Here is a 54,638-nt window from a genome sequence, read left to right as displayed (position 1 = left end):
TCCTCCAGGGCGAAGCGCTTGCGCTGGGCCGGGTCGTCGCGCAGGTCGAGCGACAGGACCTTCAGGGCGACCTGATCCCCCGTCTGCGCATCGATCGCCAGGTAGACCCGGCTGCGCGGCCCGGAATGCAGCGTGCGCAGCAGCCGGTAGCCATCGAATTCGGCCGGCGGATCGAGCAGCGGCGCCGGGTCGAGGCTCTCGACGCCGCCGAGCAGATCGGCGGCGTCGCCCTCGGGCACGGAGTCGATCCGCACGATCTGGACGGTCAGGTTATCCGGGCTCCCGGCCTCGCAGGCCGTTTCCACGATCGTCCGGGCGGCAGACTCGAGATCGTCCCCCGCCCCCGCGATCGTGGCGACCATGTCCCGCGGGCGGACATGCTCGTGGACACCGTCAGTGGTGAGCACGAAGAGGTCGCCGGCCTCCACGGTCACCGCGTGATAGTCGATCTCGACATGCCCGCCCGCCCCCAGCGCCCGGCCGAGATACGATTCCGCCGCCGAGACCACGACCCGGTGATCCTCGGTGAGCTGTTCCAGCGAGCGCCCGGCCACGCGCCAGATCCGGGCATCGCCGACATGGAACAGGTGCGCGGTGCGCGCCTTCAGCACCAGCGCGTCGAAGGTCGTGACGTAGCCCTTGTCGGCATCGTGCGGGTCGAGGCCGCGCCGCGTCAGGGCGTAGAGCCAGGAATTCGTCGCCGCGATCACCCTCTGCGCCGAAGACTTCACCGACCACGTGTCGGGGGTGGCGTAGTAGTCGCTGAGGAAGCTCTTGACCGCGGTCTCGCTCGCCAGGGCGCCGACCGCGCTGCTGCTGATCCCGTCGGCGAGCGCCACCGCGATGCCCTTCAGGCCGAGCGCCGGCTGTGACGGCACCAGCACCCCGTGAAAATCCTGGTTGGCCTCCTTCCGCCCGGCCGCGCTGGCCTGGCCGATCGTGACGGTCGGCGCGCCCGCGCCGCTCACGCCGCCGCCGCCGACGCGTCGCCCCGGCCTCGGTAAGACAAAGCCTCGGCCAGATGCAGCCGGCGCACCTGCGCCTCGCCGTCGAGATCGGCCAGCGTGCGGGCCACCCGCAGGGTCCGGTGGAAGCCGCGGGCAGAGAGGCGCATGCTCTCGGCCGCCTGCCGGATCAGGGCCGTGCCCTCGGCATCGGGGGACGCGACCTCCTCGATCAGCGTCGACGGGCAGGTGGCATTGGTGGTGGCGGCCGGCAGGGCGCGGGCAGCGTAGCGCGTCGTTTGCAGCGTGCGGGCGGCGGCGACCCGGGCCGAGGCCTCCCGGGAGCCCTCGGAAGGCGGCGGCAGGATCAGGTCGGCGGCGGTGACCGCCGGGACCTCGATGCGCAGATCGATCCGGTCGAGCATCGGCCCGGAGATCCGCGCCTGATACTGCGCCATGCAACGTGCGTTCGGCCCGCGCCGGCAGGCATAGCCCGGCTCCAGCCCCTGGCCGCAGCGGCACGGGTTCATGGCTGCGATCAGCTGGAAGCGCGCCGGATAGGTCACCCGGTGGTTCGCCCGGGCGATCATGACCTCGCCGGTCTCCATCGGCTGGCGCAGGCTGTCGAGCACCTGCGGGGTGAATTCCGGCAGCTCGTCCAGGAACAGCACCCCGCCATGGGCGAGCGACACCTCCCCTGGTCGCGCACCCAGGCCGCCGCCGACCAGCGCCGCCATCGAGGCGGAATGGTGCGGCTGCCGGAACGGCCGGCGGTTCGAGAGCGCCCCGTCCTTTAATTCGCCCGCCACCGACTGGATCATCGAGATGTCGAGCAGCTCCCGGGGCGTGAGCGGCGGCAGGATCGAGGGCAGCCGGGCGGCGAGCATCGACTTCCCGGAGCCGGGCGGACCGTTCATCAGCAGGTTGTGGCCGCCGGCCGCCGCGATCTCCAGCGCGCGCTTGGCGCCCTCCTGGCCCTTGATGTCGGACAGATCCGGCAGCGGCCCCGTCAGTCCGGCGACCGAGGGCTCCGGCCGGGCCATGACCTGGCTGCCCTTGAAGTGGTTGGCGAGCTGGATCAGCGAGCGCGGGGCGAGCACGTCGAGATCGCCCCCGGCCCAGGCCGCCTCGGATCCGGTGGATGCCGGGCAGATCAGCCCGAGGCCGCGGGCTCCCGCCGCGATGGCGGCCGGCAGCACGCCGTTCACCGCCGTGATGCTGCCGTCCAGCGCCAGCTCGCCCAGCACGCAATAGCCGCCGAGGGCATCGGCCGGGATCGCCCCGATCGCCGCCATGACGCCGAGCGCGATCGGGAGATCGTAATGCGAGCCCTCCTTCGGCAGGTCGGCCGGGGCGAGGTTGACGGTGATGCGCTTGGCCGGCAGCGCCAGACCGGAGGCGATCAGGGCGCCCCGTACCCGCTCGCGCGATTCCGCCACCGCCTTGTCGGGCAGGCCGACCACGTTGAACACCACGTTGCCCGGGATGATCTGGACCTGCACGTCGACGGCCCGGGCCTCGATCCCCTCGAACGCCACGGTGGCGACGCGTGTGACCATAGGTCGGCAGTCCTGGGCCCCTGAGCCGGAGCGGCGCGACGGGCAACCTTAGCTGTGCGGGAAAATCGAAGCGGGCTCAAGAGGATCGCGGATCGCGCGGAACCCTGGCGTGGTCTTCCTGTTCAAAGCCGGCACGCAATAAAAACCGGAGACCGCCATGCGCCTCGCCATCCCCCTGCTCGCCCTCACGCTGTCCGCCGGCTTCACCGCCACCGCCCGGGCCGACGAGAAGTTGCCGCCCGATCAGCAGGCCAAGGTCGAGGCCGTGCTGCGCCAGGAGGGCTTCACCAAGTGGAAGGAGATCGAGCTCGATGACGGGATGATCGAGGTCGAAGACGCGGTGCATTCCAACGGCAAGCGGTTCGATCTGAAGCGCGATTCGAAGACCCTCCTGGCTGTGGTGAAGCGCAAGGCCGAGTAGCCGGCGCTTGCGTTCGGCCAAGAGCCCGGCCATATAGCCGGCGGGGGGTTGGCGAGGGACGTTTCACTCGCCAACCGGGTCAGGTCCGGAAGGAAGCAGCCCTAACGAGACCGAGCGGGTCTTCGTCCAGCCTCCCACCTCATTTCCTGGCGCTCGGAAGCCCGACCCGACACGGCATGGACGCTTCGACCGGCACGCCTGACGACGAGCCGGGCCTGCCCGGGTTCGCAAGCCCCGCCAGCGCGGCGACGCCCTATCGGGTGCTCGCGCGGAAATACCGCCCCACCAATTTCGGCGACCTGATCGGCCAGGACGCGATGGTCCGGACCCTGGCCAACGGGTTCGCGGCCAACCGCATCCCGCAGGCCTGGATGCTGACCGGCGTGCGCGGGGTCGGCAAGACCACCACCGCCCGCATCCTCGCCCGCGGCCTCAACTACGCCCGCGCCGGCGTGCCCGATACCGGGCCGACCGTGTCGATGCCGGAACTCGGCCTGCATTGCGCGGCGATCATGGAATCCCGGCACATGGACGTGCTGGAGATGGATGCCGCCTCGCATACCGGCATCGACGACGTGCGCGCGATCATCGACGGCATCCGCTACGGGCCGGTCTCGGCGCGCTACAAGGTCTACATCGTCGACGAGGTCCACATGCTCTCCGAGAAGGCGTTCAACGCTTTCCTGAAGACGCTCGAGGAGCCTCCGCCTCACGCCAAGTTCGTGTTCGCCACCACGGAGATCCGCAAGGTCCCGGTGACGATCCTGTCGCGCTGCCAGCGCTTCGACCTGCGCCGGGTCGAGGCGCCGATCCTGCACGCGCATCTCGCCAAGGTCTGCGCGGCGGAAAGGGTCGAGGCCGAGGACGAGGCGCTGGGCGCCATCGTGCGCGCCGCCGAAGGCTCGGTGCGCGACGCGCTCTCGCTGCTCGACCAGGCCATCGCCCACGGGGCCGGCGCGGTCACCGCCCAGAGCGTGCGGGACATGCTCGGGCTCGCCGACCGGGCCCGGATCCTCGACCTGTTCGAGGCGGTGATGCGCGGCGCCGTGCCGGCGGCCTTCGCGGAATTGCGGGCGCAGTACGATTCCGGCGCCGACCCGTCGGTGGTGCTGTCCGACCTCGCGGCCTTCACCCACCTCGTGACCCGGCTGAAGGTTGTGCCCGAGACCGCCGCCGATCCGACGCTCAGCGAGACCGAGCGGGTCCGCGGCGGCCAGTTCGCCGAAAAACTGTCGATCCGCGCCCTGTCGCGGGCCTGGCAGATCCTGCTGAAGGCGATCCCCGAGGTGCAGGCCGCCCCGCGCCCGCTGGCGGCGGCCGAGATGGCGATCGTGCGCCTGGCCTACGCGGCCGACCTGCCGACTCCGGACGAGGCTTTGCGCCAGCTCAAGGCCGAGGCCGCATCGGCCCCCGCCGAAGAGGCGACGCCCCCCTCCGCCCGTCCGCCCCTGCCGCCGGTCCCCGACCTGCGCGGTGGCGGGCCGACGGCGGCGGCCGTCGCGCCCAGACCGATGCCGATCGTAGCTCCTTCGGCGGCTCCTTTGGCGATTCCCGTCGCGGCGCCGGCTCCGACCGCGATGGCCGCCCCGTCGGAACGGCCGGCCGCCCCGCCCGCATCCCGCCTGGCCCGCTATGAGGATATCGTGGCGCTGGCCGAGGCCAACCGCGACATCCTGCTGAAGACCGCCCTGGAGCGCGACGTCCATCTCGTGCGTTTCGCGGAAGGCCATATCGAGTTCCGCCTCGCCCCGGGCGGCCGGGCGAGCCTCGCCACCGACATCGCGGCCGCGCTCCTGCGCTGGACGGGCCAGCGTTGGGTCGTCTCCGTGTCCAGGGAAGCGGGCGCGCCGACCCTTGACGCTGCCGTCAAAGCCGCCACGGAGACCCGCCGCGAGAACGCGGCCGCCGACCCGTTCGTGCGCGAGGTGCTGACGCGCTTCCCCGGCGCGGAGATCGTAGACGTGCGCGAGACCGCGCCCCCTTCCACGGCCGAGCCGGAGATTTCGGCGGACGGCGATACGGTCCCGGCGGACGAGACCCCGGACGAGGACTTCTAGGGCGCGCCCGGCCGGGCGCACGTGGCGACACCGCCCCGTCGTCCCCAGATAGACTCACCAACCCGCGACGAGAGAGAGCCGCATGCGCGACCTGATGGGCATCATGAAGCAGGCTCAGGCCATGCAGGAGAAGATGGGCTCCCTGCAGGCCGAGCTCGACGAGATCGAAGTGACCGGCGCCTCCGGGGGCGGCTCCGTGCGGGTCACCATGAGCGCCAAGGGCCAGATGAAGGGCGTGACGATCGACCCATCCTTGATGGTCGCCGACGAGCGCGAGATCCTGGAAGACCTGATCGTGGCCGCCTGCAACGACGCCCGCGGCAAGGCGGAGGCAACCATGCAGGAGCGCATGGCCGAGCTGACCAAGGGCTTGCCCCTGCCGCCCGGGATGAAGCTGCCGTTCTGACACGCGCCCGCCGCCGCGTTCAACATCTGTCCGACGCAACGCGCAGGTCAGAATGAGAGTCTGGTGTTGCGTCGAATCTGCGATCCGATCGGTGGCACTTCCGAACCGAGGTGACATGGCGCACTGCGCCTGAAGAACCGGCGCGGCCGCGCAGACCGCGTCAATGCGCGACCGTCGCAGTCTGCGGCCAAACCACCATTCTGTCGACAGCGTAGGGCCGACATGTCGCGTGATCCTCGCCGCTACACTTGGCGAGGGCAGCCGCGACGGGATCGACGTCACCCACAGCCATCGACCATGCGCCGCTTGGCGCGATAACGAAGGCGCGGGGACGCTTGGCAGTCAAGAATTGCCTGTAGGCTGTTTTGCCGGCCACATCGACGTAAGGAAGCGCGTCGACATCCTCGAGTTTCGCGAAGCGGCTGGGCGGTGGTGACGGTGTTGGATACGCCCAGACCACCGCATCGTTGAAGGCATAGGGCCAGCACGTGACCTTGCGTTGCTTGCACGTTGTCATTGCACGAGCCAGCGGATCGAAACCGCCGGTCTCCGAAATAACTACCGCGTTGGGTGCGATCACGAAGACTCGGGGGGGCACTGCCGTGAGGAATTTTTTGTACAGCGCCTGACCTTGCTCATTGAGGAACGGCACTGCATCGATATCGTTGATTGAGGCGTATCCAGATGGCTGTGGCGGCTCGATCGGCACATATTCCGGATGGACGTTTTTGCTCGGCAGCCCGACGCTGGCTAAGAAGCGATCGACCTTATCGGCGAACAACACGATGCTGTAAGGGTCGCTGAGCAATTTATGCGAATTGCTTTTATAGAGGCCAAAATCGACGAGTTCGGCTTGCCCTCCCCTTGTGACATAAGCGTGATGCATGGCTTGCCAGAGCGGCTTGGGGAAAAGTCGGTCATTGCTGCCGTAGATCCACAGCGACGGTACAGGGTTTCTCGCTCCGATCCGGCTGCTACTTTCGATGAGGGCTCCGCTATCGTTCCGGCACGTTGACGAATGCAGGCCGCCATAGAAATTGACGATTGCCGCAACGCGGGCACCTTGGAGTGCACCCAGCGCGAGGGAGTTCCAGCCGCCGAAACTCGAACCGGCGACGAGAATACGATCGGCAGCGAATTCGGACCGCTTCGCCAAGTGATCGATGACAGCCAGGAGGTCGGCCGCAGTGTCGTGAGCCAGATCATCAAGCTGACAGCCGGTTGCGCTGAGCCTACCGCCGGACTGACCGAAGCCGCGCATCAATGGCATCGCGACCGCATACCCCCTCGACAGGAGGTAGTAGACGCCCATGTTCTGACCGACATTTTTCTCGTCGACGATGAGACCTTCCCCATTGCTCCCGTGATTCCATAGGGCCAGCGGAAACGGTCCGGTGCCTGGAGGGAAAACGACAGGGACCCTGAGCTTGACGGGCCGCCGGGGATCACCTGGAAGATCGAGAACTATTCGCCGAGCCGGCTGAGGCACCTGGCTGCCTACCTGCTGGGCTTCACTTTTTCCAAATGCCGAGCTGAATCCCAATAACACACAAGCCAGCAAGACAAAGTTGTTGCGCAAGATGCCCGCCCCCCGGAGGTACATGCCGGGCTAGCTTAGCAAGTTCCGAGACCACGTCGAGCCTGGACAGGTCGTGCTGATGAAAATCCATATAGAACTGTCGTCAATAACTCATTTCCAAGTCGAGAAGAATACGATTTCCAAAGTCTTATTTTCGCATGAAACCCATGCGCTTTGATCAGTCATCAAATGCGATCGGTGAACGATCTTTCGAGCCTGAGTGGCCGATCGCGATGCTTCATGGGCTTCGCAGTAAAGCCAGGAGATCGGGAGCGACAGCCGTTCGGGCCGCCGCCCCTGTCACACTCACGCTGCGATCGCCTGCGCAGTCGGCCCGGCGGCGCGCACGTCGGAATCGACATGGGCCTCGAAGCGCTTGAAGTTGTCGTCGAACATCTTCACCAGCCGCGCGGCCGTCTCGACGAAGGCACCCTTGTTGCCCCAGGTCTTCACCGGGGTGAGGATATGCGGCTCGACGCCCGGGACCGAGACCGGCACCGCGAAACCGAAATACGGGTCGCGGCGGAACTCGGCCTGGGCGAGCGAGCCGTCGAGCGCCGCACTCAGCAGCCGGCGGGTGACACGGATCGGCATGCGCCGGCCGGTGCCGACGCCGCCGCCGGTCCAGCCGGTGTTGACCAGCCAGCAATCGACACTGTGCTTGGCGATCAGGTCGCGCAGCAGGTTGCCGTATTCGCTCGGGTGCCGGGGCATGAACGGCGCACCGAAGCAGGTCGAGAACGTCGCCTCCGGCCCGGTTAGGCCGCGCTCGGTGCCAGCGACCTTGGCGGTGTAGCCGGACAGGAAGTGGTACATCGCCTCGGCGCCGGTGAGCTTGGCGATCGGGGGCATCACCCCGAAGGCGTCGCAGGTCAGCATCACGATGTTCTTCGGATGCCCGGCCCGGCCGGTGGCGCTGGCATTGGCGATGAAGTCCAGCGGATAGGCGCAGCGGGTGTTCTCGGTGAGCGAGCCGTCGTCGAAATCCGGCACGCGGCTGACCGGATCGATCACCACGTTCTCCATCACGGTGCCGAAACGCTCCGTGGTGGCGTAGATCTCGGGCTCGGCGTTGCGCGAGAGGCGGATCGTCTTGGCGTAGCAGCCGCCCTCGAAGTTGTAGATGCCCTCGTTCGACCAGCCGTGCTCGTCGTCGCCGAGCAGCTGGCGCGAGCTGTCGTTCGACAGCGTGGTCTTGCCGGTGCCCGAGAGGCCGAAGAAGATCGCCGAGCCGCCCTCGGCGTCGAGGGCCGCGTTGGCCGAGCAGTGCATCGGCATCACGTTCTGGCCGGGCAGGATATAGTTCAGGTAGGTGAAGACCGACTTCTTCATCTCGCCCGCGTAGGCCGAGCCGCCGATCAGCACGAGCTTCTTGGCGAAGTCGATGGCGATCACGGTCTTCGACCGGCAGCCGTGCCGGGCGGGATCCGCCTGGAAGCTCGGCAGGTCGATGATCGTCAGGTCCGGCACGTAGGCGGCGAGCTCGGAGCGGTCCGGGCGGATCAGCAGGTTGCGGATGAACAGCGAGTGCCAGGCGAACTCGGTGAACACCCTTGCCTTCACCCGGTGGGCCGGATCGGCGCCGCCGTAGAGGTCCTGGGCGAACAGCTCCTTGCCCTCGGCGTGCTTGAGGAAATCCTGGTGCAGGGTCGCGAACTGCTCGGGCGTGATCGCGCCGTTGTTCTCCCACCAGACCTCGTTCTCGGTGGTGGCGTCGCGCACCACGAACTTGTCCTTGGGCGAGCGGCCGGTATGGCTGCCGGTGGTCGCCACGAAGGCGCCGCCGCGGGCGAGCTGGCCCTCCTTGCGGGCGAGCGCCTCCTCGTAGAGGCGCGGCGCCTCGAAATTCCAATGGACGGCCTTCAGCGCTCGGAAGCCGGCGGCCTCCGCGTCGTGGGCCGCGTTGTGATCACCGATATTGGTCAAGAGCGTATCTCCCGGGGCCCCTGTTCGTGCTGTCGACGCGACATGACCGGACGCCATCGGCATCCGGGATCGCCCGGGGGACGTCCGTGCAGTCGGACAGGACCGCCGCACGCTGGATCTCCGTTCCCCGGTCGCTTGCCGGTCCCATATTGGATAGGCGGTCAAGCGTTGCCGTCTTACTGGGTCTTGCCGGGAGCCTGCAACGTGGTCGCGCGGGTTTGACCACAGTGATGAGGGCAGGACGCCACAGCTGTAACCAGTTGGATCTGGGTATTCTTAATTCCCGCGCGGGCAAAGTCAGTCGGAAATACCCATATCGGCGGTAGGCGGAGATGCGCTCTTGCGCGGCGCCCGCCGGCCGCTATGCCCTGGCGGAGGTTCCCAGCCCCTCGCCCCAGCCCCTCGCCCCCCCGCTCAAGAGGCATGATGCCCCAAGCCGTCGCCGGCCCCGAGATCGAGCGCCTGATCCAGCTTCTGTCCCGGATGCCGGGCCTGGGACCGCGCTCGGCGCGGCGGGCCGCGCTCCAGCTCATCAAGAAGCGTGAGACGCTGCTCGGGCCGTTGGCCGACGCCATGCGGGTGGCGGCCGAGCGCATCGTGGTGTGCACGAACTGCGGCAACGTCGACACCTCCGAGCCGTGCACGATCTGCCGCGATGCCGAGCGCGATCCCTCGACCCTCGTGGTGGTGGAGGACGTGTCGGACCTCTGGGCGCTGGAACGGTCCGGGGCCGTCAAGGCGCGCTACCACGTGCTCGGCGGCGTGCTGTCGGCGCTGGACGGCGTCCGGCCCGAGCACCTGAACCTCGGCAGCCTGGTGGAGCGCGCGGCCGATCCCGCGGTGAAAGAAATTATCCTGGCGCTGAACGCCACCGTCGATGGCCAGACCACCGCCCATTACCTCACCGAATCGATCCGGCACCTCGACCGCAAGGTGACGCGCCTGGCCCATGGCGTCCCGGTCGGTGGCGAGCTCGATTACCTCGACGAGGGCACGCTCACCGCGGCGATCCGCAGCCGCACCGCCTTCTGAGCGCACACCTCATTCGAAGCGCGGCAACACAGCACGACAGATATTTGACCGACCTCGACCCACGCCATATTGCCTCGGAACCCCCGGAGTCCGCGTCTGTGGCGCTCCCCTTGCCGGTTTCCGCCATGACCATCCGTCCGCTCGTCATCCTCCCCGACGCCGTCCTGCGCCGCATTTCCGATCCTGTCGGGCCGATCACGCCCGAGATCCGCACCCTCGTGGCCGACATGTTCGAGACCATGTACGACGCGCCGGGCGTTGGGCTGGCGGCGATCCAGGTCGGCGTGGCCAAGCGGGTCGTGACGATCGACACCTCGAAGGAAGAGGGCGTGCGCGACGCGCGCGTGTTCATCGATCCGGAAATCACCTGGGCCTCGGAGGAGAAGCGGGTCTACGACGAGGGCTGCCTGTCGATCCCCGAATATTACGCCGAGGTCGAGCGGCCCGACCGGGTCCGGGTGAAGTTCCGCGACATCGAGGGCCGGGAGCAGGAGATCGAGGCGGACGGCCTGCTGGCGACCTGCATCCAGCACGAGATCGACCACCTGAACGGCGTACTGTTCATCGATCACATCTCGAGGTTGAAGCGCGACCGGGTGATCAAGCGCTTCACCAAGGCGGCCAAGCGCGACGCGGCCTGAATCCATGCGCGTCGTCTTCATGGGCACGCCGGATTTCGCGGTGCCGACGCTGGCGCGGCTCGCGCAGGACGGCCATACGATCGTCGCCGTCTACACCCGTGCCCCCGCCAAGGCCGGCCGGGGCATGAGCCTGCGGCCCTCCCCGGTCCATACGCTCGCCGACACCCTCGGCATCCCAGTGCTGACACCGGCGAGCCTGCGCACCCCCGAGGCCGCCGAGACCTTTGCCGGGCACGCGGCCGACATCGCCGTGGTGGTCGCCTACGGCATGCTGCTGCCGCAGGCGATCCTGGATACGCCGAAGCACGGATGCCTCAACCTGCATGGCTCGCTGCTGCCGCGCTGGCGCGGCGCGGCGCCGATCCAGCGCGCCGTGATGGCTGGCGATGCCGAGAGCGGCGTCGGCGTGATGCGTATGGACGCGGGCCTCGATACCGGGCCGGTCGCCCTGGAGGCGCGCGTCCCGATCGCACCCGGCATGACCGCGGGTGAGTTGCACGACGCTCTGATGCCGGTGGGGACCGCGCTGATGTCCCAGGCCCTCGAACGCCTCGGTCGCGACGACCTGACCTTCACGCCGCAAGCCACGGAGGGCGTCGTCTACGCGCACAAGATCGGCAACGACGAGGCGCGGATCGACTGGTCGCGCCCGGCCGAGGCTGTGGCGAGCCACATCAACGGTCTGTCGCCGTTCCCGGGCGCCTTCTTCGAGGTCGATCTCGGCAAGGGGCCGGAGCGGGTGAAGGTCCTCCGGGCTTCGGCTGCCGAGGGTGCGGGCGTGCCGGGGACTCTGCTCGACGCTAGCGGGCTGGTCGCCTGCGGCACCGGGGCGATCCGGCTGCTCGAACTGCGCCGGGCCGGCAAGGGCGGCAGCGCCAGCGGGGCCGAGTTCGTGCGCGGCGCGCGCATCGCGCCCGGCGCAAGCCTCGGCTGATGCCCCGCTACAAGCTGGTCATCGAATATGACGGCGGACCGTTCTGCGGCTGGCAGCGCCAAGCCGATCAACCCACGGTGCAGGGGGCGATCGAGGCGGCGGTGACCCGCTTCTCCGGCGAGGACGCCCGGCTCACCTGCGCGGGCCGTACCGATGCCGGGGTCCACGCCATCCATCAGGTCGCCCATCTCGACCTCGCCAAAGACTGGCGGACCGACACGGTGCGCGATGCGGTGAATTCCTATCTGCGGCCGCTCCCGGTCGCCGTGCTGTCGGCCGAGATCGTCCCAGCGAGCTTCGACGCGCGCCACTCGGCGATCCGCCGGCACTACCGCTACCGCATCCTCAACCGCCGCAGCCCGGCCGCGTTGACCCGCGCCCATGTCTGGCACGTGCACTGGCCCCTCGACCCGGACGCGATGCACCACGCCGCCCAGCGCCTGGTCGGCCTGCACGACTTCTCGGCGTTCCGGGCCGCCGAGTGCCAGGCGAACAGCCCCGTGCGGACGCTGGAACGGCTCGACGTGGCGCGCGCCACGATGGCGTTGCATGAGGAGATCGTCGTGACGACCTGCGCCCGCTCGTTCCTGCACCATCAGGTGCGAGCCATGGTCGGGACGCTGATGCTCGCCGGCTGCGGGCGGCTCTCGGCCGACGACGTGGCCCATATCCTCGCTTCGGGCGAGAAGCGCTGGTGCGGACCGCTGGCGCCGGCCTCCGGGCTGACGTTCGTGGGGGTGGATTACGCCTAACTGCTGATTCGAACTTGCAATTCCCGGTGGAAGACGGTTCTGAGCCACGGAGATCCCAATCTTCCCTCATCCCAAGGTGAGGGAGCGAAGCCGAGGCCTCGATGGAGCCCGCCAGATGGCTCCACGATCCCTGGAGCGCACCTTCGAGGCCCACTGGCGCGGGCACCTCAGGCTGAAGGCGCCGGTTGGAAAGACGGGTCGAACGGGATCTGGGCGTGCCGCTCGATCAGCCCCGTGCCGAAAAATACGCCTCCAGCACCCGCTCATAGATCGCCGTCAGCCGGTCGAGATCCGCCACGGCCACGCATTCATCCACCTGGTGCATGGTCTCGCCGACCAGCCCGAATTCGATCACCGGGCAGGCATCCTTGATGAACCGGGCATCCGAGGTGCCGCCGGTGGTGGACAGCATCGGCGTCAGGCCGGTCTCGGCCTGGATCGCCCGGGAAACGAGTTCCACGAAGGCGTCCGGCTGGGTCAGGAAGGCCGGCGCGTTCGACGGCTGCAGGTCGAGGGTGAAGCGCACGGCGTTGCCGGCCGCCTGCTCCAGACGCTTTTGGAGTTCGGCGCCGAGGCTCTCGGCGGTCCAATCGTCGTTGAACCGGACGTTGAAGGTGGCCCGGGCGGTGGCCGGGATCACGTTGGTGGCTTGGTTACCGACGTCGATCGTCGTGAATTCGAGGTTCGAGGCGTCGAAATGTGCCGTGCCGCGGTCGAGGGGTTCCGCCACCAGCGCCGAGGCGAGCCGCAGCAACCCAGGGATCGGGTTCTCGGCCTTGTGCGGATAGGCGACGTGGCCCTGGCGCCCAAGCACCGTCAGCTTGCCGGTAAGCGAGCCGCGGCGGCCGATCTTGATCATCTCGCCCAGCCGCCCGGGATTGGTCGGCTCTCCGAGCAGACAATGGTCGAAGCGCTCGCCCCGGGCGCGGGCCCAGTCGAGCAACTTGACTGTGCCGTTGACCGCCGGTCCTTCCTCGTCTCCGGTGATCAGGAAGGCGATGGAGCCGGGAAAGCCGCTGCCCCGATGTTCAAGGAACGCCAGGGTGGCCGCCAGCATGCATGCGATGCCGCCCTTCATGTCGGCGGCGCCGCGTCCGTAGAGCATGCCATCCGCCACCGCCCCGTCGAACGGGCCGAAGCGCCAGGCTCCGTCACCTTCCGGCACCACGTCGGTATGTCCGGCAAAGACCAGGCAGGGCCCGCGCGCGCCGATCCGGGCATAAAGATTTGGCGTATCGGGATAGCCCGGCTCGGAGAAGACCGGTCGCTCGACCGAAAATCCCGCCTCGGCCAGGGCCTGCGCCACCACGCCGAGGGCGCCGTGATCCGCGGGAGTCACCGACGGACAGCGGATCAGCGCTTGCGCGAGCGACAGGGCGGAATGGTCGGCCGGCATGTGGCATGTCCCGGGACGGAAAATCCTGCGACGCCCCATACACCAAGTTGGGGGCTCCCAGGACGTCGCGCGGTCCGATCGCGTCCCGAGACGCGCCCCTCGGAGGATTGGTTCGGCACCACGGATTCGAAGGATCCTGCGCGGAGGCGTCACACGAGTGCGTGAAGACAGACCCGATCGTCGACTTCGTCAAACTTTTTCAATTGTGCCGGCAGTATTGTGCGCACAATTGAACAGCGCACGATGGAATGGCCGAATGAGGGGCACGGAGGGCGGCTTCCCCGTCGATGCGGCGGCCAACAGGCGCGTCGGCGAGCGACGCGAAGTTCTGATCCCGGCCACGATTCAGTGTCCCGACGGCGAATCGATTCCCTGCATCCTGCGGGATATGTCGCCGAGCGGCGCGATGCTCTCGGTCTCGCGCCGACACCGCCTGCCGCTCAACTTCACCCTCTCGGTGCCCGGTCACGACACGAGCTATCCCGTCCGACGGGTCTGGCAGCGCGCCGACGCGGCTGGCATCGTCCTCGACCTGCCGCGATCCGATCTGGTCTGACTCCGCCGCGGCCCCGTCGCCGGGCAGCGACGGTTGAGCTTCGCCGTCCTACTTCGTCACGACCACCTGCACGTCGCCGTGGCGACGCAGCACCGACACCGTGACGTCCTCGTCGTAGCGCTGGAATCGGATGTCCAGGCGCGAGGCTCCCAGCTTGACGTTGTAGAGCGTCACGCCGTCCAAAAATCCCGGCAGGATCGGGTTCTTGAGCCGGACGCTGTTGCGGTCGTGGTCGAGCTCCAGGCCGAGGCAAGCGGCCAGGAACGCGAACGGCGCCGCCGCCGCCCAGGCCTGTGGGCTGCAGGCGACCGGATAGGCCACCGGCCCGCGCTGGTGTCGGCGCATGAAACCGCAGAACAGCTCTGGCAGGCGCTTCTGATCCTGGTAGAGCGAGGTGTCGAACATCCCCTGGAAGATGCGCGCGGCCTCGTGCTTGCGGTCGTAGCGGGCGAGCCCCATCGCGATCAGCGCGTTGTCGTGCGGCCAGATCGAGCCGTTGTGGTAGGACATCGGGTTGTAGCGCGCCTCGCCCTTGGCGATGGTGCGCACGCCCCAGCCGTTGAAACCGTCCTTGCCCAGCAGGGCCTCGGCCACCCGGGCCGCCCGCTCGGGCTTGGCGATGCCGGTGAACAGGGCATGCCCGGCATTCGACGAGCGCACGGCGCATTGCTTCTTGGCGCCGTCCAGCGCCAGCGCGTAGGTGCCGAGCTCCTCGTTCCAGAACGCGCCATCGAAGCGCTCGCGCAGGGCGGTCGCCTCCTGCGACAGCCGCTCGGCCATCGGGTCGTGCCCGAGGAGGGCCGCGAGTTTGGCCATGCCGGTCTTGGCGGCGTAGACGTAGCCCTGAACCTCGCAGAGCGCGATCGGCCCCTTGGCGAGTTGGCCGTCGGCGTGGAAGATCGAATCGTGGCTGTCCTTCCAGCCCTGGTTCTCCAGGCCCTTATCGGTGTCGCGGGCATATTCGACGAAGCCGTCGCCGTCCCGGTCGCCGTAGCGGTCCATCCATTCGAGGGCGAGCTCGAGGGACGGCCAGATCGCCCGGATCGTCTCCAGGTCGCCCGTGACGGCGTAATATTCCCCGGCCAGCATCACGAAAAGCGGCGTGCCGTCGATCGTGCCGTAATAATGCCGGAACGGCACCTCGCCGAGCATCGCCATCTCACCCCGGCGGGTCTCGTGCAGTACCTTGCCGGGCTGCGCATCGGCCGCGGGATCGACCGCCTGGGCCTGGGTCGCCGCGAGGTAGCGCAGCACGCCCCGACCGAATTTCGGATCGATCCACAGTGCCATCATCGCCGTGATGATGCCGTCGCGGCCGAAGACGGTGGAATACCAGGGAATGCCGGCGAAGGGGTAGATCCCTTCGGGGGTGCGGCTCGCCAGCATGTAGAGGTCGGCGGTGGCCCGGCACAGGCCCTCGTTGAACTGGTCGTTCGACGAGATGATCGTGGTGATGCCCGCGGTCAGCGCGCGAAGATCCCGGCGCGAATCGCGGTAGGCGCGGGCGAAGATCATCCCCTCGGCGAGGTCCTTCGGCTCACGCCGGGCGCCGCCGACATTGGCTGCGAGCGTCAGCTTGGCGGCCGCATCCTCGCCGACCATCTCGCCGCTCGGCGGCTTGGTGAAGGCCCGGTGAGCTTCGAAGGCCACGCGAATGAACAGCGAAGCGCGGCCCTCCGGCGGCAGCGACACGTCGAAGGCGACGCGGCCGGGCTCGATCAGGTCCGGCTTTGGGCCGAAATGCAGCGAGGTCGTGCGCACGATCTCATCGAGCCCGACGTAGCGGAACTGAACCTCTCGGTCGCTCGCAACCAGGACGCCGCGCTTGCCGCGCTCCTTCCGGTCGGTGCCGCGCACTTCGAACAAGTCGCGGTAATCGGCATCGAAAGTGATGGCAATGCGCAGGCGGCGGTGCTTCGAATCGAAGGAGCGCAGGCCGATCCGGTCGTAGCAGGCGCCCCGGAACAGGAACTTGGTGCGCTCGATCGCGATCGTCTCGCGCGGGATCGAGGTCTCGTCATGAGCCTCGAGGCGGATGTCGGGCGTCGTCATATCGACGCTGAGCGCGCCGTTGTCGTCCTGCATCACGGACGACAGCATCAACGGGCGCTGCCCTTCCACAGTGAGTTCGAGGCGGGACAGGTAGCGGGTGTCCTGGAAATACAGGCCCTCCGGCCCGGGCTGGACGCCGATATCCCCGTAGGAATCCAGGACCCCGAAGGCTTCGCCGAACTTCAGCGCGCGCAAGGGCCGCTCGACCAGCGAGGTGTGGGCCTCGATGTGGTAGGTCGGCAGCACCTCGTCGGCGTCCTGGAAGCCGGGCGCCACCGTGACGGTGCTGACCTGTGTCCGCGCGGTCGCAATGTGGGCCGCCGTCTTCTCCGCCGCCATGCAGAACGTCTCCGAGTACGTGTGAGGGGTACGAATCGAGAGGGCCGCCGCATCGGCTCTGATGCGGCGGCCCTCGTGACCATTCGGATGAGGCGCCTTTACGACGCTAGGCCGGGCCGGCCATATCTCGCAAGCCCGATGCCGGAACTTAAGCCGGCATCGCCGCGACCGAGATCGACGGACGCGCCGAACCGTGGACGTCGCCGTAATGTGGCGTGAAGCCGGACTTCGGCAGCTGAATCACGTCGGCACCCCGCGCGAGCAGCTCCTCGTAGGCGGCGACGTATTTCTTGACCATGCACTCGGCGGTGAACTGGCTCTCGAAGTGCTTGCGCACGCCCTCGCGGCTCATGGTCTTGACCTTGGCGACCGCCTCAACCGCGTCATCCATGGTCTGGCAGAGCACGCCGCTCACGCCGTCCTTGATCACTTCCGGCACGGAGCCGTTTCGGAACGCGATCACCGGTGTGCCGGCCGACATCGCCTCGATCATGACAAGGCCAAATGGCTCGGGCCAGTCGATCGGGAAAGCGAGCGCGAGGGCGTTGCCGAGGAAGTCTTTCTTCTGCTCCTCGTTGATCTCGCCGATATACTCGACCAGCGGGTGGCGGGTCATCGGCTCGATGACCTCGTCCCAGTAATCCTGGTCGGCCTTGTCGACCTTGGCGGCGATCTTGAGCGGCGTGCCCGAGCGGATCGCCATCTCGATGGCGCGGTCGGGGCGCTTCTCCGGGGAGATGCGGCCGAGGAACGCCAGGTAGCCGCCTTTGGTCTCCGGGTTATACGGGCAGTTCTGCGACGGCAGGCCGTGATGGATCGTCGAAAGCCAGTTCACGTTCGGCGGCATCGGCTCGCGCTGGTTGTCGGAGATCGACACGAGCGGCATGCCGGTGAAGGTGCGGTAGACCGGCATGAAGTCCGGCACGTCGAGGCGGCCATGCATCGTGGTGATGCACTTGTGATTCAGATCCTCGAACATCGGATACTGAAGCAGGTCGATGTGGAAATGCAGGATGTCGAATTCGTGGGCGCGGCGATGCACCTGGTGCAGCATGGCCAGGTGGCTGGCGGTGTGATCCCGGTAGCCGAGCAGTCGCAGCCCTTCCGGCGTGCAGGCCGCGAGCTTGGCCGACGTCTCCGAATCGCCGCTGGCGAACAGGGTGACGTCGTGGCCCTGGCGGACCAATTCTTCCGTAATCCAGCTGACGACGCGCTCGGTGCCGCCGTAGAACTTCGGAGGGACAGCCTCCGACAACGGAGCGATCTGGGCAATGCGCACGAAGTGTCTCCTGGTTGGCCGTATTTGACGGGGGGTCTAACCCTGCCGGCCTGAGCGGGACATGAATGAAACCGACGGCCAAGGTTATGGTTCCTGCGCCCGTAGGTTGTCGCGACAAGTTTTGTGCGGCGCGGGAGCTGTCCCCGCATTCCCCGATGCCCGCGGCCCTGCCGGCCGCGCCAAGGCCCTGCCGGGTGTCAGTGGAAGCCGTTGCCGTGGCTTCGTATTTCTGTCATAAGCCGCCCCGCGTCGAACCGCCCGGCCGATAGGGCTGCCGTGGCGGCTCGTGCTGCTCCACCAGAAGCATCATCGCGCACACCTCATCCGGCCCTCACGGGTCGGCTAGGAGGGATTTTCGCGCAACGGAGAGCCAAATGCCCAAGCTGAAGACCAAATCAGGCGCCAAGAAGCGCTTCAAGATCACCGGCACCGGCAAGGTGATGTACGCCCAGGCCGGCAAGCGCCACGGGATGATCAAGCGGACGACCAAGCAGATCCGCAACCTGCGCGGCACCACGACCCTGTTCGAGGGCGATGCCGCCAACGTGAAGAAGTACTTCCTGCCGAACGCGCGGTAAGCCTTCTGCACCCGTTGCCACTGTCTTTCGTCGAAACCAGGAGATAACCGATGGCCCGCGTCAAGCGCGGCGTGACCAGTCACGCGAAGCACAAAAAAGTTTTGAAGGCCGCCAAGGGCTATTACGGCCGGCGCAAGAATACCATCCGCATCGCCAAGCAGGCGGTCGAGAAGGGCATGCAGTATGCCTATCGCGACCGCAAGAATAAGAAGCGCACGTTCCGCGCCCTGTGGATCCAGCGCCTCAACGCGGCGGTGCGCGAGCACGGCCTGACCTATTCGCGCTTCATCAACGGGCTGGCCAAGTCCGGCATCGTCGTCGACCGCAAGGCGCTGTCGGAGCTCGCGATCCACGAGCCGGCGAGCTTTGCCGCCGTGGTCGAGAAGGCCAAGGCGGCCCTCCCCGAGACCACCGCCAAGGCCGCCTGAGGCTCAATCTCCCGCGCAGGCGGACGGAAGGCGCGGCTCTCTTTTGGGAGCTGCGCCTTCGTCGTTTCCGAGCTGCCGTGGAGCGGCCCCATCTCCGTTTGCGCGGATGCCCTGACTTGCGCGAATGCGAACGGCGCGCAAAAGCATGCGGCGATCGCGGACCGCCAACCCAGTTCGAAAATAACGATGACCGATCTCGACACCCTCGAACGCGATCTCCTGGCCCAGGTGCAAGCTGCGTCCGACGAGGCGACACTCGACGCCGTGCGCGTGGCCGCGCTCGGCAAGAAGGGCAGCGTCTCGGATCTGCTCAAGACACTGGGCTCGATGACGCCCGAGGAGCGGAAGGAACGCGGCCCCCTGATCAACGGCCTGCGGGATCGGGTCCAGGGCGCCGTGACGGAGCGCAAGACCGCCCTGGTCGAGGCTGCCCTGGAAGCCCGCCTCGCCTCCGAGCGGGTCGACGTGACGCTGCCCCTGCGCGAGGCGCCGGAGGTGCGCGGCCGGATCCACCCGATCACCCAGGTGATCGACGAGATCACCGCGATCTTCGCCGATATGGGCTTCGCCGTGGCCGAGGGCCCGGATATCGAGACAGACGAGCTGAACTTCACCGCGCTCAACTTCCCGCCGGGCCACCCGGCCCGCGAGATGCACGACACGTTCTTCCTGGCGCCGGACCACGCCGGGAAGCGCAAGGTGCTGCGCACCCACACGTCGCCGGTCCAGATCCGCACGATGCGGTCGCAGACGCCACCGATCCGGGTGATCATCCCGGGCCGGACCTACCGGCACGATTCCGACCAGACCCACACGCCGATGTTCCATCAGGTCGAGGGGCTGGTGATCGACACGGCGGCCAACATCGCCAACCTGAAATGGGTGCTGGAGGAGTTCTGCAAGGCGTTCTTCGAGGTCGACGGCGTGACGATGCGCTTCCGCCCGTCGTTCTTCCCGTTCACCGAACCGTCGGCCGAGGTCGACATCCAATGCTCCCGAAAGGGCGGCGAGATCCGGTTCGGCGAGGGCACCGACTGGCTGGAGATCCTGGGCTGCGGGATGGTGCACCCGAACGTCCTGCGCAATTGCGGCCTCGATCCGGATGCGGTGCAGGGCTTCGCCTTCGGGGTCGGCATCGACCGCATCGCCATGCTCAAATACGGCATGCCGGACCTGCGGCCGTTCTTCGAGGCGGATGTCCGCTGGCTCGACCATTACGGCTTCCGGCCGCTCGACGTGCCGAGCTTGATCGGCGGTTTGACGGGGTGATGTGACGGAGGTGGTCATGACCGACCAGGAGATCAGCCAGATCGATCATCGCGTCCTGCGCGACCGGCTTCCCGAGGCCGGTTTCAGAAGTGCGGATGTTTGGTCGGACGCGGATTTTGACGGAGACCCGGTCATCCGCGTGACCGCGCGCTACGACCATCGCCCGAGCACGAAACCGGATCCCCTGATCACGGCCGTCCATGATCTTCGTTCCGCCCTCATCGAGCGCGGAGAGAGCCGATTGGTTTTCTTGGACAACGAAGTCGCCGATGAACAACGTGTCGAGGAAGATGTCGAATAGGCTATGACCGCAATGGTCTTACAGATGCTCGACCAAGCGGCCGAGTTGATCGAGCGGAACCCAGGCAGTTCGGCTGCGAAGCGGCGTGCGGTCAGCGGAGCCTATTACGCGGCGTTCCATGCCGTCATGCAGCTTTGCGCAGACGAAATTCTGCCTGGTCCGGACGCGGCGTCCGCGGAGTTCGAGCGCGTCTATCGTCAAATCGATCACGGGCCGCTCAAGCAGGCGTTCGTGAGCGATGGAACGTTAAAGCGTAACAGTGCGCTGAGGCAGATCGGCGACGATATCATTCGGCTGCAGGATGCTCGAAAACTCGCGGATTACGCCCCGCCCCGGCCAAACGTGGTCACGCTGGCGAAAGCGCGGGAGCATGTTGAGCGGGCTCGCGAAATTCTCTCCCGCCTTGCGAGCTTGACCGCTCAGAATCGCCGGACCCTGGCCCTGAATCTCCTCTTTCCCCCCAGAAAAAAATGAAATTCACCCTCTCCTGGCTCAAGGAACACCTCGACACCGAGGCGTCCCTCGACACGATCGCCGAGACGCTGACGCGGATCGGCCTCGAGGTCGAAGGCGTCGAGGACAAGGCGGCGGCGCTCAAGCCCTACGTGGTCGCCCGGATCCTGACGGCCGAGCAGCATCCCAACGCCGACCGTCTGCGAGTCTGCACCGTCGAGACCGGTGCGGGCGCGCCGGTGCAGGTGGTCTGCGGCGCGCCGAACGCGCGGGCCGGCCTCATCACGGTGTTCGCGCCGCCCGGCACCTACGTGCCCGGCAAGGCGATCACCCTCTCGGTGGGCACGATCCGCGGAGTCGAGAGCCATGGCATGCTGTGCTCGGGCGCGGAGCTCGGGCTCGGCGAGGATCATGACGGCATCCTCGAACTCCCGGCCGAGGCGCCGGTCGGCCAGGGCTACGCGCTCTATGCCGGGCTCGACGATCCGGTCATCGAGATCAACCTGACGCCGAACCGGCCGGATTGCACCTCGGTACACGGCATCGCCCGCGACCTCGCGGCAGCTGGGATCGGTACGCTGAAGCACGAGGCCGCGCCGGGCGTGCGCGGCGAAGGCCCCTGCCCCGTCGAGATCGACCTGTCCTTCGAACAAGCCGACCGGCATCTCTGCCCGCTCTTCGCCCTGCGGCTGGTGCGTGGCGTCAAGAACGGGCCGTCGCCGGCCTGGATGCAGGCGCGGCTGCGGGCGATCGGCCTGCGCTCGATCAACGCGCTGGTCGACATCACCAACTACGTCACCTTCGACCGCGGCCGGCCGCTGCACGTGTTCGACGCCGCCAAGGTCTCGGGCAAGCTCACGGTGCGGCGGGCGCGCGACGGCGAGAGCCTTCTGGCGCTGGACGGGCGCACCTACACCCTCACCGACGACAGCGTGGTGATCGCCGATCAAACAGGCGTCGAATCGATCGCCGGCATCATGGGCGGGCAGGCTTCCGGCTGCGACGAGACCACCACCGATGTGCTGATCGAATCGGCCCTGTGGGATCCGGCCAACATCGCCCAGTCGGGCCGCCGACTCGGCATCATCACGGATGCCCGCTATCGGTTCGAGCGCGGTGTCGATCCGGCCTTCACGCTGCCGGGCCTCGACCTGGCGACGCGCCTCGTGATCGAGCTGTGCGGCGGCACGCCCACGCAGGCGACGATCGCCGGCGAGCCGCCGGAATCGGAGCGGATCATTGATTTCCCGTGGACCGAGGTGCGGCGGCTGGCCGGCATCGAGTTGCCGCGGATCGAGATCAAGCTGATCCTGGAGACGCTGGGCTTCCACATCTCCGGCACCGGCGACCGGGTGAAGGTGCTGACACCGTCCTGGCGGCCGGATGTCGAGGGCAAGGCCGATCTCGTCGAGGAGGTCGTCCGCATCGCCGGCCTGGACCGGGTCGAGCCGAAGCCGCTGCCGCGCCTCGCCGGGATCGGCCGGCCGCTGCTCACCGTGATGCAGAAGCGCACCCGCATCGCCAAACGCGCCCTGGCGTCCCGCGGCCTGATGGAGGCGGTGACCTGGTCCTTCGTCCCGCACGCGGATGCCGAGCTGTTCGGCGGCGGCGGCGCCGATCTGGTCCTGGCCAACCCGATCGCCTCGGAACTGTCCGACATGCGCCCGAGCCTCGTGCCTGGGCTGCTCCGGGCGGCGCAGCGCAATGCCGACCGCGGCTATCCGGACGCGGCCCTGTTCGAGGTCGGCCAATGCTTCGCCACGGACCAGCCCGAGGGTCAGAGCATCCGCGCGGCGGCGGTGCGGCGAGGCAGCGCCACCCTGGCGGGTCCCGGGCGCCACTGGGACGGATCGACTAAGGGTGTGGACGTCTTCGATGCCAAGGCCGATGCCCTGGCCCTGCTGGGGACTCTCGGCGTGCCGACCGGCGGCCTGCAGGTAACCGCGGGCGGCCCGTCCTGGCTCCATCCTGGCCGCTCGGGCACCCTGCGCTTCGGCCCGAAATCGGAGATCGGCTTGTTCGGCGAGGTGCATCCGCGGACCCTGCGGGCCCTCGATCTCAAGGGCAGCCTCGTGGCGTTCGAGATCGTGCTCGACGCGCTGCCGCTGCCCAAGCACAAGCCGACCAAGGCCAAGCCGGCGCTGGCTCTGTCGGAGTTCCAGCCCCTGTCCCGGGACTTCGCCTTCGTGGTCGGGCGCGACGTGCCGGCGGGCGACATCGTCAAGGCGGCGCAGGGGGCGGAGCGCAAGCTCGTCACCGGCGTCGAGGTGTTCGACCTCTACGAGGGGACCGGCGTGCCGGAGGGCTCGAAATCGGTCGCCATCGCAGTCCGTCTGCAACCGGCGGAGCGCACCCTGACCGATGCCGAGATCGAGGCGGTGAGCGCCAAGATCGTGGCCGAGGTCTCGCGCCGGACCGGCGCGACCTTGCGCGCCTGAGGAGGATTGCATGAGCCGGATCGCAGCCCTCATCGAAGACCTGTCCGCGTCCGAGTACCGGCCGACCAAGGCCCTGCGCGAGGCGCTGGCGCATCCGGCCGAGATCGCCGAGGCGACGCTGCCGTTGCTGGAGACAGCTGCCAAAGGGGACGAGCTCACCCCGGAGCAGGAGAACCTCCTGTTCTGGGGCCTGCACGTCATGGCGCAGGCTCGGGACACCCGCGCCCTGGCGCCCCTCCTCCAGTTGCTCCGGCAGGACGAGGAGACCCTCGACGCGATCCTGGGCGACGCGGTGACGGCGACCCTGTCCAAGGTCGTGGCCAGCCTGTTTGACGGGGATCACCAGCCGCTGTTCCGGCTGATCCTCGACAGCACCGTCGACGATCTCACCCGCATGGCGCTGCTGTCGGCCTGCACCTTCCTGACCCTGGAGGGTCGGATCGACCGCGATGCGATGCACGCCCTGCTGATCCGCTTCGACGACGCGAAGGCGGCCGTCGAGGAAGGGCCGGCCTGGGTCGGCTGGGAGGAATCGATCGCGCATCTCGGCTTCCGCGATCTCGCGCACCGCGCCGCGGCGGCCCGAGCCGACGGGCGGATCACCGACGAGATCAGCGACGCCGACTGGTTCAAGGAGGCCCTCCGCAAGGCCGAGACCAAGCCCGACGACCGGGATCGGCTCGGCCCCTACCAGTACGGCTATCTCGACGATCCGGTCGAAGCCCTCGACTGGACCGCGGAAGGCGCGGGCGAGCCGCAGCGCAACCCGTTCAAGGATGTCGGGCGCAACGACCCCTGCCCCTGCGGCTCGGGCAAGAAATTCAAGAAGTGCTGCCTCGGCAAGGCGGAGGCAGAGGGCCCCTGGATGCCGCCGGGGGCCCTACTCGGCTGACGCGGCGGCACCGCTGAGCGGGTTGTCCGGATCCCAACCGTAGCTCAGGGTCTCGAACCGCATCGAACGGGCATCGACCATCAGCAGGCGGCCGACCAGCGGCTCGCCGAAATCCGCAACGGCCCGGATCACCTCCATGGCCATCAGCGAGCCCATGACCCCGGCCAGCGCCCCGAGCACCCCGGCCTCGGCGCAGGCGGGGACGCTGCCCGGCGGCGGCGGGTTCGGGAACAGGCAGCGATAGGTCGGGTTCGGCTTGCCGTCGGGACCAGTCTCGTGCGCCCGAATGGTGGTCAGCGTGCCGTCGAACCGGCCGAGCGCTGCCGTCACCAGCGGGCGCCTTGCGTGGAAGCAGGCATCCGAGACGGCGTAGCGCGTGGCGAAGTTGTCGGATCCGTCGGCGACGAGGTCGTAGCCGGCGATCAGCTCGGCGGCGTTCGACGGGGTGATACGGAACGGGTGCGGGACCACCACCACGTGCGGGTTGAGCCGCGCCACCGCCTCGGCCGCGCTCGCGACCTTGGGCCGGCCGAGATCCGGCGTGCCGTGGATCACCTGGCGCTGGAGATTCGAGAGCGAGACGGTGTCGTCGTCGACGATGCCGATCGTGCCGATGCCGGCCGCCGCGAGGTACTGGATCAGCGGTGCGCCGAGGCCGCCCGCCCCGATGACCAGCACCCGGGCCGCCTTGAGGCGCGCCTGCCCGGGCCCACCGACCTCGGCCAGGACGAGGTGGCGGGCGTAGCGTTCGATCTCGTCGGGAGCCAGGGCCATGGGCAGGAGATAGTCGCCCCGGCGCCGCGACGGAAGCACCACAAACGCGAACGCCGCCCCGGTCAGGAGGCGGCGTGAACGGCAATTCGCAATGGAATCAGCGCGGCGCGAGGATCATGATCATCTGGCGGCCTTCGAGCATGGGCTCGCTCTCCACCTTGGCGATCTCGGCGGTCTCGGTCTTCACGCGCTCCAGAAGGCGCAGGCCGATATCCTGGTGAGCCATCTCACGACCGCGGAAGCGCAGGGTCACCTTGACCTTGTCGCCCTCCTCGAAGAAGCGGTGCACCGACTTCATCTTGGTGTCGTAATCGTGCTTGTCGATGCCGGGGCGGAGCTTGATCTCCTTGACCTCGACCGTCTTCTGCCGCTTGCGCGCCTCGTTCTGCTTCTTCTGCTCGTTGAAGCGGAAGCGCCCGTAATCGAGCAGCTTGCAGACGGGCGGCACCGAGTTCGGCGCGATCTCCACAAGATCGAGGCCGGCTTCCTCAGCGAGGGTCAGCGCGTCGAAGAAGGGGACGACGCCGCGGTTCTGCCCGGTATCGTCGATCAGCTGCACTTCCCGCACCCCGCGGATGTCGCGGTTGGCGCGCGGCCCGTCCTTCTGCGGGGCCGGCATGGCTCTCATCGGTCTACGAATGGCTTCGGTCTCCTGCTGCAACGACGAAACGGCGGATCGGATGACCCGTTTCGAGGATCTCCTAACCGCCAGCCGCTCCGGTCTCTCCCGGACATACTACGTTGGCGGAAGCCCAGCCAGAGTCAACGGGGTGTCGGCGCGGGGCGCGAAATAATCGACCCCGCGTTGAAACGCCGACGCGTCGTCTTAGCGGCAGCCTGCTGCCGATCGCGCATCCATCAGGCGTGCCGGCCGAGCAGTTGGGCGTAGACAGCCAGCGTATCGGCGGTCATGCGCTCCAGCGAAAAATTCGCCTCGACATGGGCGCGCCCGCGCCGGACCAGGGCGTCGCGGGCGCTGGCACCGAGGGACAGGGCCTCCGTCAAGGCCGCCGCCAGGGCACCCGCATCGCCAGGCGGTACACGCCAGCCGGTGCGCTGGCTGGCCGAAACATCCGGCGGCGCCAGCACAGTCTCGGGCACGGCACCCAGGTCGGAAACGACTACGGGCGTGCCGAGCGCCTGGGCCTCCACGGCCGAGCGGCCGAACGCCTCGGGCTCCACGGACGGCACGGCGACCACCGAGGCCGCACGGAACGCCGCCGGCATGTCGGTGCAATGGCCGACCCGGCGGACGATGCCGCCGAGGCCGCGGGCGGAGATCAGTGCATCGAGCTCGCGCTCGTAGGCGGCCCGTCCCTGCGGGTCGCCGGCGAGCACCACGGCCAGATCAGGGACGCCCCGGTCGCGCATCTGCGCGGCGGCGTCGATCAGCACGCGGTGCCCCTTCCAGGCGGTGAGCCGGGCGGCCAGCAGGATCACCCGCTCGTGCGGCGCTACGTTCCAGGCCCGGCGCAGGGCCTCGACCCGGCCGGCGCCGACCGCCACCGGATTGAACACAGCGAGGTCCGTACCCCGGTGGATCACCCGCACCCGGTCGCCGGCCTGCTCGGCATGGAGCCGGTGGATTAGGTCGGCGGTGTAGCGCGAATTGGCGATCACCACGTCGCCCCGGGCCATCACCGAATTGTACAACACCTTCACGCCGGTCCGGCCGGAATAGCTGCCGTGATAGGTCGTCACGAAGGGCAGGCCGAGCCGGCGCGCGGCGCCGAGCGCCACCCAGCCCGGCGCCCGCGACCGGGCGTGAACGATCTGCACGCCCTCGCGCCGGCACAGGGCCATCAGCCGCACGACATTGAGCGCCATGCGGGCCGGATTCTTCGAGGCGGCCGGGAAGCGCAGCCAGTGGCCGCCCTTGGCCTGCAGCTCGCCGATCAGGCGCCCGCCCTCGGTGGCGACCAGTGCCCGGGCGCCGACCGCCGCGAGGGCGCCGGCCACGTCGACCGTGGTCCGCTCGGCGCCACCGGCATCGAGTTCGGGGATGATCTGCAGCACGCGGGCGCCAGCGAGAACATCGATTTCGGCGGGGAAGCTCGACAGGCTGCGCGTCACGTCACCCATCCGCGCTCGGTCGGCGAGGAAGCGCAAGCCTCCCGCCGGCATCTCCAACATGCTCGTACCCATTGCCCCAGCATCGCGGTCGCGCTTTACGGTCCGGTAAACGGAGGCTGAAGCCGACCCGGTCAGGGAAGGACTTCGCCAAGCTCGATAGGGGCCTACCGGAGAGATCGATGACCGATACAGGGCCGGATTTCATCACCGTCGGCGAAGGAGCCGCCGCACGGCGGATCGCCGTACGGGTGCGCGAGGGCTTCGGGCCGACGGTGGTCTGGCTCGGGGGCTTCCGCTCCGACATGACCGCAACCAAGGCCGCCGCCCTCGACGCCTGGGCGGCCCAGCAGCGGCGCGCCCTGGTGCGGTTCGACTATGCCGGCCACGGCGCGTCCGGTGGCACGTTCGCCGATTGCACCATCTCATCTTGGCTCGAAGACGCACAGGCCGTCTTGGCGCGGTACATCGAGGAGCCGCCGATCCTGGTCGGTTCGTCGATGGGCGGCTGGATCGCCTGCCTCGTCGCACGAGCTCGGGCAGCGAGCGGACAAAAGACTGCGGGGCTCGTCCTGATCGCCCCGGCCCTGGACTTCACCGAAGACCTGATCTGGTCGCGGCTTGATGAGGCGGCACGCGCCTCTCTTGTACGCGACGGAATCCTTCAGAGGCCGAGCGATTATGCGCCCGAGCCCGACCCGATTACCCGCGCGCTGATCGAAGATGGCCGCCGGAACAGGCTGCTGGAGCATCCTTTCGATCCGGCCTGCCCCGTCCACATCCTGCAGGGGATGCGCGACCCGGACGTACCGTACTCGCATGCCCTCAAGACGGTCGACCGTTTGCCGGCTGAGGGGACCGTACTCACCCTGATCGCCGATGGCGACCACCGCCTGTCACGACCGCAGGATATCGCGCGGCTCGTGACGGCGGTGGCGGGCATCGCCTGACGGACCCGGTCAGTCCGGGGTCAGTGGAGGCTGACAGCGTGGAGGTCCTGGGCGACCGCATTGGCCAGCACCACGTCCTTGGAATCCGCCAGCATGATCGGCTCGCCGCTCGCCGACAGCAGGGCGAACAGGTCGAGGCCAGGCATCAGTTCCGGCGCCTGCGGGAACAGGCGGCGCACCTCGTCGGACCGGATCGGGCGGACATAGGCGATATGGCCCTCGCCCAACGCGGCGAGATCCGCCGGATTGAACTCGGCCGGATCAAGATCGGCGGGGGTCAGAGGAGATGCGTTCAAGTTCGTCATGTCTTGCCCTCCTGGGGTGGCAGAGCGTCCACCTCCGGTCCCGGAGGCACCGGCGGTTCCACCCTGATGTGGGGATGGCCCGCGCCCAATCAATCGAGCTATGGCATCGTCGTGCGGGGTCCAGACCGGCCTTGAAACCGCGATCGCTTTAATCTCGGGCGCCGATATCGATCTTACGGACGATCCGGTCGGGTTCCGGCCGAACCAGATCGATCGAGAGCAGGCCGTTGGCGAGATCCGCCCCCAGCACCTCCATGCCGTCGGCAAGCAGGAAAGTGCGCTGGAACTGCCGCGCCGCAATGCCGCGGTGCAGGAACTGGCGCTCGCGTTCGTCGACCTGACGACCGCGGACCACGAGCTGGCTGTCCTCCAGCATCACGTCGAGCTGCTCCCGGGTGAAACCGGCCACCGCCAGGGTGATGCGCAGGCGCTCCGGCTCCCGCTCGGTGCGGGGCAGCCGCTCGATATTGTACGGGGGGTAGCCGTCGTTGGCGCCCTTGGCGACCCTGTCGAGGGCCTGCTCGATCTCGTCGAAGCCGAGCAGGAACGGATGTCCGAAGGGCGAGGGTCGAGTCATCGCGGCCGTCATCCTCACAGCGAGGCCTACGACCCCGGGACTAGCCGCAGCCCCGGGTCTCCAAGCACCTCGACGCCATGAAGCCTGTGCAAGACAGCGCTCCACCGGGCGGAACGCCGCCCGTAAGGCGGAGATATGGCCGAGGGCTGCAACCCCATCAAGAGAACGAACTAATTTCGCTGCCCAAACACGAGCGTCCCCCAGAAGCGATACGGCACACGGGAAGTTTTGGCACATCGTATCGGGATGTTTCAGCAATCACCTCAACAGCCAAGCTCCCGTCTAACAGTTTGGAACTACTCTGATTTTCTCGCCAGGTCTTGATTGCGGCAGCCGTCATGGCTACTGCCGCGACTGGTGATCGCCCGATTTTGGACGGGCACACGTCAGCTATTCCCGAATCTGGCGGGATGCACCGGAGCCCCGATGAGCGCGCCTTCGACCCCGGCAAGTCATGCGGCGATGCAGCGCGTCGCCGACGTGTGCGGCGACGAGGCCGACATCCTGGCGTTGTCGGTGGCCCGGTTCGTTGCAGCTGGATACATGACCAGCGATGTCGCCTGCTGGAACGCCGCGTTCGATGGCGCCGAGCAGTTGCTGGGTCCGGCGGAAGGCTGCCGATTTGTCGCCTGCGTGGTCGCGATCGTCCGGGCGCTCCGGGCGGAGCGCGAGGACGATTGGTCGTTCATGCCGGCGAGCTGCTGCCGGGTCACCGGCCACGAATGCGCCCTCGTGGCGCTGATCGGCCGGGGCCGGCGCCGGCTCTGGACCGATCTCGAAGAAGCCGCGGCCGAGATCACCGGGCGCGACGCGGCGCCGCGCCTGGTTGCGGCGGTGCGTGCCGCCGTCGCAACCCTCGACGCGGCGGCCGAACGGCTTGCGCCAGCGGCCTGCCCGCACAAGGTCGTGCTTCACTGAATCCGCCGCTCCGGCGGCTTGCCCCGGCTCCGGCCGGGTCGGAGAGAAGAGGAAAACGGTTTGGTGGTTGCCTTGAGCGTCCCCTTGTACCGCCGCCGGATCGGGCGGATCGCCCTCGATACCGCGGCCTGCCTGGCGCTCTCGGCGCTCCTAGTCGTCTCGGCGCTGGCGCAGGACGCCGCGACCGAGAAAACGCCGCTCAAGCTTCAGCTCAACAGGCTCGAGACGGCGGGCGAGGCCTGCCGGGTCACCCTGGTGGTCGACAATTCCAAGGGAGCCGGCCTCAAATCGTACAAAGTCGACCTGTTCGCCTTCGATCCGGAAGGGATCGCCCAGAAGCGCGTGGCGGTGGAACTCGGGCCCCTGCCGGGCCGCAAGACGACCGTCAAGATCTTCGACTTCCCAGGCATCGCCTGCGGCAAGATCGGCCGCGTCCTGCTGAACGACGTTCTGGCCTGCGACGGCGGCGATGCCGCCCGTGAGGCCTGCCTGGAGCGGACCGAGACCGAGACCAAGGCCGGAGCCGCCTTCGACCGCTGAGGTGGCCTGAAGGCCGCTGCAACGACGCCGCCCGGCAGCGACAGCGGCCGGGCGGACAGCGGCTTTCGCCGCACCACGACGAGACGGCGGCCCTGGGCCGCATGACACCAGGAGCCCGCAATGGACCCGACGCCAGCCCCGACCGAGGTCGCCCACGACTTCTCGTTCCTCGGCCTGTTTCTGCAGGCCGACCCGATCGTGAAGGGCGTGATGATCCTGCTGGTCATCGCCTCGATCGCGTGCTGGACGGTGGTTTTCGAGAAGATCATCCGGCTCTCGGCCGCACGGCGTCAGGCGAAGGCCTTCGAGACGCTGGTGCGCTCGGGCGGCAGCCTCGACGGCAGCCACAAGGGCCTGACCGGCCATGTCGTTAAGGCTGCCATCGGCGCGTGGCGCGACCAGGATCCCACCGAGACGCGGGCCGAGCGGCGCGAGCGGATCGAGCGGGCGATGCGCGGCGCGCTGAGCCTTGAGGTGAAGCGCCTGCGCACCGGCCTGTCGCTGCTGGCGACCTCGGGCTCCACCGCCCCGTTCGTCGGCCTGTTCGGCACGGTCTGGGGCATCATGAACTCGTTCTCGTCGATCGCGCGCAGCCAGGACACCTCGCTCGCCGTTGTCGCGCCTGGCATCGCGGAGGCCCTGTTCGCCACCGCCATCGGCCTCGTCGTCGCGATCCCGGCGGTGATGGCCTACAACAAGCTGGCGGGCGATATCGGCGGCATCCAGAGCTCCTTCAACGCGTATATCGGGTTGCTGGGCGACCGCCTGGCCCGCGACCGGGCCGCAGCCGGGCATCACCGCGCGGCGGCCGAGTAGGCGCCCGTCGGCGCCGTGGCCCATCGCGTCGCGACAGGGCCAGGCTCCAAACTTTCGATCTGACGCGCTCCCCGACGTCGTTCCGGTCGCGCGCGCTTGAAACCAAGGCCCGCACCGGGCCGACCGCAACCAACCGGAGACGCCGCCATGGCGATGGCATCGCCCCGCGCAAGCGACGATGACGACCTCGACGACATGCCGATGTCTGAGATCAACGTCACCCCGATGGTCGACGTGATGCTCGTCCTGCTGATCATCTTCATGGTCGCGGCGCCGCTGATGACCACCGGGGTACCGGTGCAACTGCCGAAGACTGCGGCGGCCAAGGTAGCGCAGTCGAAGAAGCCCCAGGAGGTCACGGTCGACAAGGACGGCAACCCGTCGATCGCCAAGGAAGTGTTCACCATGGACAGCCTCGTGCCGCGCCTGCGCGAGATGGCGGCCGCCGACAAGGATCAAGTCATCTTGGTGCGCGGCGACCGAGAGGTGCCCTACGGCAAGATCATGCAGGTGATGGGCCTGGTCGGCCAGGCCGGCTTCACGAAGGTGTCGCTGATCGCGCAGTCACCGGGCGGTCCCGCCCCGGCGCCACCGGCCGCCGCCCCCGCAGAGACCGCCCGCTGAATCGATGAGCACGGTGACTTCGACAGATCTGTCGGCAGGGCCCGGCGAGCGCAGCCCCTCCGGGCTGCTCGTCGCCTTCCTGGTCGCGTTCGCGCTGCATGCGCTCGTGCTCGTGGCGGTGATGTTCTACCGGCTCACGCCGCCGGCGCCCCCCGGCGAGCAGCAGATCTCCATCGATCTGGCGCCGGTGATGACCGACGCGGCGACCGAGGCTCCGGCCGAGCAGCAGATGAGCCAAGCGGCGCCCCCGGAGACCAAGCCGGTAGAGCTGCCTCCAGATGAGGCCGTGCAGCCGCCGCCACCCGAGATGACCGAGGTCAAGCCCGACGAGACCCAGGCCGTCGTCGAGCCGCCGCAGGAAGCCGTGCCGGTGGAGGCCCAGAGCGAGGTGATCACCTCGACCTCCGAAGCCGCCGAGCCGCTGGCGCCGCCGCCGACCGAGGTCGCCAAGACCGAAGAGCCGCCGAAGTCGACGCCGGATCCCGCGAAGATCAAGGCCGAGCGGGAGGCGAAGCTCCGCAAGATCCGCGAAGAGAAGCTGCGTGAGCAGAAGCGCGAGGAGCGCCTGGAGGAGATCCGTGAAGCGAAGCTGAAGGCGGCCCGCGAAGCCAAAACGAAGCAGGCGAAGGCGCAGCAGGGTGCCGAGGCGCGCAATTCGGCTTCGGCCGCGCGCCAGAACGCCGCCGGCCGGGCGGCTGCAGGCAGCGATCCGAGCGCGCTGCGCCAGTGGACCGGCGCGATCAGCGCGGCGATCCACGGACGGATGAACCCGGGCGCCGCCGCGGGTACCGCCGGGGGCACCGCCATGGTCCGGTTTACCGTGATGCGCTCGGGCGCGGTGACGGGGGCCGGCCTCGCCCGGTCGAGCGGCGTCGGCCAGATCGATAGCGCTGCGCTGGCGGCGGTGCGCGGCGGGATGCCGCCGGCGCCCGCCGGCGTGACGCAACCGAGCCTTTCGGTCACGATCCCGCTCAACTATCGCGTGCGTTGAGTGCCAATAGACAACGCTCGGCGAGGCAGAGGCGCCGCTTTCGATTGAACAGGCGCCTCTCGATTCGAGACGAATACGCTTGCCTCTCCTGCACGATCAACAGGCCGGATTCGCCTTCCGGGCTGAGGGCGTGCTAATGCCATTGCGATCACGGCCCCGAACAGTCGTCTCAGGACGGCGCGGCGGGGCGGATCATCCGGCCTTGCCCCTCCACCCTTCGAACAGGCCGGACCCGCTCCAGACGCCGATCCCGCGCGCGACACGCTGGATCCGGTACCGCTGGGCCGGGGTGAAAGGCACAGGATGAGCGACGAGACTGAGACCGACCTCGACGAGGCCGAGGATATCCGCGACGCGGAAGCGGAAGCCAAGACCCGGGCCGACAACCGCGCCGAGCGGGCCGAACGCGCCGAGCGCATGGCCCGCGAGGGCGCGCAGGCGATGGCCGAGCATCACGCGTCGATCAAGGCGATCGACGAGCGGACGCTGAAGCTGCGCTCCCTGCGCCTGGCCAAGGAAGCCGCCGAGGCCGAGGTCAAAGCCGCGGAGGCCCAGACCAAGGCCGCCGACGCGCAGGCCAAGGCGGACGAGAAGGCAGCCAAGGCGGCGGCCAAGATCGCCGCCAAGAGTGCCGGCAAGGGGACCGCCAAGAAGGCGGCACCCAAGAAAGCTGCCGCGAAGGACTGAGGGCCGATGGCCGACGATCGCAACCGCCGCCGATTTACCGATCCGCGCACGGCAGCCGAGGCGGCCTTCAAGGCCGCCACGACCGCCAAGCCTGCCGCCGCCCCAGCCCCGCCCTCGGCGCCGCGACCCGCGGCGGTTCCAGGCGCGCGGGAGATGGTCACCCTGCGCCTCGACAGCGCCGTTCTGGCTCACTTCCAGAAGGACGGCCCCGGCTGGCAGGACCGCGTCAACGAGGCGCTGAAGGCGCTCGTGCCCGCCGCGCACGATTGAGGCGGTCTCGCTCCCCTGGACGAACCTGTCCCGCGGTCATGGACCCTACGGTCGCCCCTCGAACAGGCCTCGGCCTTGTCGAAAGGCAATGTCGTTGTCCGGGACGAGGCTTCAGGCCGCGCGCACCGTCGCGAGGAAGCGCCCGACCTCGGCGTTGAGGTGCTCGGACTGGCACGATAGGTCTGACGCCGCACCGAGAACTTGACTTGCCGCCGCACCCGTCTCCTCGGCCGCACCGGCGACGCCGGAAATGTTGCTGGTCACCTCACCCGTGCCGATCGCCGCTTGACTGACGTTCCTCACGATCTCCTGCGTGGCAGCGCCCTGCTCCTCGACGGCGGCTGCGATGGAGGTCGCCACGGCGCTGATCTCGCGGATCCGACCGGTGATGCCCGTGATCGACGCGACCGCTTGGCCCGTGGACGCCTGGATCCGCGTGATCTGGCCTGAGATCTCGCTCGTGGCCTGGGCGGTCTGCTCGGCGAGCGCTTTCACCTCGACGGCCACCACGGCAAAACCCTTGCCGGCCGCACCGGCGCGCGCCGCTTCAATCGTGGCGTTGAGCGCGAGCAGGTTGGTCTGTCCGGCGATGTTCGAGATCAGCCCGACGACGTCACCGATGCGCGACACGGCCGCGCTCAACTCCTGCACGAGGATGCCGGTTTGATCCGCTTCGCCGACGGCCAGGCGTGCCAGCTCCGCGGAACCGCTGACCTGCCGACCGATTTCCTGGACGGATGAACCGAGTTCTTCCGCCGCGGCCGCAACGGTGTTGACGTTCGAGGCCGCCTCCTCGGCGGCGACCGCCACCGTCGTCGACTGGCTGGCCGTCTCCGTCGCGGTTGCGGTCATGGTCTGGGCGGCGGTCCGAAGTTGCGTGGCCGAGGTCGACACCAGTCCGATGATGCCGCCGACGGCCTGCTCGAAGCCCTCGGCCATCTGACGCATCCCGGCCTTGCGCTGCTCCTCCGCAGCCAGGCGGGCTTGGGCGCTCTCGACCTACAGCGCACGCGTATGGATCAGGTTGTCCTTGAACACCTGCACCGCGTTTGCCATTGCGCCGATCTCGTCTCGGCGCTGCCGGAACGGGACCGCGATACCGGCATCGCCACCGGCCAGACCGACCATCGCACCGGTCATCGCCTGGATGGGCCGTGACACACGCAGGAAGCTGAACGTGGCGGCACCGGCGGCGGCGGCCAGAGCGAGAACGATCGCGACGTAGACGGCATTCGTCGCTTCGTTGGCGGCAATCATGGCCGCGTCCGCGTCCGTATGGGCGCCACGCTCGTTCAGTGCGACATCGCTGGTCAGCGCCTGACGCACGTCGTTGTACAATCGGATATTGTCCGGCCGAGCGATCAGCGCCAATCCCTCGCCGGCGTGGCCGTTCTCGGCCAAGCGCATCGCATCGCGTCCCATAACCTCGTAGCGCCCCCAAAGGGCGGTAAACGCGTCGTAGAGCTTCTGCTCCTCATCCGACGAGATCAGCGCCTCGTAGGTCTTGCGCGCGCCCGCCAATTCGGCGAGGGCGGCGGTCACCTCCCGTTCGTTGTTTGCAAATTGCTCCGGGCTCTCCGCCAGGGCCAGCGAACGCAGCTGCTTAATGCGGACCTCCGATGCGAGACCTCGAAGATTTGTGACGGCCACGACCGAGGGCACCCAGTTGGTCGCCACCTCCGTGACGGAACGGCGGATACCGGAGAGCTTCGCGACGGAGAGCAGACCCTGGCACGCGCAGATGAGTGCGAGGAAGCCAAAACAACCAGCGAGCGAAGCTTTGAGGGAGAGATGGAGGCGCATGGTCCGGATCCGCGCGGGAGTAACCGAGCGGCGCGCCGAGCGCACGACCACCGGTTTGTTACATTCATCCACCGTCGCAGAAAATATTTACGTATCTTTTTCCAATCCAAAGCGCGTGTTTCAAATTTTCGTGTGCATCGTTCGCCTCCGAAACCTTACGCACCTGACCACCGGGCATCCGATAACCGCCATTCGGGACGATCGTCTCGATGCTTGAGCTTTCAGCGGCCGGCCTCCAGCGCCTGGAGAGGCCGTCCGCCCGCATCCGTGCCCGCCGTCCCGCGCGGTCACCGTTGCGGGAGCCCGCAAGGGCACGCCGGCGCGCGTCAGCGAATACCGCCGCTGGCCGTGATCACCTCCCCGGTCAGCCAGCGCGCGTCGTCGGATGCCAGGAACGCCACCACCCCAGCGATATCGTCCGGTCGTCCGGCGCGGCCGAGCGGCGTCTGGGCAACGAGGCTGGCCTCCATGTCGGAGCCGACGACGCCGGCCGTATGCGTGCCATCCGTGACCACGAAGCCCGGGCTGACCACGTTCACGCGTATTCTGCGGGTCGCCAGTTCGTTGGCCAAGACGCCCGAGATCGCGTTCAGAGCCCCCTTGGTCCCGGCATAAACGGCGGCGGCCGGCGTATGCACGTGCGTGATGGCCGACGAAATGTTGATGATGCTCGCGCCATCCCCGAGATGCGGCGTGGCCGCTTGGGTCGTCAGCAGGACGCCCAGCACGTTGACGTCGAACAGACGGCGATAATGCGCCTCCGTGATCTCTTCGATCGTCGCGAATTCGTAGACGCCGGAATTATTGACGAGCACGTCGAGCCGGCCGAACTGCTCCACCGCCGCCGCGATCAAGCCCTGCGCCTGCGCGGCTTTGGAGACGTCGCCCTGGACCGCGACGGCCCTGCCACCGCCCACGGTGATGGCCTCGACGACCGCATCCGCATCCGCCTTGCTGGTCGCATAATTGACCACGACTGCGGCGCCGGCCTGCGCCAACGCTTTGGCGATCGCGGCCCCGATGCCCTTCGACCCGCCGGTCACCACGGCGATCTTGCCCTCAAGCTTCGACATCTGTGCTAACCTCCGAGGGGGACCGGCTCCGGAAGGAGTCCAAAAATCCCATAGTTCGGAACTTCGGAACTAAGGAAGCACGGTTCAAGCCCCTACATGCGAAAATCATGAGGCCCTTGTTTCACCCCGCAATCGAGGACGTCCAACCGGAGGCGATCCTTCACGCTCTGGCCGATCCGAACCGTGCGGCGATCTTCGCCAGGATTATGCGCGCAGGCTGCGTCGAGGCCTGCTCGGCCGTCTCGGCCCTTGGCGATCGCGTCATCCCGAAATCGTCGCTGTCCACGCACTTCAAGGTGCTGCGCGAGGCCGGACTGATCCGGAGTGAACGGCACGGCGTGGAGATGCGCAACCGCTCGCGGTGGGACGAGGTAGAGGCTCGGTTTCCCGGCCTGCTGGCGGCCATCATCAACGCCTACGCGTCGGAATCTGGCAAGGGCGCGTGCAGGTCCGGCGGGTGACCGCCGGAGCAACGGTGCAGCAAGCTCTGCGCCCCCGGAAGAAACCGATCACGCGTCGCGGCGCATGCGACGCGTCGGGGTGTCGTCCCGGCAGATGGCCACCCGTCTTCGGAAAAAATGATGCAACGCTAGAATCTTAGCGCATCATATCGGTTCTGATGCCCAGGATGACGCGCTAGGCGCGCTCCCGCAGGATCCGGTTCACCGCCCGGTCGAGGGCCGACAGGAACGCCGACCGGTCGGCGCGGGAGAAGGGCGGCGGGCCGCCCGTGATCGTGCCGGCCTCCCGCAGGGACTGCATCAGGTCCCGGGTTGCCAGCGCCATGCCGATTGAGGCCTCGCTGAACGGCTTGCCGGTGAAGGCCAGCACTGTGGCGCCGGCCTTCACGCAGCGGGCGGCGAGCGGCACGTCGGCGGTAAGCACGATGCTGCCGCGCCCCGCACGCTCGGCGATCCAGTCGTCGGCGGCGTCCAGCGCCGAGCCGACGACGACGCGCACGATCCAGGGCTCGCGCGGCAAGTTGAGCACGCTGTTGGCGACGACGTGGACGATGAGGCCGTAGCGCGCCGCGACCCGATAGGTCTCGTCCTTCACCGGGCAGGCATCGGCGTCGAGGTAGATCGGCGGACGGCTCTCTTCCGCGCTCATCGCCGGGGCACCAGCTTCGAGACGAAGCCCGCCAGGATCAAGAGCGCCCCGAGGGCAAACTGCCAGCGCTCGATATCGCCGCCGATCGAGTGGACGACCGCCCGGCCGATAACGACCAGCCCGATCAAGGGCAGCCCGAAACGCAGCACCAGCTTGACGACGAGCAAGGCTGTCCAGGCTCCGGTTTCAGTGGAGGCCATCAGCGCGCCGCAACCCGACGCGGCACCGGCTCCTCGGCGAGCGCCGTATCGGCGCCGCCGTGCTCCAGCGTCGCCACCGCGAGCGGCGCGCCGCGGCCGCGCAGGGCATGCGCCCCCAGCGAGCGCGCCCGCACGCCCGGGGGCAGGCGCGGCAGCCGGCCCAGGAGATCTTGTGAGATCAGGATGCCGACCCCGAGCGGCCGGCACAGGGCCTCGATCCGCGAGGTGACGTTCACGGCATCGCCGAAATACGCGATCTTGTGACGGTCGACGCCCACTTCGGCGGTGACCACCGAGCCGCCATGCAGCGCGGCGCGCAGCTTCGGCACCGTGCCGAACCGGGCGGTCCAGGCGGCCTCATCGGCCTCGATCCGGTCGATCACGTCGAACACGCAGGTGACGCAGCGGGCATCCTTCAGCCCGCGGCCCATCGGCCAAGTCACCATCGCGAGGTCGCCGATATAGTCGTCGACGGAGCCGCCGTTGCGGCGCACCGGCTCGGCCAGGGTGGCGAAGACCGCGCTGAGATATTCCTGCGCGCGCAGATCGCCATGCGTCTCGGCGAAGGCGGTCGACCCGACCACGTCGAGGAACAGGAAGATCCGCTCCTCGGCGACCGGCTTGTGGTAGCGGCCGATCATGAAATTCACGAAGATCTCGCCGCCGACGAGATCCCGCATCCGGATCACGAAGACCAGGAGGCCGGCCACCGCCAGCGCGTAGGCGAGGACGCGGGCGGTCATTCGGGTCGCCACCGCGAGCTCGTCGCCGGTCAGGCCGAGGCTCCAGACGATCAGGCCGCCCAGCGCGTTGCCGGCGACAATCATTAGCACGTAGGCGAGTTCGGCCGCCACCACGTAGAGCCAGGCCGGCAGGCGCCGGATCCGCGCCTGCAGCCCGGCCAGGATCAGGCCGCGGTCGAAGGCCAGCACCGTGGCGCCCATGCACAGGCCGTAGGTGAAGCCGGCGAGCGGGGCGGCGGCATCCGCGAAGATGATGTTGTAGAGCAGCCCCGCGCCGGCGGCGGCGAGCAGGATCAGGCCCCAGAACATCCGGTGGGCCGGCAACATCAGCGCGTCTCCCACAGGGCCAGCGCGGTCCACCGCGGTCCGGGCTTGGCAGGCCCCCGGGCGGCCTCGTTGAGCGCGGCGTGAGACACTGGCCTAAAGTTCAACACCGGAGCGGCGACGGCCCATTGCTCATCCCCCCAAGATGGCGCGAGTAAGGCGCGGCGGGGTCCGGACGCCGGCTCGGCCCGAGCGGGCGGGCCGACGATCAAAAACGAGAACCCATCCGGCCGGGAAGGGAGCGCTGCCATGCACGCCAGGAGCTTCGGGGCGACGCGCATCTCGGTGCCGGTCATCGGCCAGGGCACGTGGCACATCGATGGCTCGGACCGGGCCGACGCCGTGCGCGCCCTGCGGGCCGGCATCGATGCCGGCATGACGCATATCGATACGGCCGAGATGTATGGCGACGCCGAAGCCATCGTGGCCGAGGCCATCGCGGATTGCCGCGAGGAGGTGTTCCTCGTCTCGAAGGCGGTCCCGGGCAACGCCACGCGCCGGGGCGTCGTGCGATCCTGCGAGGCCTCCCTGCGGCGGCTCAAGACAGACCGGCTCGACAGCTACCTGCTGCACTGGCCCGGCCAGCATCCCCTGGCGGAGACGATCGCGGGGTTCGAGGATCTGCGCCGGGTCGGCAAGATCCTGTCCTGGGGGCTGAGCAACTTCGACGTCGACGACCTCGACCGGGTGCTGGCGATCGCCGGGCCTGACCGGATCGCCTGCAACCAGGTGCTGTACCACCTCAACGAGCGGGCGATCGAGCACGCGGTGCTGCCCTGGTGCGAGACGCACGGGGTGGCGATGGTCGGCTATTCCCCGTTCGGCAGCGGCGAGTTCCCCGACCCGGCCAGCGCCGGCGGTCGCGTCCTCGACGGCATCGCCAACGCCCACGGCACGACGCCCTATGCGGTGGCCCTCGCCTTCCTAACTCGGCTGCCCGGCACCTTCACGATCCCCAAGACCGGTCGCCCGGCCCGGGCGATCGAGAATGCCGGCGCGGCCGACCTGCATCTCGGCCCGGCCGAGATCGCCATGATCGATGCGTATTTCCCCCGGGGGAAGCGGCCGCGGATGCTGCCGATGCTGTGACGGGCTGTGGACGATCGTCGCGATCGACCCGTGCGGCTTCAGCGCCGTTTGGGCGCCAGGTCGACGATCAGGGCGTCGCGCTCCTCGGCCAGGAACGCGATCAGGCGAGCGGCCATCTGGTCCGGGGGCCGTCCAGCCGGCCGGATCAGCGCCGTCTCGATGGTCAGGGACGGCTGGAACGGCCGCAGCACGATCGGCAGATCCGTGAGCGCGCGCGCCGGCACCGGATCGACGATGGCAAGGCCCAGACCTTCCGCCACGAGACCGCAACGGGCCGCCGTGTACTGGGCCATGAACGGAAAGCGCGGCGGGATCCCGGCCTGTGCCAGGAGGCGCTCGATCCCGTCCTGAAAGGTGCCCGGCGCACCCGCGACCAGAGCCTCGCCGGCGAGATCCTGAACCGTCACCACCGCCTTGCGGGCCAACGCATGATGCTGCGGCAAGGCGCAGACAGCATCGACCGCGAGGAAAGGTTCGCCGGTCACGCCGGTATGGCCGGAGCGCGGCCGGACGAGCCCGATCTCGCACTGGCCCGACGCAACCCAGGACCAGATCGTGTCGGGGCTCGGCACATGGACCGCCACGCGCAAAGCGGGATGTTCGACGCTCAGGCGCCGGATGGCGCGGGGCAGCACTTGCCTCGCCAACGACGGCTGGCACGCGATGCGGAGCTGGCCGGCCCCGACCTCCCGGATCTCGCGCGCCGCATGACGGAGCTGTTCGAGCCCCGCATAAGTCCGCTCCACCTCGCGGGCGAAGGCCTCACCCTCCCGGGTCGGCGACGCGCTGCCGTGGCCGCGAACGAAGAGGTCGAATCCGAGATCCGCTTCCAGCTGCGCGATGGCCCGGCTGATATGCGGCTGCCCGATACCGAGCGCCGCCGCGGCCTTGGTCATCCCGCCGTGACGCCGGACCGCGCGGAAAAGGTCTAGATGGGCTGGGTTCATCATGCCTTATATGCATGGATATGGCCAAAGCAGGCATTTGACGGCATGGACGCGGGATGATTGTCAAGACGGGACAGCCCCCTCGGTCACGCCGTCATCCGAAAGCATCCGCCCAACATGCTGAAGCTGCTCTTCCCCTCGGTTCTCGCCCTCGCGGCGGGCGTCAGCATCGTCATCCAGCAAGCGCTGAACGCGAATCTGCGCACGGCCCTCAACTCCGCCGCGTTGTCGGGTGTCGTGAGCTTCACGGTCGGGGTGGCGTGCATGACTGCGTTCGCCCTCGCGGCCCGCGACCCGATCCCGTCCGCCGGCGTGCTGGCTCGGATCCCGTGGTGGGCGTGGAGCGGCGGGCTGTTCGGGGCGACCTTCATCGGCCTCGGGATCATCCTCGTCCCGCAGCTCGGGGCCGGAACTTTTTTGGCTCTCCTGGTCACCGGCCAGATGCTGGCCTCGGTGATCTTCGATCACTACGGCTGGATCGGCCTCGCCCAAAGGCCGATCGACCTGCCGCGCGCGCTCGGCGTCGCGCTCCTGATCGGCGGCGTCGTCCTGATCCGGCGATGAGCCGGGACCGGCTATTCGCCGATCCCGAACAGCTTCTCGACGAAGTTGCGGTCGTCCTTTTGTGGCGTCCGGCGCGCCGGGGCCTGCTGGCGGGGCGCCGGGGCGGCCGGATCGCCGAAGATCTGGCCCAGGAGGTCGGCAGGGGAACTCGGCGCCGCGCTCGCCACCGAGGCGGTGGTCTCGGGCGGCGGCTTGCGCCAGCGGTTGAGGCCCGGCAGCGGCACCGGGGTCTGGCCCTTCAGAGCCTGGGTCATGTAGGTCTTCCAGATCTCCGCCGGCAGGTTGCCACCGGTGACCTTCTTGGTCAGTTCGCCATCGTCGTTGCCGAGCCAGATCCCGGTGACGAGGCTGCCGGAATAGCCGATGAACCAGGCATCGCGGAAATCCTGGGTGGTGCCGGTCTTGCCCGCGAGATCCCAGCCCGGGATGTCCGCCTTCTTGGCGGTGCCGGACACGAAGGTCTCGTGCATCATGGCATTCATCATGCCGTCGGCATTGGCGTCGATGACCCGGCCGAGCCCGTTGTCGGAGCGCTTGTACAGCATCGCGCCGGCGGCGCTCTTCACCGAGGTGACCACGTAGGGGATCACCCCGGTGCCGCCATTGGCGAAGGCCCCGTAGGCGCCGACCATCTCCAGCAGGGTCACCTCGGAGGTGCCGAGCGCGATCGAGCCGTTGGCCTGGAGCGGCGAGGTGATGCCCAGCCGCTGGGCCGTCTGCACCACCGTCTTCGGGCCGACTTCCTGGCCGAGCCGCACCGCCACCGTGTTGAGCGAATGCGCCAGCGCCGTGCGCAGGGTGACGGGGCCTTCGTAGCGGTGGGAGTAGTTCTCCGGCGCCCAGTTGCCGATCCGGATCGGCGCGTCGTCCTTCACCGTTTCCGGGGTGGCCCCGTGCTCCACGGCGGCGAGGTAAACGAACGGCTTGAAAGACGAGCCGGGCTGGCGCTTTGCCGTGGTCGCGCGGTTGAACTGGCTCTGCGCGTAGTCGCGCCCACCGATCAGCGCGCGGATTGCCCCGTCGGGCCGCATCGAGACCAGAGCGCCCTGGCCGACGTTGAACCGCACGCCCCTGGCGTTCAACTCGTCGGTGAGCGATTTTTCGGCCAGCGCCTGGAGGCTCGTATCCACGGTGGTCTGGACCGTGATGTCGGTGTCGAACTTGCCGACGTAATCGTCGAGCACGTCCATCACGAGGTCGGCGACGTAATTGGCCGAGCCGCCGCCGCGGGCATTGGCCGGCCGGGCCGGCTGGGCCAGCGCCACCTTGACGTCCTGCGCCGGCACGAAGCCGAGCTCCTGCATGGCGGCGAGCACCTGCGCGGCCCGCGCCTGGGCGGCGGGCAGGTTGCGGTTCGGAGCGAGCCGCGAGGGCGCTTGCACGAGGCCGCCGAGCATCGCGGCCTGGGCCAGCGACACTTCCTTGGCGGGCTTGCCGAAATAGCGCTGCGCCGCCGCCTCGACGCCGTAGGCGCCGGCGCCGAAATAGACCCGGTTCAGGTACAGTTCGAGGATCTCGTCCTTGCTGTACTTATGCTCCAGCCACAGGGCGAGGATCGCCTCCTGGATCTTTCGCGAGGCCGAACGTTCAGGAGTCAAAAAGAGATTCTTGGCGAGCTGCTGGGTCAGTGTGGAGCCACCCTGCGCGACGCCGCGCCTGGTCAGGTTCTGGCCGATCGCCCGCAGGATGCCCACCGGGTCGACGCCGAAATGCTGGTAGAAGCGCCGATCCTCGATCGCCACGAAGGCCCGGGGCAGGTAGGGCGGCAGCTCCTTGATCGAGACCACCCGGCCGCCGGTCTCACCGCGGTTGGCGAGCAGCGAGCCGTCGCTCGCCAGGATGGCGATGTTGGGCGGCCGCTTGGGCACTGCCAGCTGGTCGATCGGCGGGAGCTGCGACGCGTGGTAGGCGATCAGCCCGGCGATTCCGATCACCGCCCACAGGCCGAGCACCACGGTGCCGTAGACGATTCGTCCGAGCCACGAGCGACGGCGCCGGCCGGACTTCTTTTGGGTCCGGCGCGCCGTGGTCTTGGTCGGGGCCCGCGCCGTCTCGTCCGCTCGCTTGCCCACGCGTTCTCCTGTCCCGGCCCGATCGTCCCGGGACAAGCGCAGGTCGAGTTCGCCGCGATCCCGGACGCGCCCTTCCGGCACGTCGAAATTCGGCTCCATCCTGCCTCGACCCTTGGCCATGCATCCCGTCTTCAACGATTCCGGACCGCCGCACGCGTGCCTTGCAGCGCAACCCGGTTTCCGCACGCTAAATGCGGCGGTTTAAGGGGCCGTTAGCGATCCGTTCAGCACCCGCCCCGGGTGAGCAAGTGCCCCCTCTGCTTAACCGGCCGCCGCCGGATCCTGACCCAGCACCCGCCGCGCCTCGGCGAGCAGCACCGGATGCCGGACCGATTGCGGGCCGGAATCCGGAGTCTCGCGGCCGAGCCGGGCGATGCGCGCTGTGAACAGCTTCCGGCGCAGGCCGAACCGGCCGATGCTGGCATTGAGCGCCAGCAGGACGACGCGCACCGCCTCGGTGCGCTCGCGCTCCTCAGCGATCTCGGCCTTCAGCACGGCCTCGCGACGCAGGGCCGCGTCGAGTTCGAGGCGTACGGCGGCGCGGGTCGACTCGTTCTGTTGCGCCGCGGCCAGTTGGAGCCTGCATTCCTGCAGCGCGCTGAGGATCATGAGCTCCTGCGCCGACGCATCCCGCATGGTTTCCTCCCGGCGCGCCTCCCGGTGGACAACCCGGTGCGCGCCCGATCCCTGTCACAAAAGCTTCGGCCCCGGCCTGCAACCGCATGCGGACCGTCATGGGTTCGCCATACCGGTGCCGGGCTCTAGCCGGAAGCCACCGGGCCGCGATATCGAGGCCGCGATCATCGGCGAAAAGGGGATCGACGACGTGCGTTGCAGGATTGCCGTGGCCCTGGGGGGCCTTTTGCTCGGTTCGGTTGTGGTGGGGCCCGCTTCGGCGCGGGTCGAGCAACTCGACACGGTGAACTTGGTCGCCTGCGCCCAGGATGGCGGGGTCTGCCGGATGCCCTACCCCACCAACGTCTATTACGGCGTGCCCGGCAAGACCAACGGCCGCCCCTTCCCGCAGGGCGGCATGGTCCCGTGCAACAGCCAGACCTTCGGCGATCCCGCCCCGGGTCAGCCGAAGAGCTGTTGGTACGCGCCGCGCCTGAGCGAGACCCGCGGCGGCGGTGTCGCCCCCCGGGATCGCGACGACGGTTACGACGACCGCCGACGCGACGATTACCGGCGGCGTGACGACGACCGCTACGGCCGCGATTACGACCGCCCGCGGCCGCGCCGGTCCTACGACGACGATGACGACGCCCCGCGGCGGCGCATCTACCGGGAGGACCGGGACGAGTATTGATCGTTCGTCGCCTGAAACAGTCGCGCAGCCATATCCGGGCTGTTAACCGCCCTCCGGCATCGTCCGGTCTGCGAGCCATGGCTTCGCGGGCCGGGTGGAGAATGCGATGACGGAGGATCGCCGCGGGGCATTCCGCAAGAACGCCTTCACGTTCGGCACGCTGCTGCTCGCCTGCGGCGAGGTCGGCTGTCTGGTCTGGGACGCGACCGAGACGGGCGCCCAGATCGAGGTTGAGGATGATCAGGCCGTGCCGGACCGCTTCCCCATCCGCCTCACGGACGGTGCCGATCCGCGCCTAGCCGCGGTGGCTTGGCGGCGCAGCCGCCGGATCGGCGTAGCCTTCGAGGGCTGAGACCGCCGACCTTACGTGGCCGCCAGGGATCGGCGCGGCCCGGCAGCCAGCCGGAACCAGACTGGGCGCACGAACAGCAGGTCGAGCGGCGTGCCACGCACCAGCCGCTCCCAAGCCAGCGGCACCAGCAGGGCCGACGCCATCACGATCAGGCCGGCGAGGCCGATATCCGTGATAAAGCCGGTGCGGACCAGGATCTCGCGGGTCGCGGCCATCGGCAGCGAGAAGGCGAGGTAGATCACAATCGAGCGCTGGCCGCAGGTACGCAGGGCCTCGGCCAGCATGCCGCCCGCCCGTTCGATCAGCGCCGCCACGACCACGATCGCCAGGGCGCCCGCTGCGCCGAGGGCGAGGCTGACCAGCGGCAGGCTGGCGAGGGTCGGGTAGACCGGGCTGCCGGTCGGCGTCAGGGCGAGCCACCCTTCCAAGATAGCCCAGGTAGCGAGGCCGCCGAGCGCGAGGCCGATATGCCGGCGTGTCGCATCGGCCAGGGCGAAGATCCGGCCCGCGAACAGGTAACCCGCCACGAAGTAGACGTAGCGGCCGCAGAATTCCTCGATCAGGGTCGCGTCGCTGCGGATATCGGCAATCTGCAGCAGGGTGGCGCCGGTGAGCAGCATTCCGGCCGGGCATCGGCGCAAGGCCTTGGTCACCACGGAAAACACCGCCAGCAGGTAGACGAACCACAGGCTGGAATACGGCTCGACCAGCGCATGCGTGAGATGGGCGGCGAACGCCGCGGGTCCGGCCTCGCCGACGATGCTGCCGTAGCGGGCGGCCGACTGGATCACGAGCCAAAGCAAATAAAAGTACGCGAAATGCACCACCCGGCGGTCGGCAAACATGCGCCAGTCCCGGTCGATCACCCGGCCGAGGAACAGGCCGGACAGGAGGAAGAAATCCGGGATCCGGAACGGCTTGGCGAAGGCCACCACCGGGTGGAGGAACCCCTCCCCGCCCAGCGCTGCGCCGGTGCCGATGACGGAATGCATCATCACCACCAGGAGGATGCAGATCCCCTTGGCGGTATCGACCCAGGCCAGCCGGCCGTCCCTTGCCCCGCCCATCGTCCAACTCCGCGACCGAGGCGAGTGTGAAGCGCTAAAGTTGACGGGGATGCGTTCTTGGCAGCGGAACCTGCTTTCGTGCTGAGCGCCGGGTAAACGGCTTGCTCAATCCCGGCGCTTGCCCGCGCGCCGATCGCGGGTCATGCGCGTGGCGGCATGGAAATCGTCGGGTTTTCCGCGGATCCAGACCAGGAAGCGGGCGATCTCCGGATCGGCCCGCAACGCCTCGACATCGGCCAGGCGCTTGGCGATCTCGGCCTCGCTGTAGCGGGCGTGGATCGCCGAATGGCAGATCTGGTGCAGGCGGACTGTGCCCTGGTGTGTCCCGCCCTTCAGCTTCGGGGTGAGGTGGTGGAGGCTGGAGCGGGCACGGGGCGGGATCGGCCGGCCGCAGAGCGGGCAGACCGGATCTGCCCGGGGGACGGCGCCAGGCCTATCCGGGTCGTCGGCGTTCCAGCGCCGGGAGCGGCGTCCGACCAAGCGCTTCCCCCAACCCCGATCACGGTACGGCGCCGTCCGCAGCGCGACAGGCCGGCCCCACGCGCCCGCGAAACGCCGCCTCGGCTTCCCGGTCCCGAACGCCGAGGATCGAGACGTGGTCGCCCGGGACCAGCGCGAATCGCGCCCGGGGACCCGCCGCCGCGGCCAGCGCCCGCGCGAGCTTTTCCGGCACCACCGGGTCGTCGGCGCCTTGAACGATCAGGACCGGCTCGGTTCCGCCGCGGATGCGCAGATCCGAGCGGTAGGTGTCGCGCAGGAGCCAGGACGGGGCCAGCGGGACATGCAGCCGCACGGCATGGGTGAGCGAATCGAACGGTGCCTCGAGATAGAGCCCGATCGCCGCGACGCGCCCCGCCATCGCGACCGCCACCGCCGCGCCGAGGGAATGGCCGTGCAGCAGGATCGGCGCCCCCGGGGCGCGCGCCATCGCGGCCGCCACCGCCGCCATCCCGTCGCGGATCAGCCCGTCCTCGCTCGGCGATCCGGTCGAGCCGGGATAGCCGCGATAGGCCGGCGCCAGCACGCCCCACCCGGCCGCGCCCCACGGATCCGCAGCGAAGCGGGCGGCATGCGGCTCGGGGCGGGAGCCGTTGCCGTGGAAGCTGACGACCACACCGCAGCCCGGACGCGGCGGCCGCCACAGGGCGAAGAGCCGCTCCCCATCCTCGGCGGTCAGGATGATCGCCTCGGTCCCGGCAGGCGCCAACCGGTCGAGAGCCGGCTCGCCCGCCCAGGCCGCGCCGGGATAGATCAACCGCCGCTGGAACACGGCCACGGCCACGAGCGCGGCCAGATAGACCAGAACCACGGCGGCAAGCAGCAGGAACAGGATGCGCATTTGCTTCGGAGTTGGCCAGGGAAGTGTCTGTGGCTGCGTTTGATCCATCTTAATCGAAGCCGCCGCCGAACCGCTCGATCCTGTTAGCCCCCTCGCCTGCCATAGCATTGACAAATCCTTTGCTGGGGCCGAGTCTTGAACCGTTCCGAGGGGGGCCCCGCGAGGGGGCTGAGATTGGGCACGCTGCCCTGACCCTTGAACCTGATCCGGCTCATACCGGCGGAGGGACGGGAACCTGCGGCTGCATTCGTGCGGCCGGATCTCTTCTCAGCCATCGCGTGGTCCGGAGCGCTCCAACGCGAGGAGAGGCCCCCATGAACGCACCCGTTCTTCCCAAGGACGTGAAAGGCAGCCCCGAGACCGTGACCACGGGTCCGGTCACCGGATCGCGAAAGGTCTATGCGAGCCCGGCCGGCCGGCCGGACATCCGCGTGCCCTATCGCGAGATCGTCCTGTCCGATCCGAAAGAGGAGCCGGTGCGGGTCTACGATCCGTCGGGCCCCTACACCGAGACCGACGCGCGCATCGACCTCACCGCCGGCCTGCCGGGCGTGCGCGAGCCCTGGATCGCGGCGCGCGGCTACGCCGCCGTCGAGCCCCGGGCGGTCAAGCCCGAGGATAACGGCTTCGCCGGCGACAAGCTCGTGGACCCGTGCCCGGCCGCCCGCACGATCCGCAAGGCCGGCCCCGGCCAGATGGTGACGCAGTACGAGTTCGCCCGGGCCGGGATCATCACCGAGGAGATGATCTACGTCGCGCACCGCGAGAACGCGTGTCGCGAGGCGATGCTGGCCGGCGCCGAGGCCACCCTCGCCGACGGCCAGAGCTTCGGCGCCTCCGTGCCGCCGTTCATCACCCCGGAATTCGTGCGCGACGAGATCGCCCGCGGCCGGGCGATCATCCCGGCCAACATCAACCACACCGAACTCGAGCCGATGGCGATCGGCCGGAATTTTGTGGTCAAGATCAACGCCAATATCGGCAACTCGGCGGTCACGTCGTCGGCCGCGTTGGAGGTGGAAAAGCTGGTCTGGTCGATCCGCTGGGGCGCCGATACGGTCATGGACTTGTCCACCGGCCGCAACATCCACAACATCCGCTCGTGGATCATCCGCAACTCACCGGTGCCGATCGGGACCGTGCCGATCTACCAGGCGCTCGAGAAGGTCGGCGGCGACCCGCTCAAGCTCGACTGGGAGGTCTTCAAGGACACGCTGATCGAGCAGGCCGAGCAGGGCATCGACTACTTCACCATCCATGCCGGCGTGCGGCTGGCCTACGTGCCGCTGACCGCGCGGCGCGTCACCGGCATCGTCTCGCGCGGCGGCTCGATCATGGCGCGCTGGTGCCTAGCCGGGCACCGGGAATCGTTCCTGTACGAGCATTTCGACGAGATCTGCGACATCATGCGGGCCTACGACGTGTCGTTCTCGCTCGGCGACGGTCTGCGCCCGGGCTCGATCGCCGACGCCAACGACGCCGCCCAGTTCGGCGAGTTGGAGACGCTCGGCGAGCTCACCAAGATCGCTTGGGACAAGGGCTGCCAAGTAATGATCGAGGGCCCCGGCCACGTGCCGATGCACAAGATCAAGGTCAACATGGAGAAGCAGCTGCGGGAGTGCGGCGAGGCGCCGTTCTACACGCTGGGCCCGCTGACCACCGACATCGCACCCGGCTACGACCACATCACCTCGGGCATCGGCGCCGCCATGATCGGCTGGTTCGGCACCGCGATGCTCTGTTACGTCACCCCGAAGGAGCATCTCGGCCTTCCGGACCGGGACGACGTGAAGACCGGCGTGATCACCTACAAGATCGCCGCCCACGCCGCCGACCTCGCCAAGGGCCACCCGGCCGCGCAGCTGCGCGACGATGCGCTCAGCCGCGCCCGGTTCGATTTCCGCTGGGAAGACCAGTTCAACCTGGGGCTCGATCCGGACACCGCCCGCCGCTACCACGACGAGACCCTGCCCAAGGATGCCCACAAGGTCGCGCATTTCTGTTCGATGTGCGGCCCGAAATTCTGCTCGATGAAGATCACGCAGGATCTGCGCGCCGAAGTTCTGGCGATGGAAGAGGCCGGCGAAGTGATCGGCGCGGCACCCGCCATGTCCCAGGCGGAGGCCGAGGCCGGCATGCGGGCAAAGTCGCAGGAGTTTTTGGCCGAGGGCGGCAAGCTCTACGTCGACGCCGCTGAGTGAGTGCACAGCACGCCCCGTCCGGTCAGGACGTGGGCGTGCCGCATCCGGCGCCGCCCCCGCGCGGCGCTGTGATCGAGATCGCCGAGTCTGGGCCGGCTCCGTAGGCATCGTAGAGCGTCGCCAGCATCAAATCCGCGGCGAGGCCGACATCCGCAGGATTTCCGAGGATGACGGTGCGAGCAAAATTCTCCCGGGCGTCGGTTTGGACATAGTGGAGGGCGTGGAGCTCCGCCTGGGATTGCGGGTGAAGCTGAAAGGCCGGTTTCCCGGGAGCGCCTGGGCCGTAGGCGCCGGATGAGGCTTCGCACAGCATCGCGGTATCGTAGGGCTGGAAAATGCACTGGACGTAGTGCATCGGCTCATCGCGCAGCGCGACGACGATGAAGCGGTCTCGCGACGTTTCGATCGGGCCGCGCCGATGGATCGCGTCGAGGCGCGCCACGATTTTACAGCGGTGCCGCCGAAAGAACGCCTCGCGGGGCGACAAGCCAGGCCGCGCCTGCGCGCCGGGCAGCGTTCCGGCGGCGAGGACCGAGGCCATCAGCACGACCGCCATTCGGACCCGGCGCATGGATACCTCCGAATGCACGCCTCGCCCAGCGGTGCGGTGGCAGGCTGCGGGACCCTCTCGACGCGCGGCATCCGCCACGCGGCGACTCGCAAATGCCAGCCTGTTTGGTAACAGGATCTTCACTGCGAGTCCGGCCGCGGCGCAACCATCCCCTATGCTGGGGGGCGCCGTTAACGAACGCTTAGGCGCCAGATCCGCTGAATCCCTCAATCACAGGATCGTAGGAGATCAGCGATGGATATCCGTCCACTGAATGCAACGCCGCCGGGGCCGCAGGGTCTCGACGCCCTCGCGGCGTCCGCCGCTTCGGCCGCCACGCAGGAGACCACGCCGGCCCAGGAAGCGGCTGCGCCGCTGGAGCCGGCGGTGAAGCTCGACATCGCCCCGACCGGCGACAAGGCGCGCTACGTGCAGGATCCGGATACCAGCTCGATCGTGTTCCAGGTGGTCGATCCACATTCCGGCGATGTAATCGAGCAGCTTCCGAGCGAGACGGCACTCCGCAACCGGGCCTACGACGTCGCCCGCGGTCCCCACGGCGCTTCGGCCGGCAACGTCTCCCGGATCGCTTGAAGCACACCCCTGCCTGCACGCGGCGCAGACGGGTGCCCTCGGCGCTGCGGTCCGCGCGAACCCGTCGAATCCGAAAAACCCCGTTTGACGCCGTCGCCACGGGACTGCTAGATCGCTTCCGTACACGGGCGCACGGAGCCCCGGCGAAGCCACGGCCTTGCCGGAGCCAACAAGACCGCACCAGCCGTGTCCGCGGGCGTAGTTCAGTGGTAGAACGTCAGCTTCCCAAGCTGAATGTCGTCGGTTCGATCCCGATCGCCCGCTCCAACTAACTCCTTGCACAGGTGGCGTTTTCGCACGTCCTGACCGGCCGAGGTGTTCCCCATGTTCCCCATGGTGTTCCCCGCCGTTCCCCATGCTGCCTAGAAGCAGCTTCGGCTCGGCCGTGGCCTGCTGGCGGGATCCAGCTTGGCGGTATGAGTGCCCTTTTTTTTGTCGGCTGACTGGTCAGGCGAGAAGCCAGACCGAATCAGAAGATTTGCCCGAACGAACAGGCCGGCGCGAGAAGGATTTTAAATGCTCCGCTTGAGTCGCTTGAAGCGTGCGTTCGGCTTTGCGCCATGAGCAGTGGTTAGCTGAACGCCCGGGAGCGGACATTCGATTTCAAGCGGCCGTCCGCCCGGTGTCGACCCTTCCGGGGCTAACGCGCCTGTTCCCGACGTACCTGTTTCGGAGTTATTGACCGGGCCTGCTGACATTCAAAGGCTCGGCGATCTGCTCGTGTCGATGCGATCGATGAACGGGGTTCGCCCTCGATAGGCTAGCGGCAGCCTGTCTGCCATTCCGGCTGCACTCTAGCTGTCACTAGTCTGCGGCACGGCCCCGAGTTCCATGCGCACCGCGGTTCCTGCCGGTGCGTGCGGGCCGATACCCGGCACTAAGTTGCGAACGCCCATCCCGGGAAAGCTTGTTTCGAGAACAAAAAAAGAACAATCTTAGCCGATTTCCCTCCTCTGCGCGATGTGATGGAGGCGGGTACAACGGACTGGTCACCCACATGCGCGACCATGCCCGGTTCCCACACGCGTTGCATTGCCGGCCAGGGCAGAAGCGAATGCTCGTACGTGCGCGTGAACACGCGGGGCGTCTGGTGCACCGGCCGGCGCGGGGACTATCTGCTCGCCGCCCTTGCGGCGGGCTTCGGCCAGGCTGCACGCTCACCGCCGCGCTGGAGCGGATCCCGCGTCGCTGCGGGAAGCCCAAGCCGTGGAAGCGCCCCCGACCCAATCAGTACGTCGTCCGGTGCCAGGCGCGCTCTGTGGACCTCGGCCACTTAAGGCTGCCTGACGAGCCACCTCTTGGCGCGAATATCACTTCCTAGCCCCATGGGACTCCGGCTAAGCAATGCGAGTGACCTCTCTTCGTCCAAACCTCGTGAAGCGCATCGCTAGGCTACCGAAGCCAGCGAACGTCGCAGACGCATTGCAGCCCCTTTTCGAGGCGATCAGCAACGCGATCCATTCCACCCAGGCCCGCTACAAGGACGCCGTCGCGGCCAATGGCCGGGTGACCGTTACGGTGCAGACCGACAGGAAGAAGGATGCCGTCACAGCCATCGTCGAGGACAATGGCCCCGGCTTGGACGAGCGCAACTGGGAAGCGTTCATCACGACGGACACGGACAACAAGATCGCGATTGGTGGCAAGGGCGTCGGCCGGCTTATGTGGCTGGACTGCTTCTCGAACATCCGCGTCGACACGGCATTTGTCGACGGCGCCGGCATGAAGCGGCGAACGTTCGACTTCGTCCTCGACGTCAACAACCAGATCCAGAACGAGGCGCTAGCCGACGCGGTGCTTCGGGAGCCCTACTTCCTCGTCGAGTTCAAGGGTCTGCGAGGGAACGGCTATCGGGACAAGTGGCCAGGGCGCGGCAACTACGTCTTTCAGCATCTCACGTCCCACTTCCTCCCGACTTTCATCGGCAAGCGGTGTCCCGAGATCACCGTCCATGTCAGCGAGGAGACCCGAACCTACCCACAGGCGATCAACGAGATTGTTCATCGCCGAGAGACTAAGGACGACCTGCCGCAGGAGGAGTTCGGCGAGCTCACGCTGACGATGATGGAGTGCGAGAAGGTCGCCAGCGCTGATCTCAAGGGATCGCACTTCATCCACTTCATCGCGCATGACCGGACCGTACATTCGCAAAGCATCGACGGCAAGCTTGGTCTCCGATACTTCGGTCCGAACGACAACTTGGTCTTTCATGCCCTTCTGACGGGTGATTTCCTCGACAAGCACGTCAACCAAGAGCGGACCAAGTTCACGTTCGAGGATGCCATCTTGGAACGGATGATCAACGACGTTTGCTGGCCCTACGTCGGGAAGTTCCTGGAGGGCCCTCTGTCACGACTGAAGGGGGAGCAGCGAGCCAAGATTGAGACGATCACAGCCACCTATCCATCGATAGCGTTCGGCGACGTTGAGGAGCTCCAGGACAAGGTGCCGTCAGGCGAGTTGAAGGAAGACGCGATCTACGGTCACCTGTCGCGCGAGCGCTTCCGTCGAGACGAGCGCCAGGCCGAGAAGATCCGGTCCGTGCTGACCCGCCTGAAGGACAACGACGTCACCGCCGAGTCGTTCGGGACAGCGATCCAAGAGGCCGGCAAGGCCATCGAGGAGGCGGAGCAACGCAGCCTCGCCGAGTACATCGTTCGGCGTAAGGTGGTCCTCGACTTCATTGCTATTCTGCTGGAGAAGGTCCGCGACGACGTGCGGGACTCAACGTACCAGCGCGAGGACGTCCTACACTCCTTCATCTGCCCGATGCGGGTGAGCACGATTACGGGCAAGGGCAAGAAAGTCGAACCCGCGGCGTCCCATGACCTTTGGATCGTCGACGAGCGGTTGGCGTTCGCCCAGTATTTCAGTTCGGACGTCGAGTTCTCCGCCCTCGCCGAGAAGGCAGAGAGCGACGAACGCCCGGACGTCCTGATCTTTGACCACGTGCACGGGCTTCGCCAGAAGGAGCACCCGTCCAAGGTCCTCCTCGTCGAGTTCAAGCGGCCCGGTCGCAAGCAGTACGCGGACGACGAGAACCCGCAGCTTCAGGTTGAGCGTTACGTACGCCAGTTGCAGTCGGGCACGCTAACGGATGTGCGCGGTCGCCCGATCCAACTGGGCCGCAACACGATCTTTTACTGCTTCATCGTCGCGGACATCGTCGGCAGGCTCGACGACTGGACGTACTCCTGGCAGCGGACGGCGGACGGACGAGGTCGGATCTACCGGCCCAACGACGGTTTCCGTGGCTCCATCGAACTGATCGGTTGGGACGACCTGCTGAAGGATGCACGCGACCGCAACCAAGCCTTTTTCGACAAAGCCGGAATCACCGGGAAGAGTCTCTTCAGCACCGAGTGAGGCCAGAATTTGCCATAACTTGCCGCACGACTGGAGTCGTTTGTGATTAGGCGTGGAATAAGGACCCCGTTCTCGGGGTGATCGGCGTCCAAACGGGACCCCCAGGACAAGTCATCCACAATGCCTTCCGGCTCGAACGGGAGGCTTGCGCGGGATGTTGGTCGTGGAGACGGTCGCAAAG

At 68.1% G+C, this 54,638-nt stretch carries 55 protein-coding genes, 1 tRNA gene, 1 other RNA gene, 1 pseudogene and 1 riboswitch (1 of these 59 running past the window's edge); of the genes and pseudogenes, 34 read left to right on the top strand and 24 right to left on the bottom strand.

Annotation, left to right across the window (positions count from 1 at the left end; translation table 11 throughout):
• Together MKL11_RS15630 and MKL11_RS15625 are read right to left on the bottom strand one after the other, a co-directional pair.
• Positions 1-968 carry the 5' portion of a bifunctional protein-serine/threonine kinase/phosphatase gene (locus MKL11_RS15630; protein WP_243944973.1) on the bottom strand. It extends 781 nt beyond the left edge of the window, so only the first 968 of its 1,749 coding nucleotides appear in the window; its start codon is at positions 966-968; its stop codon lies beyond the left edge, outside the window.
• Entirely contained in the window at positions 965-2,503 is a 1,539-nt protein-coding gene (locus tag MKL11_RS15625) for a YifB family Mg chelatase-like AAA ATPase (protein ID WP_243944971.1), read from the bottom strand. Before MKL11_RS15625 ends, MKL11_RS15630 begins: the two co-directional genes overlap by 4 nt.
• Before the next feature lie 157 nt (positions 2,504-2,660).
• On the opposite strand from MKL11_RS15625, the gene MKL11_RS15620 reads away from it, so the two are divergent.
• The 4 genes from MKL11_RS15620 to MKL11_RS15605 all read left to right on the top strand — a co-directional run bounded on the left by MKL11_RS15620 (position 2,661) and on the right by MKL11_RS15605 (position 5,387).
• A complete protein-coding gene (locus MKL11_RS15620; protein WP_243944969.1) occupies positions 2,661-2,924 on the top strand; it encodes a PepSY domain-containing protein in 264 nt (87 codons plus the stop codon).
• Positions 2,925-2,965: 41 nt separating this feature from the next.
• Positions 2,966-3,064: signal recognition particle sRNA small type (ffs, locus tag MKL11_RS15615), an RNA gene on the top strand.
• A 36-nt stretch (positions 3,065-3,100) separates the two neighbouring features.
• Positions 3,101-4,981: a DNA polymerase III subunit gamma/tau gene (locus MKL11_RS15610; RefSeq protein WP_243944967.1), complete on the top strand. Its 1,881-nt coding sequence runs from the start codon at positions 3,101-3,103 to the stop codon at positions 4,979-4,981.
• Between the two features lie 82 nt (positions 4,982-5,063).
• On the top strand, positions 5,064-5,387 hold the full coding sequence (locus tag MKL11_RS15605) for a YbaB/EbfC family nucleoid-associated protein (protein ID WP_243944965.1): 324 nt from the start codon (positions 5,064-5,066) through the stop codon (positions 5,385-5,387).
• 160 nt (positions 5,388-5,547) lie between these two features.
• Here the strand turns inward: MKL11_RS15605 and MKL11_RS15600 are convergent, their stop codons facing one another.
• Both MKL11_RS15600 and MKL11_RS15595 read right to left on the bottom strand, forming a co-directional pair.
• Positions 5,548-6,966, bottom strand: a complete 1,419-nt coding sequence (locus tag MKL11_RS15600; protein WP_243944963.1) for an alpha/beta hydrolase family protein — start codon at positions 6,964-6,966, stop codon at positions 5,548-5,550.
• Between the two features lie 306 nt (positions 6,967-7,272).
• Positions 7,273-8,892: a phosphoenolpyruvate carboxykinase gene (locus tag MKL11_RS15595; RefSeq protein ID WP_243944961.1), complete on the bottom strand. Its 1,620-nt coding sequence runs from the start codon at positions 8,890-8,892 to the stop codon at positions 7,273-7,275.
• A gap of 426 nt (positions 8,893-9,318) precedes the next feature.
• Here MKL11_RS15595 and recR point away from each other — a divergent pair, with 426 nt between their 5' ends.
• From recR to truA, 4 genes are all read left to right on the top strand, one after another.
• Positions 9,319-9,924, top strand: coding sequence for a recombination mediator RecR (gene recR / locus MKL11_RS15590; protein ID WP_243945047.1), 606 nt, complete (start codon positions 9,319-9,321; stop codon positions 9,922-9,924).
• A 125-nt stretch (positions 9,925-10,049) separates the two neighbouring features.
• Positions 10,050-10,565, top strand: coding sequence for a peptide deformylase (def, locus tag MKL11_RS15585; RefSeq protein WP_243944959.1), 516 nt, complete (start codon positions 10,050-10,052; stop codon positions 10,563-10,565).
• A 4-nt stretch (positions 10,566-10,569) separates the two neighbouring features.
• Positions 10,570-11,499, top strand: a complete 930-nt coding sequence (fmt, locus tag MKL11_RS15580; protein ID WP_243944948.1) for a methionyl-tRNA formyltransferase — start codon at positions 10,570-10,572, stop codon at positions 11,497-11,499.
• Positions 11,499-12,251, top strand: coding sequence for a tRNA pseudouridine(38-40) synthase TruA (truA, locus tag MKL11_RS15575; protein WP_243944946.1), 753 nt, complete (start codon positions 11,499-11,501; stop codon positions 12,249-12,251). The genes fmt and truA overlap by 1 nt, the downstream gene beginning before the upstream one ends.
• A 226-nt stretch (positions 12,252-12,477) precedes the next feature.
• On the opposite strand, the gene dapE is transcribed toward truA, so the two are convergent.
• Positions 12,478-13,647 (bottom strand): succinyl-diaminopimelate desuccinylase, encoded by a 1,170-nt coding sequence (gene dapE, locus MKL11_RS15570; RefSeq protein WP_243944944.1) that lies wholly within the window; start codon positions 13,645-13,647, stop codon positions 12,478-12,480.
• 256 nt (positions 13,648-13,903) lie between these two features.
• Between dapE and MKL11_RS15565 the strand changes: the two genes are divergently transcribed.
• Positions 13,904-14,203 carry a PilZ domain-containing protein gene (locus MKL11_RS15565; RefSeq protein ID WP_243944942.1) on the top strand — a complete coding sequence of 100 codons (300 nt, stop codon included), beginning with the start codon at positions 13,904-13,906 and terminating at the stop codon, positions 14,201-14,203.
• A gap of 48 nt (positions 14,204-14,251) precedes the next feature.
• On the opposite strand, the gene MKL11_RS15560 is transcribed toward MKL11_RS15565, so the two are convergent.
• Together MKL11_RS15560 and MKL11_RS15555 are read right to left on the bottom strand one after the other, a co-directional pair.
• Positions 14,252-16,594 carry an amylo-alpha-1,6-glucosidase gene (locus MKL11_RS15560; protein ID WP_243944941.1) on the bottom strand — a complete coding sequence of 781 codons (2,343 nt, stop codon included), beginning with the start codon at positions 16,592-16,594 and terminating at the stop codon, positions 14,252-14,254.
• A 148-nt stretch (positions 16,595-16,742) separates the two neighbouring features.
• Positions 16,743-17,873, bottom strand: a complete 1,131-nt coding sequence (locus MKL11_RS15555) for a glycosyltransferase family 4 protein (RefSeq protein WP_243944939.1) — start codon at positions 17,871-17,873, stop codon at positions 16,743-16,745.
• A 374-nt stretch (positions 17,874-18,247) separates the two neighbouring features.
• Here MKL11_RS15555 and rpmI point away from each other — a divergent pair, with 374 nt between their 5' ends.
• The 7 genes from rpmI (at position 18,248) to MKL11_RS15520 (ending at position 24,232) form a co-directional block, all read left to right on the top strand.
• Positions 18,248-18,451, top strand: coding sequence for a 50S ribosomal protein L35 (rpmI, locus tag MKL11_RS15550; protein ID WP_007561407.1), 204 nt, complete (start codon positions 18,248-18,250; stop codon positions 18,449-18,451).
• Between the two features lie 50 nt (positions 18,452-18,501).
• Entirely contained in the window at positions 18,502-18,879 is a 378-nt protein-coding gene (gene rplT / locus MKL11_RS15545) for a 50S ribosomal protein L20 (protein WP_007561402.1), read from the top strand.
• A 186-nt stretch (positions 18,880-19,065) separates the two neighbouring features.
• Positions 19,066-20,148 carry a phenylalanine--tRNA ligase subunit alpha gene (gene pheS / locus MKL11_RS15540; protein WP_243944938.1) on the top strand — a complete coding sequence of 361 codons (1,083 nt, stop codon included), beginning with the start codon at positions 19,066-19,068 and terminating at the stop codon, positions 20,146-20,148.
• A 16-nt stretch (positions 20,149-20,164) separates the two neighbouring features.
• Positions 20,165-20,449 (top strand): hypothetical protein, encoded by a 285-nt coding sequence (locus MKL11_RS15535; protein ID WP_243944935.1) that lies wholly within the window; start codon positions 20,165-20,167, stop codon positions 20,447-20,449.
• A 3-nt stretch (positions 20,450-20,452) separates the two neighbouring features.
• On the top strand, positions 20,453-20,923 hold the full coding sequence (locus MKL11_RS15530) for a hypothetical protein (RefSeq protein ID WP_243944933.1): 471 nt from the start codon (positions 20,453-20,455) through the stop codon (positions 20,921-20,923).
• Positions 20,920-23,340 (top strand): phenylalanine--tRNA ligase subunit beta, encoded by a 2,421-nt coding sequence (pheT, locus tag MKL11_RS15525; protein ID WP_243944932.1) that lies wholly within the window; start codon positions 20,920-20,922, stop codon positions 23,338-23,340. The genes MKL11_RS15530 and pheT overlap by 4 nt, the downstream gene beginning before the upstream one ends.
• Before the next feature lie 10 nt (positions 23,341-23,350).
• Positions 23,351-24,232 (top strand): DUF1186 domain-containing protein, encoded by an 882-nt coding sequence (locus MKL11_RS15520; RefSeq protein WP_243944930.1) that lies wholly within the window; start codon positions 23,351-23,353, stop codon positions 24,230-24,232.
• Here MKL11_RS15520 and MKL11_RS15515 read toward each other — a convergent pair.
• The 3 genes from MKL11_RS15515 to MKL11_RS15505 all read right to left on the bottom strand — a co-directional run bounded on the left by MKL11_RS15515 (position 24,221) and on the right by MKL11_RS15505 (position 27,088).
• Positions 24,221-25,006 (bottom strand): HesA/MoeB/ThiF family protein, encoded by a 786-nt coding sequence (locus MKL11_RS15515; protein ID WP_243944924.1) that lies wholly within the window; start codon positions 25,004-25,006, stop codon positions 24,221-24,223. The two genes, MKL11_RS15520 and MKL11_RS15515, sit on opposite strands and share 12 nt — an antisense overlap.
• Positions 25,007-25,103: 97 nt before the next feature.
• Positions 25,104-25,625 (bottom strand): translation initiation factor IF-3, encoded by a 522-nt coding sequence (gene infC / locus MKL11_RS15510; protein WP_243944922.1) that lies wholly within the window; start codon positions 25,623-25,625, stop codon positions 25,104-25,106.
• A 239-nt stretch (positions 25,626-25,864) separates the two neighbouring features.
• Positions 25,865-27,088, bottom strand: coding sequence for a glycosyltransferase family 4 protein (locus MKL11_RS15505; RefSeq protein ID WP_243944920.1), 1,224 nt, complete (start codon positions 27,086-27,088; stop codon positions 25,865-25,867).
• Between the two features lie 170 nt (positions 27,089-27,258).
• Between MKL11_RS15505 and MKL11_RS15500 the strand changes: the two genes are divergently transcribed.
• Positions 27,259-28,026 carry an alpha/beta fold hydrolase gene (locus MKL11_RS15500; protein WP_243944918.1) on the top strand — a complete coding sequence of 256 codons (768 nt, stop codon included), beginning with the start codon at positions 27,259-27,261 and terminating at the stop codon, positions 28,024-28,026.
• 20 nt (positions 28,027-28,046) lie between these two features.
• Here MKL11_RS15500 and MKL11_RS15495 read toward each other — a convergent pair whose 3' ends face one another.
• Together MKL11_RS15495 and MKL11_RS15490 are read right to left on the bottom strand one after the other, a co-directional pair.
• Positions 28,047-28,331 carry a DUF1150 family protein gene (locus MKL11_RS15495; RefSeq protein ID WP_243944916.1) on the bottom strand — a complete coding sequence of 95 codons (285 nt, stop codon included), beginning with the start codon at positions 28,329-28,331 and terminating at the stop codon, positions 28,047-28,049.
• 148 nt (positions 28,332-28,479) lie between these two features.
• Positions 28,480-28,908 (bottom strand): Hsp20 family protein, encoded by a 429-nt coding sequence (locus tag MKL11_RS15490; RefSeq protein WP_243944915.1) that lies wholly within the window; start codon positions 28,906-28,908, stop codon positions 28,480-28,482.
• A 426-nt stretch (positions 28,909-29,334) separates the two neighbouring features.
• On the opposite strand from MKL11_RS15490, the gene MKL11_RS15485 reads away from it, so the two are divergent.
• The 7 genes from MKL11_RS15485 to MKL11_RS15455 all read left to right on the top strand — a co-directional run bounded on the left by MKL11_RS15485 (position 29,335) and on the right by MKL11_RS15455 (position 33,754).
• Positions 29,335-29,826, top strand: coding sequence for a hypothetical protein (locus MKL11_RS15485; RefSeq protein ID WP_243944913.1), 492 nt, complete (start codon positions 29,335-29,337; stop codon positions 29,824-29,826).
• A gap of 63 nt (positions 29,827-29,889) precedes the next feature.
• Positions 29,890-30,366: a Tat pathway signal protein gene (locus tag MKL11_RS15480; RefSeq protein ID WP_243944911.1), complete on the top strand. Its 477-nt coding sequence runs from the start codon at positions 29,890-29,892 to the stop codon at positions 30,364-30,366.
• Between the two features lie 120 nt (positions 30,367-30,486).
• Positions 30,487-31,182 (top strand): MotA/TolQ/ExbB proton channel family protein, encoded by a 696-nt coding sequence (locus tag MKL11_RS15475; RefSeq protein WP_243944903.1) that lies wholly within the window; start codon positions 30,487-30,489, stop codon positions 31,180-31,182.
• A 147-nt stretch (positions 31,183-31,329) separates the two neighbouring features.
• Entirely contained in the window at positions 31,330-31,806 is a 477-nt protein-coding gene (locus MKL11_RS15470; protein ID WP_243944900.1) for an ExbD/TolR family protein, read from the top strand.
• 4 nt (positions 31,807-31,810) lie between these two features.
• On the top strand, positions 31,811-32,797 hold the full coding sequence (locus MKL11_RS15465) for an energy transducer TonB (protein ID WP_243944898.1): 987 nt from the start codon (positions 31,811-31,813) through the stop codon (positions 32,795-32,797).
• 303 nt (positions 32,798-33,100) lie between these two features.
• Positions 33,101-33,484: a hypothetical protein gene (locus MKL11_RS15460; RefSeq protein ID WP_243944896.1), complete on the top strand. Its 384-nt coding sequence runs from the start codon at positions 33,101-33,103 to the stop codon at positions 33,482-33,484.
• 6 nt (positions 33,485-33,490) lie between these two features.
• Positions 33,491-33,754 carry a BrnA antitoxin family protein gene (locus MKL11_RS15455; protein ID WP_243944894.1) on the top strand — a complete coding sequence of 88 codons (264 nt, stop codon included), beginning with the start codon at positions 33,491-33,493 and terminating at the stop codon, positions 33,752-33,754.
• A 111-nt stretch (positions 33,755-33,865) separates the two neighbouring features.
• Here MKL11_RS15455 and MKL11_RS15450 read toward each other — a convergent pair.
• Positions 33,866-35,557 (bottom strand): annotated as a pseudogene (locus tag MKL11_RS15450) (methyl-accepting chemotaxis protein).
• On the opposite strand from MKL11_RS15450, the gene MKL11_RS15445 reads away from it, so the two are divergent.
• Complete coding sequence (locus tag MKL11_RS15445) at positions 35,556-35,774, top strand: hypothetical protein (RefSeq protein WP_243944892.1); 219 nt, start codon at positions 35,556-35,558, stop codon at positions 35,772-35,774. The pseudogene MKL11_RS15450 and the gene MKL11_RS15445 overlap by 2 nt on opposite strands.
• A 109-nt stretch (positions 35,775-35,883) precedes the next feature.
• Here MKL11_RS15445 and MKL11_RS15440 read toward each other — a convergent pair whose 3' ends face one another.
• On the bottom strand, positions 35,884-36,630 hold the full coding sequence (locus tag MKL11_RS15440) for a glucose 1-dehydrogenase (protein WP_243944890.1): 747 nt from the start codon (positions 36,628-36,630) through the stop codon (positions 35,884-35,886).
• A gap of 107 nt (positions 36,631-36,737) precedes the next feature.
• Here MKL11_RS15440 and MKL11_RS15435 point away from each other — a divergent pair, with 107 nt between their 5' ends.
• Positions 36,738-37,091, top strand: coding sequence for an ArsR/SmtB family transcription factor (locus MKL11_RS15435; RefSeq protein ID WP_243944888.1), 354 nt, complete (start codon positions 36,738-36,740; stop codon positions 37,089-37,091).
• Between the two features lie 175 nt (positions 37,092-37,266).
• Here MKL11_RS15435 and MKL11_RS15430 read toward each other — a convergent pair whose 3' ends face one another.
• The 3 genes from MKL11_RS15430 to MKL11_RS15420 are packed head-to-tail and all read right to left on the bottom strand — an operon-like array spanning position 37,267 to position 39,010.
• Complete coding sequence (locus tag MKL11_RS15430) at positions 37,267-37,740, bottom strand: YaiI/YqxD family protein (protein WP_243944886.1); 474 nt, start codon at positions 37,738-37,740, stop codon at positions 37,267-37,269.
• Positions 37,737-37,907: a hypothetical protein gene (locus MKL11_RS15425; protein ID WP_243944884.1), complete on the bottom strand. Its 171-nt coding sequence runs from the start codon at positions 37,905-37,907 to the stop codon at positions 37,737-37,739. The genes MKL11_RS15430 and MKL11_RS15425 overlap by 4 nt, the downstream gene beginning before the upstream one ends.
• 32 nt (positions 37,908-37,939) lie before the next feature.
• Positions 37,940-39,010: an adenylate/guanylate cyclase domain-containing protein gene (locus MKL11_RS15420; RefSeq protein ID WP_243944882.1), complete on the bottom strand. Its 1,071-nt coding sequence runs from the start codon at positions 39,008-39,010 to the stop codon at positions 37,940-37,942.
• A gap of 246 nt (positions 39,011-39,256) precedes the next feature.
• Between MKL11_RS15420 and MKL11_RS15415 the strand changes: the two genes are divergently transcribed.
• Complete coding sequence (locus tag MKL11_RS15415; RefSeq protein WP_243944880.1) at positions 39,257-40,096, top strand: aldo/keto reductase; 840 nt, start codon at positions 39,257-39,259, stop codon at positions 40,094-40,096.
• A gap of 38 nt (positions 40,097-40,134) precedes the next feature.
• Here the strand turns inward: MKL11_RS15415 and MKL11_RS15410 are convergent, their stop codons facing one another.
• A complete protein-coding gene (locus MKL11_RS15410; protein WP_243944878.1) occupies positions 40,135-41,046 on the bottom strand; it encodes a LysR family transcriptional regulator in 912 nt (303 codons plus the stop codon).
• A 114-nt stretch (positions 41,047-41,160) separates the two neighbouring features.
• On the opposite strand from MKL11_RS15410, the gene MKL11_RS15405 reads away from it, so the two are divergent.
• Positions 41,161-41,607, top strand: a complete 447-nt coding sequence (locus MKL11_RS15405; RefSeq protein ID WP_243944875.1) for a DMT family transporter — start codon at positions 41,161-41,163, stop codon at positions 41,605-41,607.
• 11 nt (positions 41,608-41,618) lie between these two features.
• Here MKL11_RS15405 and MKL11_RS15400 read toward each other — a convergent pair whose 3' ends face one another.
• On the bottom strand, positions 41,619-43,799 hold the full coding sequence (locus MKL11_RS15400) for a transglycosylase domain-containing protein (protein WP_243944873.1): 2,181 nt from the start codon (positions 43,797-43,799) through the stop codon (positions 41,619-41,621).
• Positions 43,800-43,940: 141 nt separating this feature from the next.
• Positions 43,941-44,315: an ATP-dependent helicase gene (locus tag MKL11_RS15395; protein WP_243944871.1), complete on the bottom strand. Its 375-nt coding sequence runs from the start codon at positions 44,313-44,315 to the stop codon at positions 43,941-43,943.
• A 190-nt stretch (positions 44,316-44,505) separates the two neighbouring features.
• Here MKL11_RS15395 and MKL11_RS15390 point away from each other — a divergent pair, with 190 nt between their 5' ends.
• Both MKL11_RS15390 and MKL11_RS15385 read left to right on the top strand, forming a co-directional pair.
• Complete coding sequence (locus MKL11_RS15390; protein WP_243944869.1) at positions 44,506-44,988, top strand: hypothetical protein; 483 nt, start codon at positions 44,506-44,508, stop codon at positions 44,986-44,988.
• Between the two features lie 106 nt (positions 44,989-45,094).
• Positions 45,095-45,340 carry a pilus assembly protein PilZ gene (locus MKL11_RS15385; RefSeq protein ID WP_243944867.1) on the top strand — a complete coding sequence of 82 codons (246 nt, stop codon included), beginning with the start codon at positions 45,095-45,097 and terminating at the stop codon, positions 45,338-45,340.
• Positions 45,341-45,351: 11 nt separating this feature from the next.
• Here the strand turns inward: MKL11_RS15385 and MKL11_RS15380 are convergent, their stop codons facing one another.
• The 3 genes from MKL11_RS15380 to MKL11_RS15370 all read right to left on the bottom strand — a co-directional run bounded on the left by MKL11_RS15380 (position 45,352) and on the right by MKL11_RS15370 (position 47,746).
• On the bottom strand, positions 45,352-46,407 hold the full coding sequence (locus MKL11_RS15380; protein WP_243944865.1) for an acyltransferase family protein: 1,056 nt from the start codon (positions 46,405-46,407) through the stop codon (positions 45,352-45,354).
• Between the two features lie 105 nt (positions 46,408-46,512).
• On the bottom strand, positions 46,513-46,887 hold the full coding sequence (locus MKL11_RS15375; RefSeq protein WP_243944862.1) for an HNH endonuclease: 375 nt from the start codon (positions 46,885-46,887) through the stop codon (positions 46,513-46,515).
• Between the two features lie 19 nt (positions 46,888-46,906).
• The gene (locus MKL11_RS15370; protein ID WP_243944860.1) at positions 46,907-47,746 is read right to left on the bottom strand and encodes an alpha/beta hydrolase; all 840 of its coding nucleotides are present in this window, start codon (positions 47,744-47,746) and stop codon (positions 46,907-46,909) included.
• Positions 47,747-47,884: 138 nt separating this feature from the next.
• Positions 47,885-47,991, top strand: a riboswitch (TPP riboswitch).
• 69 nt (positions 47,992-48,060) lie between these two features.
• Between MKL11_RS15370 and thiC the strand changes: the two genes are divergently transcribed.
• Positions 48,061-49,947, top strand: a complete 1,887-nt coding sequence (gene thiC, locus MKL11_RS15365; RefSeq protein WP_243944858.1) for a phosphomethylpyrimidine synthase ThiC — start codon at positions 48,061-48,063, stop codon at positions 49,945-49,947.
• Positions 49,948-49,969: 22 nt separating this feature from the next.
• Here the strand turns inward: thiC and MKL11_RS15360 are convergent, their stop codons facing one another.
• Entirely contained in the window at positions 49,970-50,518 is a 549-nt protein-coding gene (locus MKL11_RS15360) for a hypothetical protein (RefSeq protein WP_243944856.1), read from the bottom strand.
• Between the two features lie 234 nt (positions 50,519-50,752).
• Between MKL11_RS15360 and MKL11_RS15355 the strand changes: the two genes are divergently transcribed.
• The 3 genes from MKL11_RS15355 to MKL11_RS15345 all read left to right on the top strand — a co-directional run bounded on the left by MKL11_RS15355 (position 50,753) and on the right by MKL11_RS15345 (position 54,457).
• Positions 50,753-51,091: a flagellar protein FlaG gene (locus MKL11_RS15355; protein ID WP_243944853.1), complete on the top strand. Its 339-nt coding sequence runs from the start codon at positions 50,753-50,755 to the stop codon at positions 51,089-51,091.
• A 192-nt stretch (positions 51,092-51,283) separates the two neighbouring features.
• Positions 51,284-51,358, top strand: a tRNA-Gly gene (locus MKL11_RS15350).
• 1,155 nt (positions 51,359-52,513) lie between these two features.
• Positions 52,514-54,457: an ATP-binding protein gene (locus tag MKL11_RS15345; RefSeq protein ID WP_243944851.1), complete on the top strand. Its 1,944-nt coding sequence runs from the start codon at positions 52,514-52,516 to the stop codon at positions 54,455-54,457.
• Positions 54,458-54,638 lie beyond the last annotated feature (181 nt).

Origin of the sequence: Methylobacterium sp. J-077 (genome assembly GCF_022829365.1) — a bacterium.
Classification (GTDB): domain Bacteria; phylum Pseudomonadota; class Alphaproteobacteria; order Rhizobiales; family Beijerinckiaceae; genus Methylobacterium.
Note: the sequence above shows the minus strand (reverse complement) of the source record. Positions and strands in the feature narration are given on the sequence as shown.

What these genes read in the sequence shown, in the direction of transcription:
- MKL11_RS15625 (WP_243944971.1), bottom strand. Translation starts at nt 2,503, where the DNA reads ATGGTCACACGCGTCGCCACCGTGGCGTTCGAGGGGATCGAGGCCCGG.
- MKL11_RS15620 (WP_243944969.1), top strand. Translation starts at nt 2,661, where the DNA reads ATGCGCCTCGCCATCCCCCTGCTCGCCCTCACGCTGTCCGCCGGCTTC.
- MKL11_RS15610 (WP_243944967.1), top strand. Translation starts at nt 3,101, where the DNA reads ATGGACGCTTCGACCGGCACGCCTGACGACGAGCCGGGCCTGCCCGGG.
- MKL11_RS15605 (WP_243944965.1), top strand. Translation starts at nt 5,064, where the DNA reads ATGCGCGACCTGATGGGCATCATGAAGCAGGCTCAGGCCATGCAGGAG.
- recR (WP_243945047.1), top strand. Translation starts at nt 9,319, where the DNA reads ATGCCCCAAGCCGTCGCCGGCCCCGAGATCGAGCGCCTGATCCAGCTT.
- def (WP_243944959.1), top strand. Translation starts at nt 10,050, where the DNA reads ATGACCATCCGTCCGCTCGTCATCCTCCCCGACGCCGTCCTGCGCCGC.
- fmt (WP_243944948.1), top strand. Translation starts at nt 10,570, where the DNA reads ATGCGCGTCGTCTTCATGGGCACGCCGGATTTCGCGGTGCCGACGCTG.
- truA (WP_243944946.1), top strand. Translation starts at nt 11,499, where the DNA reads ATGCCCCGCTACAAGCTGGTCATCGAATATGACGGCGGACCGTTCTGC.
- dapE (WP_243944944.1), bottom strand. Translation starts at nt 13,647, where the DNA reads ATGCCGGCCGACCATTCCGCCCTGTCGCTCGCGCAAGCGCTGATCCGC.
- MKL11_RS15565 (WP_243944942.1), top strand. Translation starts at nt 13,904, where the DNA reads ATGAGGGGCACGGAGGGCGGCTTCCCCGTCGATGCGGCGGCCAACAGG.
- MKL11_RS15560 (WP_243944941.1), bottom strand. Translation starts at nt 16,594, where the DNA reads ATGGCGGCGGAGAAGACGGCGGCCCACATTGCGACCGCGCGGACACAG.
- rpmI (WP_007561407.1), top strand. Translation starts at nt 18,248, where the DNA reads ATGCCCAAGCTGAAGACCAAATCAGGCGCCAAGAAGCGCTTCAAGATC.
- rplT (WP_007561402.1), top strand. Translation starts at nt 18,502, where the DNA reads ATGGCCCGCGTCAAGCGCGGCGTGACCAGTCACGCGAAGCACAAAAAA.
- pheS (WP_243944938.1), top strand. Translation starts at nt 19,066, where the DNA reads ATGACCGATCTCGACACCCTCGAACGCGATCTCCTGGCCCAGGTGCAA.
- MKL11_RS15535 (WP_243944935.1), top strand. Translation starts at nt 20,165, where the DNA reads ATGACCGACCAGGAGATCAGCCAGATCGATCATCGCGTCCTGCGCGAC.
- MKL11_RS15530 (WP_243944933.1), top strand. Translation starts at nt 20,453, where the DNA reads ATGACCGCAATGGTCTTACAGATGCTCGACCAAGCGGCCGAGTTGATC.
- pheT (WP_243944932.1), top strand. Translation starts at nt 20,920, where the DNA reads ATGAAATTCACCCTCTCCTGGCTCAAGGAACACCTCGACACCGAGGCG.
- MKL11_RS15520 (WP_243944930.1), top strand. Translation starts at nt 23,351, where the DNA reads ATGAGCCGGATCGCAGCCCTCATCGAAGACCTGTCCGCGTCCGAGTAC.
- MKL11_RS15515 (WP_243944924.1), bottom strand. Translation starts at nt 25,006, where the DNA reads ATGGCCCTGGCTCCCGACGAGATCGAACGCTACGCCCGCCACCTCGTC.
- infC (WP_243944922.1), bottom strand. Translation starts at nt 25,625, where the DNA reads ATGCCGGCCCCGCAGAAGGACGGGCCGCGCGCCAACCGCGACATCCGC.
- MKL11_RS15505 (WP_243944920.1), bottom strand. Translation starts at nt 27,088, where the DNA reads ATGGGTGACGTGACGCGCAGCCTGTCGAGCTTCCCCGCCGAAATCGAT.
- MKL11_RS15500 (WP_243944918.1), top strand. Translation starts at nt 27,259, where the DNA reads ATGACCGATACAGGGCCGGATTTCATCACCGTCGGCGAAGGAGCCGCC.
- MKL11_RS15495 (WP_243944916.1), bottom strand. Translation starts at nt 28,331, where the DNA reads ATGACGAACTTGAACGCATCTCCTCTGACCCCCGCCGATCTTGATCCG.
- MKL11_RS15490 (WP_243944915.1), bottom strand. Translation starts at nt 28,908, where the DNA reads ATGACTCGACCCTCGCCCTTCGGACATCCGTTCCTGCTCGGCTTCGAC.
- MKL11_RS15485 (WP_243944913.1), top strand. Translation starts at nt 29,335, where the DNA reads ATGAGCGCGCCTTCGACCCCGGCAAGTCATGCGGCGATGCAGCGCGTC.
- MKL11_RS15475 (WP_243944903.1), top strand. Translation starts at nt 30,487, where the DNA reads ATGGACCCGACGCCAGCCCCGACCGAGGTCGCCCACGACTTCTCGTTC.
- MKL11_RS15470 (WP_243944900.1), top strand. Translation starts at nt 31,330, where the DNA reads ATGGCGATGGCATCGCCCCGCGCAAGCGACGATGACGACCTCGACGAC.
- MKL11_RS15465 (WP_243944898.1), top strand. Translation starts at nt 31,811, where the DNA reads ATGAGCACGGTGACTTCGACAGATCTGTCGGCAGGGCCCGGCGAGCGC.
- MKL11_RS15460 (WP_243944896.1), top strand. Translation starts at nt 33,101, where the DNA reads ATGAGCGACGAGACTGAGACCGACCTCGACGAGGCCGAGGATATCCGC.
- MKL11_RS15455 (WP_243944894.1), top strand. Translation starts at nt 33,491, where the DNA reads ATGGCCGACGATCGCAACCGCCGCCGATTTACCGATCCGCGCACGGCA.
- MKL11_RS15445 (WP_243944892.1), top strand. Translation starts at nt 35,556, where the DNA reads ATGGTCCGGATCCGCGCGGGAGTAACCGAGCGGCGCGCCGAGCGCACG.
- MKL11_RS15440 (WP_243944890.1), bottom strand. Translation starts at nt 36,630, where the DNA reads ATGTCGAAGCTTGAGGGCAAGATCGCCGTGGTGACCGGCGGGTCGAAG.
- MKL11_RS15435 (WP_243944888.1), top strand. Translation starts at nt 36,738, where the DNA reads ATGAGGCCCTTGTTTCACCCCGCAATCGAGGACGTCCAACCGGAGGCG.
- MKL11_RS15430 (WP_243944886.1), bottom strand. Translation starts at nt 37,740, where the DNA reads ATGAGCGCGGAAGAGAGCCGTCCGCCGATCTACCTCGACGCCGATGCC.
- MKL11_RS15420 (WP_243944882.1), bottom strand. Translation starts at nt 39,010, where the DNA reads ATGTTGCCGGCCCACCGGATGTTCTGGGGCCTGATCCTGCTCGCCGCC.
- MKL11_RS15415 (WP_243944880.1), top strand. Translation starts at nt 39,257, where the DNA reads ATGCACGCCAGGAGCTTCGGGGCGACGCGCATCTCGGTGCCGGTCATC.
- MKL11_RS15410 (WP_243944878.1), bottom strand. Translation starts at nt 41,046, where the DNA reads ATGATGAACCCAGCCCATCTAGACCTTTTCCGCGCGGTCCGGCGTCAC.
- MKL11_RS15405 (WP_243944875.1), top strand. Translation starts at nt 41,161, where the DNA reads ATGCTGAAGCTGCTCTTCCCCTCGGTTCTCGCCCTCGCGGCGGGCGTC.
- MKL11_RS15400 (WP_243944873.1), bottom strand. Translation starts at nt 43,799, where the DNA reads ATGGCCAAGGGTCGAGGCAGGATGGAGCCGAATTTCGACGTGCCGGAA.
- MKL11_RS15395 (WP_243944871.1), bottom strand. Translation starts at nt 44,315, where the DNA reads ATGCGGGATGCGTCGGCGCAGGAGCTCATGATCCTCAGCGCGCTGCAG.
- MKL11_RS15385 (WP_243944867.1), top strand. Translation starts at nt 45,095, where the DNA reads ATGACGGAGGATCGCCGCGGGGCATTCCGCAAGAACGCCTTCACGTTC.
- MKL11_RS15380 (WP_243944865.1), bottom strand. Translation starts at nt 46,407, where the DNA reads ATGGGCGGGGCAAGGGACGGCCGGCTGGCCTGGGTCGATACCGCCAAG.
- MKL11_RS15370 (WP_243944860.1), bottom strand. Translation starts at nt 47,746, where the DNA reads ATGCGCATCCTGTTCCTGCTGCTTGCCGCCGTGGTTCTGGTCTATCTG.
- thiC (WP_243944858.1), top strand. Translation starts at nt 48,061, where the DNA reads ATGAACGCACCCGTTCTTCCCAAGGACGTGAAAGGCAGCCCCGAGACC.
- MKL11_RS15360 (WP_243944856.1), bottom strand. Translation starts at nt 50,518, where the DNA reads ATGCGCCGGGTCCGAATGGCGGTCGTGCTGATGGCCTCGGTCCTCGCC.
- MKL11_RS15355 (WP_243944853.1), top strand. Translation starts at nt 50,753, where the DNA reads ATGGATATCCGTCCACTGAATGCAACGCCGCCGGGGCCGCAGGGTCTC.